We start from the raw sequence: 57,671 nt of genomic DNA, 5'->3' as shown, positions 1-57,671 counted from the left end.
GAAATTAATATCGAATGGCCAATCAGCCCAGACCAAAAACCATTATTATCTGCAAAAGACGAAAACGGTTTAAGCTTCTCTGAAGCACCTAAGCTGTAACTAATGCACATATTTATCTCAATAGTATCTCATCGTCATCATGATGTGATTATCAATTTAAGCACCATTAAAACATTATCTAAATACGATGAAATAACCGTTGTGTGTAGAGATAATGTTCCTGTCGGTAAGCTAAAAAAATATTGTGATAAATATGGTGCTCATTATATTGAAAACGCTAATGAACAAGGCTTTTCTGCTAATAATAATGCTAATTATATGCACTGTAAATTTGAACTGGGCATGGAAGAAGACGATTACTTCATTCTATTAAATCCCGATGTATTTATTACCAAGTCAAATATACAAAAATTAATTGAAAATTTAAAAAAAGGCACAACAGATGTAGGTGTTGCTAATCTCTACCTTGATAGAGAAGAGATGGTGCATGACGATAATATCCGTCTATACCCTAAATTTTCTAGCTTCATAAAAACCTACTTACTCAATGATCGCTCTACTATGGTTAATCGCCAACAAGGCTTGCCACCATCTAAAGAGTACTGGGCAAGCTGCGCTTTTATGATTGTTAAAGCAGGTATTTATAATCAGCTTAATGGTCTAGATGAACGTTATTATATGTATTGTGAAGATATCGACTTCAGTTTTAGAGCGAATAAAGCTGGCTTTACACTTGAGTACTTTGAAGATGTAAAAGCAGTTCACTTTAGACGTTGTTCAAGTAAGCAATTTTTAAGTAAATACTTCTTTTGGCACGTACAAAGTGTTTTTAAGTATTCATTCAGTAAAAAGCAAGAGTCAGCATCAAACTCTAGTCTTAAATATCAAAATCGTTATAAAAAATGATTGATATAATCTTAGCGACTTACAATGGCGAAGCTTTTTTAGCGCAGCAGATTAAATCAATACAAAACAATGCCGGATATCATAAATGGGTGAATAAGATCATTGTCACTGACGATGGTTCAACGGATGGAACACAAACTATCATTGCTACATTATCAGCACAAGATAGCAAAATAATTTGGATTAAAAACAGTAGTGGAAGTAAAGGGCCTAAAGCTAACTTTGCTTTTGGGTTAAGTCAAAGCACTGCACAGTACATTATGTTATGTGATCAAGATGATATTTGGTTACCTCATAAAATAGAAACTTCCATTAAACACTTAAAACAAGCTGAAAGCACTTCACTTCCACAAACTCCGCTATTAATTTTTAGTGATAAACAAATCGTAGATGAAAACTTACAACAGATCTGTAGCAGCTACTTCACACTGAAGAACATAAGTAAAGAGTGGCATCTACAGTTTAATCAACTATGCCAACAGAACGTCATTTCAGGCTGCACAATGTTATTTAACCGTGCGTTAATTGATAAAGCCCTACCAATACCAGAAAAAGCGTATATGCACGATTGGTGGTTAGCGTTAGTGGCACACCGTTGTGGTGAAATTGTGTTTATTGATCAAACATTAATTCAGTATCGTCAACATCATGCAAATGTGATTGGTGCCAAGCATCGTGGCCAGCTCTCTTTATGTTTTCAGTTTTTCAAACATTTAAAAGCGTTTAAAGATAGCCAACAAGGGATCATTAATCAAGCTAGTGCTTTTAAAGCTTTTGAACAAAAAAATAAAATGACAGCAGATGCAACAATCAATACGCTAAGCCGTCTGAATTACCTACCAATGCACAAAAAAATATCTTATTTTTGTAAAGGGAATGTGACTCGTTCGCATTTATTAGGTAGACTTGCGCTTTTGATATCGCTTTTAACAAGTAAACGTCACCGGCATTAAATGCACACAGTTAAATGAGTAAGGTTGTTATGAAAGTATTAATTACAGGGAAGGGCGGACAGTTAGCCTGGGAATTAGAAAATAGTGCTCCTAAGAGGGTTGAGATACTAAGTTGTTCATCTCAAGAGTTGGATATTACTAATCAACAGCAAGTTAACGACACTATTGAACAATTTCAACCAGATATCGTCATAAATGCGGCTGCATATACTGCAGTAGATAAAGCTGAAACCGATACAGAAACTGCCTATGCGGTTAATGACCTAGGCAGTGAATATATTGCATTAGCTTGTAAAAAAATATCAGCAAAGTTAATTCATGTCTCAACCGATTTTGTATTTGACGGCACTAAAACAACCCCTTATCAAACAAACGATTCAGTTAATCCTATTAATGTTTACGGTGCATCAAAGCTAGCGGGTGATATTAAAGTAAATGATATATTAGGCGCACAAGCAACCATCATCCGTACCGCTTGGGTGTATTCAGTTAATGGTAATAACTTCGTTAAAACCATGCTACGTTTAATGGCAGAAAAAGAGCAATTAGGCATTGTATACGATCAAGTTGGCACACCTACTTGGGCAAAAGGCCTAGCGAAAATGATTTGGGCGTTAGTAGATAAAAGCCACAAGGAAAAAGGAAAAAGGGAAAACCTTGAACCTTTAAGCGAAGCGCCCTTGGGCCTTGTTTCTGAAACTACCCTGCTCCATTGGACTGATGCAGGTGTTTGTTCATGGTATGACTTTGCTGTCGCGATTCAAGAGTTAGCCATTGAAAAAGGCATGCTTGATAAAGCAATACCAGTACGCCCAATACCTGCAAGTGCTTATCCAACACCAGCCCAACGCCCAAGCTTCAGTGTGATTGACAAAAGCACCGCAGAACAAGCAAGCGGCGTAGAAACCATTCATTGGCGACAACAGCTATCAGCAATGATGGATGAATTGAAGAAAGCATAAGAAACGAGATACGAGATACGAGATGCGAGAAATCTAGCATCTAGTCATCTAGCATCTAGAACCTAGTCTCTAGAACCTAGCATCTAGTATCTAAAACTAACATTAATTATGCGGAGAGTGGGTGATGCTTTATCAAAATTTAGCGGTTTGGATACGAAGTCGAGCACTCTCTATCGATGTTTATCGAACATTAATAAATTGCCGTGATTATGGTTTTAAAGATCAAATCACAAGAAGCGCCCTTTCTGTTCCTAGTAATATTGCAGAAGGGTGTGAAAGAGAAAGCATTAAAGAACGGCATCGTTTTATTAGCATTGCAAAAGGGTCAATGGGCGAATTTAAAACTCAGGCGGATATAGGCACTGAAGTTGGCTTTATTGACCGTGAAAAAGGCTTACAGTGGCAACAAGAAGCTACTGAGCTATCAAAAATGCTCGGTGCCTTATTGAAAAAATTATAATTATATTTAAATGAATACTAGTCATCTAGCACCTAGCATCTAGTCATCTAGCATCTAGTCATCTAGCATCTAGTCATCTAGCATCTAGCACCTAGCATCTAGTCATCTAGCATCTAGTCATCTAGCATCTAGTCATCTAGCATCTAGTCATCTAGCATCTAGCATCTAGTCATCTAGCATCTAGCATCTAGTCATCTAGCACCTAGTATTCAACAACCAAATTAAGGAAAAAAATGACAACTCGAAACTTATTAATAACAGGCGGTGCTGGTTTTATTGGTGCAAACTACGTTTTATATTGGCTAGCGAACAACCCTCAAGATAAAGTAGTGGTGTTAGATGCATTAACTTATGCCGGTAACCGCGAAAGTTTAGCGTCTGTTGAAGATCATCCTAACTTTGTATTTGCTCACGGTGATATTTGCGATACCGCATTAGTAGAAACCTTACTTAAAGAACATAGCATTGATACGTTAGTGCATTTTGCGGCTGAGTCTCATGTTGACCGTTCTATTACGGGCCCTGATGCATTTATCGAAACTAACATCATTGGTACCTATAGCTTATTAAAAGCGGCTAAAAAAGTTTGGATAGATGAACCCAAAGCGAATGGCCAAGCTCCGCTTAAACATCGCTTCCATCATGTATCAACAGATGAAGTTTACGGTGAACTGGGCCCTAATGATCCCGCGTTTACTGAAGAAACAGCGTATGCACCAAACTCGCCTTATTCGGCTTCTAAAGCGGCCTCTGATCATCTAGTGCGAGCTTATCACCATACTTACGGCTTAGAAGTAACTACCTCTAATTGTTCTAATAACTATGGCCCATATCACTTCCCTGAAAAGTTGATTCCATTGATTATTACTAATATCTTATTTGATAAACCATTGCCTGTTTATGGTGATGGTCAACAAATTCGTGATTGGTTATACGTAGAAGATCATGCTCGTGGTATCGAGTTAGTGTTAAATAAAGGTCGTTTAGGTGAAAACTACAATATTGGTGGCCATAATGAATGGGCTAATATTGATATCGTGAAATTAGTGTGTAAATTGTTAAATGAACAGTTTAAAAACAACCCAGAACTAGCGACGGCATATCCATTAGCTAAAGCTGCTTTAGCAAACAAAACTGAAGAGTTAATTACCTTTGTAGAAGACAGGGCTGGGCATGACTGGCGCTATGCTATTGACGCAACTAAAACTAATAATGAATTAGGTTATAAACCTGTAGAGTCTTTTGAGACGGGGATTAGGAAGACGGTTGAGTGGTATTTGGGTAATGAAGATTGGTGGAAAGAGTTACTGAGATGACTCATACGATAGGAGAGTATAATCCTGATGATGACTCAAAATTAAATATTACAACGAAAACCACTAAATTAAAGCGAACGCATATGAAAGAAATAAAAGAAACGATTCAAAATGTAACAGATGAAACTCATATAGAAATTATTGGTGCTTCTGGTCTTATTGATGAAATCTATTATGCAAATAATAATCCAGAGGATAAGCTTGATGATCTCGTTGAAGATTATTATTTTTTGGGCTGCGTGAAAGGGGTGCCCCCTTCTTTCTTATTTAACACTCAATACTATATTATGAATAATCGAGATGTTGTCGAAGCGGATATAAATCCTTTGGTTCATTATATTACAAATGGCGAAGAAGAAGGCCGTGCACCTTGTGATTTTGTTGATTTAGAACACTTAAAAAATCAAATACCAGACAGTATTAATTGTACTTATCTTGCTTATTTCTACAATAATGAAACTGAATTAGGTATTTCTGCACATCCATATTTTGATACGGAATACTACCTTGCTACAAATAATGATGTCGCAGAAGCCGGTATTTCACCTTATCATCACTTTATTGCAAAGGGGGCGTTTGAAGGGCGAAGCCCAAGAATGGATATTGATTTTGCTGATTATTTAGAAAGTAATGTTATTGATACTAATAAAAACCATCCTTTTTTGCATTTTATTCGCTTCAGCAATCATTCTTTAGAAATAGATATGGGTTTATCAAATAGTATTTCTATTTTAGATGGGACTTCTTCAATATCTAACGTTATTCCTCTAACGGAAAAATCAAATGTTTCTGATATGAAGGAAGAAATACCCACAATAGTTCAAGCAGAACAGGAGTTCCAAGAGGTTGAACAAGTTCAGGAAACTATTTTAGAAAAAATTGAAGTACCACAAGATATGTTTGAAGTCATTGGTAAGTCTGAAATATTTGATGTTGATTATTATCTATGTTTTATTAATGATATTGCACCATATGATAACCCCATTCAGCATTACATTGCTGTCGGACATGATCAACTGTTTGATCCGTCACCATTTTTCTCAACCAAATTCTACTTGGCATCAAACCCCGAGGTTAAAGAAAATAAAACCAACAGCCTTTATCATTACGTAACAATCGGCGAAAGTGAAGGGCGTAAACCTAATCCATTATTTGCTCCTCATGAGTACTTAGAACTGAATGAAGACTTGACTGACATAAAACGCTCATTGTTAGGACACTATTGTCATTGTGGTATCTATGAAGGTCGTTCGTTTGCGAAAAATAAATTGTTAAACGAAGCACCAAGTATTGAAGTGGTGACGGAACCTGCTGAGGTCACTGAAGAGAACCCGAAACTAATTTTTGATGCTCACTATTATTTAACAAATAATAATGATGTAAGAGAAGCTGGTATTGATCCTCTGGCGCACTACTTTAATGCTGGTGAAAAAGAGGGGCGCAAACCAAATTCATATTTTGATCCTTTATTTTATTATGCCATTAACCCTGATATACGTATTTTAGGTTTATCTGCATTTGAACACTTTTCTGGATTTGGTTTTTACGAAGGACGAGAGGGGATAGAAACCAAAGTAAATAATCGTAGCCATGCAATAAAACCATTACTTTTTGTTGGGCATGATGGTATTCAAGCTGGTTCTGAAATCGTACTGCTAGAGATTATTAAATGGTTTTATGAGCATACTAATCGCCGTCTAAAAGTTTTATTGCTTTCCCCAGGCCCTGTTGCTAATCAATATGTCAAATATGCAGATGTTCTTGTGTTGCCTGAAAATACGGTAGATGACCCTGAATTATTGAAGCTATTTTTAAAAGAAGACTTTGAGTTTGCTTACTTAAATACTGTGGTCAGTGGGAAAGTCTTCGATATTCTCGATGAATACAAAATAAAATTTTCTGATAATATCATTACCCATATTCATGAAATGGAAAAAGTCATAGCTGAAAACTTGAGCAGCTTTAAACGTTTAGTTAAGCACTCCAAGCATTTTATATCTGCTTCTCCTGCAACCACTGCCACACTAGTAGATAAACATAAATTATTAGAGTCTGACATCACAACAGTGCCTGCTTTTATTAGAATAGTTGACCCTGAGTTAACAAATTTAACTTCGCTTAAATCTTCAATGAGAGCGGAGCTTTCTATTCCTGAAAATGCAATTGTTGTCGGTGGATGCGGTACGGTATATTGGCGTAAAGGCCCGGATATCTTTTTAGAAAGTGCTAGACGTGTCTTAAATGAAGAAAGCCCTGAAATACACTTCGTTTGGATTGGGCCAGGGCCTGACCTTGAAACATTAAAAAGCTCTATTACTGAAGAAGAAGCTAACTATATACATTTTATAGGGGAAAGATCTGATGCGAATAAAGCAATTGCAGTAGCAGATATCTTTTACATGTGTTCTCGTGAAGATCCATTTCCTTTGGTTGTTATGGAATCTGCTCAGCATTGTATTCCAACGATTTGTTTTTCTGAAGCAACAGGAATTACTGCATTTATAAAAGATGATGCAGGAATTTGTTTAGACTTTATTGATGCTCAAAAAGGTGCTGAAGCTATTTTAATGTTAGCTAATGATCGAAATATGCTAAATAAAATGGGTAACGTAGCTAGAGAGCGAGTAACAGGCAATTACACCAGTGAAATACAGTGCTTAAATATTTATAAAGCGTTAGAAGAGTTCACCACTTATCAACCAAGTGTTAGTGTTGTTATACCTATGTATAACCATGAAGATTTTATTGATGAACGGATTCAATCAGTTTTAAATCAAAATATTAAAGATATTGAGGTGATTGTATTAGATGATTGTTCAAAAGATGAATCGATAGTAACGGCTAAAAAATACGAAAATGATTTTCGTCTATCAGTGACCACAAATATTAAAAATACAGGCTCGCCATTTGCGCAATGGAAAAAAGGGCTTATTAAAGCAAAATCAGATGTATTATGGATAGCAGAAGGGGATGATAGTTGCGATGACAACTTTATTTCGACTCTTTTACCCTATTTTGATGATCCGATGGTTAATATTGCTTCTGGTAAGACGGTTATCATGGATGAAAAAGGTACCTTAAACCCTCTTGCATTAGAACCTTATCTAGACCGTGCTTATCAAGATAAGTACAAAAGTAGTTTCATTATTGATGGTTTTGAAGAAGTTAATCAGAACTTTGGTGCCGTATGTACTCTCGTTAATGCAAGTGGATTATTAATCAGAAAAAGTAGTGTTGATTTAAGCATATTAGAAGAAGCTGGCTCTTTTAAAATGTGCGGAGACTGGTTGATATATTTGGCGAGCTTACGAGGTGGTAAGTTAGCCTATGATGTTTCAACACATAACTATTTTAGACGCCATAGCGCATCAGTTGTTAATAAAATAGAAGGCTCTGAAATATACTTTAATGAACGATATAAAATATCAGAGTTTGTATTCAAAAATTTTAATCTATCTAAAAAATTAATTAGAAGAACATTTGAAGCGATTGACGGGGAGTGGGCAAGGTTTAGCTATAAACACGACAGTAAAACATTAAATGACTTATATGATAAAAATAAACTAACAACGCTTGCGACAGAAAATCAGACAGCGAAGCATATTGGTTTATATGTACATGGTATGCTTTTTTCTAAAGGTGGTATCGAGCGTTTAGCCGCAGATTTAGCAAATTATTTTGTTGAGCAAGGTTACAAGGTGACTATTTATGCAAGGAATTGGGGTAACAAAACTACTTCGGTATATTCACTCTATGAAAATGTAGCCGTGAAAGGGATTTTTGATGAAACTCAACAAGAAAGTAGCATCAAGCAGCTAAGAAAATCATTACTCGATGATGATATTGATGTATTTATTCCTATGTTGTCAGAATGGTTGTTTACACCGATTGTTGAAGCAGCTAAACATACAGGTATACCTGTTATCGCTTCTGAACATAACGACCCTTGGAAAATAGAAGAATTATGGTGGAAAAGGTCGGAAAGGTTAAAATGCTTTGAACAAGTGGAATATTTACATTTGTTACTTAATAAATTTAGTGATTCGTTACCAGCTGAATTACAAGGTAAGGTAAGCACTATTCCTAATGGTATTGAATTACCTGAATATGTAGCACCCTATGCACAAAGAGAAAAATTAATTGTCGGCATCGGTCGTTTAGCGGAACAAAAACGTTTTGACCGCTTAATTGATGCAGTTGCACTAATTAAAGATCCCCTTATCGAAGCAGGGTGGCGAGTTGAAATATATGGTGAAGGGCATCTACGTGAAGAGTTACAAACTCAAATAGAAGAGTTAGAGCTTAATGACTTAATTGTTTTAAAAGGCCTCACAAACGATATAAGCGCCATTTTAAATAAAGCTGCGATTAATGTTATGCCTTCTGAATTTGAAGGATTTGGGATCGCTTTGGTAGAAGCGATGGCACATGGACTTCCTTCGATTGCTTTTACCGAATGTAATGGCCCTAATGAAATTATTAGCAGTAAGACAGGAGTACTTGTAGATTCCGTGCCTGCTTTGAGCGAAAATTTAAGATTGCTAATTAGCAATGAAAAAAAACGAACTGTTATGTCAAAGAATGCCGTGTTTTCCGCAAAAAAATATCAGAAAAAAGAAGTATTTCCTTTGTGGATTGAAATGATTAATAAAGTGATAGGATAAGTAAATGAAAGAACTAATAATACACGCAGGAATGCCTAAGAATGGTTCATCTGCATTGCAAGTCATGTTTGCAAAAAATTATAATGCGTTAAAAAAATTATCGTTAGATTATTTCAAAATGGGGGATTTTGACGCTGGGTTAAAAGGTGCAATTACATCGGGTAATGGCGCATTATTATCTAGAAGTTTATTGGGTGAAAAGCACGAAGCATATTTGAATGATCCAGATAAAAAACATTTGAAGGAATTACTTCGATTGGTTAAAAACAGTGATTCCGACATAGGAATCGTTTCTTCCGAGTTTTTTACTAATATACCGACCCCTTCAATTGAATTGTTAAAGCAAGCATGTTCAAAAATTGGTGTTACCGTAAAGTATTTTTATTATGTGCGTCGACAAGATCAATTTTTAATGTCAGGTTATATGCAACGTGTTAAACGTCACCATTGTATTGAATATCCTGAGAAATTTGTGCAAGAATCTTATAAAAATGTTGGATTTTTAAATTATTATTCTTTTTCTGAAGCTATTGCAAAAGTGCTGGGTAAAGAGAATGTAATTGTAAGAAATTTTGATATATGTAAAAAGCATCCAAAAGGATTAGCCATAGATTTTATTGAGACTCTTGGTTGTGATATTAGCGATTTCTCAATTCCAAACGATGTTGTTAATATTAGCCCTACTCCATTGGAAATTAAAACCTTACTTGTTTTAAATAAATATAAGCCTAATTTGTCTCTAACGGATGGAATTGTAAGGGATAGTATTCTTTATGGACGAGGAAGATTAGCGACTCAACATTCGATATTAAAGCCGGCATTGTGTAAAGAAGTTTTGGATTTTTTTAGTAACCAAAATAATCGACTTAATCAAGGGTTTTTAGGCAAGGGTCAACAGCTTGATTTGGCTATAAACGACTCATCTTATATAGATCTTGAAAAGCTTGAATTATCTACAATGGAGTTATTAGATATTGTAGGTTCTATTTTAGTTAGAATGGATAAAAAATAATGAAAACTATATATATTCATATTGGAGACGCCAAAACCGGTTCATCTACTATACAAAGGTTTTTAACTATAAACCGAGAATATAATTTGGGGTTAGGCGTTGATTATGTAAATGTAGGTCTATTAGCTTCTGAAGGAATTGCTCAGCATAAGTTAGCTTTTTCAATCAATAATGATACAAAAAGATACCATAAAGAAAAAAATCAATTATATGGCTCACTAACAAGGCATATAATAAATTCTAAATCTAATAAATATATAATAAGTTCGGAAGGTTTTTGTTCGCTGCGAACTATTGAAGAAATTAAAGATTTAAAAGAACAATTACCAAACAATGTAGAAATTAAAATCATAGCCTATTTGAGGTGCGCAGATAAGTGGATTGAGTCTTGGTATTCACAAGTTGTAAAAAATTTTCCTTTTACACAAGCAAAATTTTCTGATTTCTTAAAAAGGAATCAAGATCCTGCATATAATGTAATATTAAAGTATGCTCAAGTCTTCGGAAATCAAAATGTGATTGTAAGAGCCTTTGATAAAAGAAGTTTTTACCAAAATAGTTTAATTGATGATGTATGCAAAATAATAGGTATTGATGCTTTAAAAAATAGTGAAGTTGATGATGAAAATATCAGCCCAGATGTTCATTGTATAGAGTTATTAAGAGTGCTAAATGAAAAGTTAATAATTAATAATAGTGAAAGAGTTACTTTGTATCAACAAATAATTAAATCTTATAAAAATACTAAAGATAAGAGTTTTTTCTCAGAAGAAGAACGAGAGAATATACGCTTAAAATATAAAGTACAAATTAATGAGATTGAAAAAAATGTTATATTAAAAGAGGGGGCTTTAAGGTTACTATATGATTAAAAATAAATTTACTATTATCGGTAATTGTCAAATAGACAGCATATTGAAGTTTTTGATGCTATCTCCAAAATTTTCAAGTGCTTATGAGTATATTAGGGTGCCTCCTGTACATACAATTCCTACGAATATTCAAGATACTTATTTAGATAAAATAAAATCATTAGACCTTGTTATTCAGCAACCAATTGTCGACGTAAAAAGGTTCCCTTATTTAACAAATAGCGTTATAAATAAAACCCTTTCTGAAAGCTGTAAAATAATAAATATTCCTTCTGCATATTACTCTGGATATTTTCCAACATATGAATCGCTCGATGGAGTTACTGGTGCTATTGGTGGAATCCATAACTATCAATTAATAGACTGTTTCTTAAAAGGAGTAAGCGAATCCGGAGCAGTAGAGATTATTAATAACCTTACTGGGTTAACTTCACAACAAATTGAGAACCAGCATTTTTCTTCTATTCAGAATTTACATAGGCGTGAAATTGAAAATAAATTAGATGTAAAATTATCCGCATTTATAATTGAAAACTTTCAGTCCAAAAGATTATTTTATACATTTAATCATCCCACTGGAGAGACCGTTAAGTATATTGCAGAGCAGATCTTAAAACTTTGCGATATAGATGACAAAGTTATTTGTAATGATACGGATCTTTTAAACCATATTATTTTACCTGTAAACCCAAAAATATCGGCTATATTAGGTTTGAAATTTTCCCAAATAGAAATCATCAAAGATAAAACCATCATTGAATTAGATGAACAAGTATCTCTAGATTATAAAACGTATAGTGGATTAGATATAAAATTTCTTAAACGTATGATTGTTAATAAAAAAAACTTTTTAAATAATATTTAATTTCTAACTCAACAACCACCTACTAAAGTAGGTGGGTTAGTTTTACGTGGTCATCGCGTGGTCATCGGGGTCAAGTCTTGATTTTTGCATGATTAGTTCTTTTATCGATTTTTAGGCTAACCTTATTGCATATTGTTTAACTTGTTAAGGTGCTTTATGAGTCGACCGTTACGCTTAGAGTTTGCTGGTGCGCTTTACCATGTCACTTCACGGGGCAATGGTCGGAATATCATTTATCTTCAAGATGATGATTTTGAATTGTTTTTAGCGATTTTAGCCGATGTCTGTGATCGCTATAATTGGGTTGTTCATGCCTATTGTTTAATGAGCAATCATTATCATCTTTTGGTCGAAACGCCCGATGCAAACCTTAGTAAAGGGATGCGCCACCTAAATGGTGTTTTCACCCAATCAATGAACCGTAGACATGGCCGTGTAGGGCATTTATTTCAAGGTAGGTACAAGGCCATTTTAGTTGATAAAGATGTCTACCTGCTCGAATTATGCCGATACATTGTTTTAAATCCAGTTAGAGCTAAAATGGTTAATTCTCCCGATGAGTGGTTGTGGTCTAGTTGGCATTGCATGCTTGGGAATGCTGATTCGCCAGAATGGTTATCGACAGATGCTTTACTGAAGTTATTTGCCAATAATCGGCGAGATGCTATTCGAGCCTATATTGTTTTTGTTAAAGATGGTGTGGGTAAGTCAGTATGGAATGATTTACAGCATCAAATATTCCTAGGTGATGATGATTTTGTTGCAAAGCATCAAGAAATGCAAAGTGAACGAGAAGGAGATTTACTTGAAATTCCTTTTAAACAGCGAAGTGCAACACCTCTGACACTAAAAGAATACGAATCTAATGCAATAGATAAGCACCAAGCAATACTTAATGCATATCGCTCTGGTGGCTATACGCAAAAGCAGATTGGTGATTATTTTGGCTTACATTACTCTCAAATTAGTCGTATTATTGCAAAATACAAGACTTGACCCCATGAGTGGGATAACAGACCCCATGAGTGGGATAACATGAGTGGGATAATGGGTGATCCCATGAGAAGCTTTTAATTTAAATAACGGGCTATTTAATAATATGTTTAATTTTAGTGCAAACTCTTTTAATAATTTAAACCAAAACGGGCAACATCAGTTTTGTATGAATTATGCAATGCAGATCTTTAATAGTAACGCTATTTACAGTTTTATCCCTAAAAATGGCTGTTCTACACTGCGTTTATCAGTTGCGATTGCTAATGGTTGTATTACGAATATTGAACAGGGAAATTGGATACACCAAAATAACCAAACATTTAAACCGACATTAAGAGATGCGGCTACTGCACAGTATAAGTTTGTTATTTTACGTTGCCCCTTTAGACGGTTAGCGAGTGTATTTTTAGATAAATTTATCGCTAAAGAGCCGGATGCTTGGCAATACCGAGACTTATTGAAACGTGAGGTTAATCTTGATGAGCTAACCTTTGAACAATTTGTTAAGTCGCTTGCTGTACCACCAATGAAAGGGGCTAATATACATTGGAAGCCACAGAGTGCTTTTTTATTGTTTGATGAATATGATGATTATTTTGCACTGGAACATTTTGACGAAGTAATCAATACATTAAAAAATAAAATAGATTTTACTGTTGTGGATGCCCGTTCATTAACTGAGCATGGGACAGATAAGTATCAGTTACTTGATGATGTCGATTATAGTCAGGCTGCAGCCTTTGATATTGCTTTATTGAAGCGTCAAGCACAGTGCCCGAGCCATCAGTCTTTATATACACCAGAGCTTGTTGAAATAGTTAAGTGTTTATATGCTGAAGATATTTCACTCTATAAAAGTAAATGCAATGCCAACGATATGCTGTTTTAATCTAAGATTCTTTATATAGCGTATTATTTTTTAATGCTATCCACTTAATATTAATCAATCTGATGAACGGCTTTAAAAGGCTTGTTGTTATTGTTCGTTAAGCGACACTAGGCTATTTAAAATGAAAAAAACACTGATTGCGACAACGCTGAGAATTATCCCTAAAACACTACAAAATAAAGCGTTATGCAAAGCATTGAATTATGCGCTGGCTAAAGAGAATCTTAGTGCACTTCAGGATCAGATAATAAAGCTTAACGTCAATGACCTTAAACGTAGTTGGTTTGTGACTTATGATGGTATTGCTTTTATCCCCACTAAAAAGCGTAAGACGACCCTTGAAATAAAAACAAAGTTTAATACGGCGATGCAACTCGGTAATAAAGATGTCATTATTAATGCCCTACAACAAGGTGATATTGAACTCATCGGTGAGGGCGAATTAGTTGAGGCAACACATGGTTACCTCTCTCGCCTCGACAGTGATCGCTTAGATAATATTTCATCACACCTTTTTTCATTTCTTAATATTAAAACTAAACCTCGTCTTGATATTAATAGCGTGCAGCTGAATGATTTAAAAAACAATGCTGACGTTGATTTTATTCGAGATGAAGCGCTTAAAATAGAAAAAACAGATCTTAAAAAAGCGCTCTCTTTAATGACGTTAGCGCATCAAGCACGACCTAATGGCCCTTTCATTAAGCAAAAAGTAGCTGAGTATCAAAACAAGTTAAATTAAAAGGTAACTGTCAGTAGTCAATGATTTTTCTCTTGATTACCTAAATCTTTGTATTTTTTCAGATTTAAAAGATCTGCAGCCAAATAAGTTATAGTATTATAATTTACTCGAACGAATACTTATTCCTTTGGTCTGAATGTTAAATGACAAAAAAACTAGTGGCTTACAGATATATAAATGATGCTATTTTTGTGACTTTTTATTACACTATTCATCTTATTTGTTTGAAATAAAACAATCTTAATGGGCTCAACTTATCTTCTAAACGGTATTTATCTTGATGAAATCAAAATTAAAGAATTTTTTAGGGCTTGCTCAAAAACCAACAAACGCTGACCAAGAGCAATTGAATATTATTAATGAATCTGGTTTATTTAATGAAGAGTATTACACAACTACCTATGGCCAATGCGCTCCCTATAAAAGTGCTTTAGATCATTATATTGTTGAAGGTGCTAACAAGTTTTATAACCCTCATCCTCATTTTTCTACCGCTTATTACTTATATGAAAATGCAGATGTTAAAGCATCGAATGTTAACCCTTTATTGCATTATGTTCTTCACGGTGAAGCCGAAGGGCGTAAACCTAACCCTTATTTTTCTCCTTCTGCTTATGTCGCCCAAAACCCTGATTTAGCAGGGTGGGAAGCAAACCTGTTATTACATTTTGTGAATCATGGGTGTGCTGAAAATCGCGCTTACTGTGACTTTAGAAGTGAATCTAATTCAGCTAGCTCTCAATCTTATCAAGAATGGATTAATAACCATGAAGTAGTGACGGCTTCTTTAGCGCTTCAAAATATTAAAGCCTTTGAGCATAAACCGCTTATTTCTATTATTGTGCCTGTATATAATCCTGAAAAGCAGTTGTTGATAGAATGTATTGAATCGGTTATCAAGCAATCTTACAATAATTGGGAACTTTGCTTAGCAGATGATAAGTCGCCAAATAAAGATGTTCGTGAAGTGTTAGAAGAGTACACGGCAAAAGATAAACGTATTAAAGTGGTTTTCCGTGAAAAAAATGGTCATATCTCAGAAGCAAGTAACAGTGCTTTAGAAGTGGCAACAGGTGAATGGTCTGCATTGTTAGACCATGACGATGAGTTACATGTTCATGCTCTGTACCATGTGGTTGAAGCACTTAACCAGCAGCCTAAAACAGAATTGATTTACAGTGATGAAGATAAAATAGATGAAGACGGTGTTCGTAGTGGACCTCACTTTAAAGCCGACTGGAATTTAGATCTTTTATACAGCCAAAACTATGTGTCTCACCTTGGTGTTTATAAAACAGATATCGTTAATAAAATTGGTGGTTTCCGTAAAGGATACGAAGGCAGTCAAGATTTTGATTTATTATTGCGTTACTCTCGTGAAATCGACCAAGCCAATATCGTTCATATTCCTAAAGTACTTTACCATTGGCGTATGGTCGAAGGATCTACCGCACTCGCTTCTGAAGAAAAAACTTACACAACAGATGCAGGCATTAAAGCCTTACAAGACCATTTTAAAGCCTTAAATAAAGAGGTGACGGTCGAAAAGGGCGCTGGTGCAAATATGTATAAGGTTAATTGGCAAATTGCTGAAGAGCCTTTAGTGTCGCTTATTATCCCGACTTACAATGGCTATGATATTACAAAGCAAGCAATTGACTCGATTCTAGAAAAAACAACTTATCAAAATTATGAAATTTTATTAATTGATAATAACTCTAATGACCCTATTGCTTTAGACTACTTTGAAGAACTTGATCAGCATGAAAAAATAACCGTCCTGCGTTACCCTTATCCGTTTAACTATTCTGCTATTAATAACTTTGCCGCTAAACAAGCGAAAGGCGAAATTATTGGCTTGGTTAATAATGATGTTGAAGTAATAACACCCGAATGGCTGACAGAGATGGTGTCTCATGCTCAACGTGAAGATGTGGGTTGTGTTGGGGCTATGTTGTATTTTGACAATGATACTATTCAGCATGCAGGCGTCATTTATGGTTTAGGTGGTGTAGCTGGTCATTCTCATAAGTACTTCCCACGAGACCATCCTGGATACTTTTACCGCCTTAAATTAGTGCAAAACTTGTCTGCGGTAACAGCTGCCTGTTTGCTAGTGCGTAAATCAGTCTTTAATGAAGTAAATGGTCTGAATGAAGAAGACTTAAAAGTTGCATTTAATGACGTTGATTTTTGTTTGAAAGTACAAGCTGCAGGGTATCGTAACCTCTGGACGCCTTATGCAGAGTTATATCATTATGAGTCAATCAGTCGTGGTGCGGAAGATAACCCTGAAAAAGTAGCGCGGTTTAATAAAGAGATAGATTATATGAAAGATACATGGCATACAGATAAAAAATCTGATCCTTGTTATAGCCCAAATTTAAGTTTAACAAGAGAAGATTTCTCGGTGGGTAACTAATCTAATGAAAAAATTATATATACATATTGGTCTGAGTAAAACAGGCTCATCAGCTATCCAGTCTTGGTTATCTTTAAACTCTGAAGAGCTTAAACGACAAGGGGGAGATTATGCAGATTTAAGTCCTTCTGCTAAAGAAGGAAAAATAACTGCAGGTAATGGTGTTCAGTTATTTCATGCTTGTAATAGTGAAAATTGGGAGGAAGTTGAAAGACTAATTTTAAATGTATATTTCGGCAATAACTTTAAAGCTATTATTAGCAGTGAAACATTACAAAACATATCGCCAATAGCAATTAAAAAAATTAAAAGTATTTGTGATGATAAAAATATAGAAGTAAATATTATTGCATATGTCAGGAGTGTATACGAATTACTCTATTCTAATTACTTGCAAGGTGTTAAAAGGCATGGCTTTACTTTCCGTTTTGGTGAAAAAGAGGGAATGGGTTATAAACCTCAGCGAACCTTTCTAGAAAATTATTTCCGTGTCTTTGGATCTGACTTAAAAGTTTTAAACTATGACTCTTTCAAAAAAGATATTTATCGCTCATTCGCAAGTGTTTTAGAATTAAATGTTGACAAATTTATTGTTAAGAACAGAAGAGTTAATCGCAGTTTAATATTTGGTGAAACGGAAGTTTTAATCGAAATGAACCAATTACATAAAGGTGTGTTTTCTACAGAAATTTCAGATTTTTTGATAGAGCTTTCGCCTGAGTTGCCAACTACCGTTTTCTATAAAACAGATTTATTAGAGAAAACCAGAAAACATGCAATTGATGACCTTAATTGGATAAATGAACACTTAATTCATGATGGTGACTTGATAGAGCTTGATTTTTCAAACAAATTTCAAAGCGTCAAACATTTAGATGATATAGATAATTCTAAAATTTTCCGAGATGTAGCAACATGGGCATTAAATAGAGAGACTCAAACTTACTGTAAAGAATTAGTTGATTTCTTGAGGGATTTTGCAGTTTTTTTTGAAAAAATAGATGTTGAACAGTCTTATAAGTTAATGAAAAAGGCTCTATTACTTAGACCGCAAGGTCCATTTATCCAGAAGAAAGTGAAATATTATGAGAGATTATTAGCTGCTAAATAATGTGATTAGCTGTATATCATTGTTTTCTGCTGTTTACTTAAACTTAGTTCATTATATATGTGATGGTTTATTAATCTTATAAATCAATTGGAGATTACTTGTTTCTCTGCTTTGTTGATATTATACAATCTATATTTTCGGCATGCTTTTGGTAATTATAGCGGTCGTTGTTATTCATCAATTACTTTAAGAGTTTTATGTCATTAGATTCATTAACAAATAAAGGGATGGTTGTTGTTCATCCTGGTAACGAAGAGTTTCAAAAAACGATTGTCGTTGTGGGAGTTGCACGAGGCGGTACGTCTATCGTTGCTGGGGCTTTAAAACACCTTGGTGTACCGATGGGTAATGCCTGTGATCCGGTTTTTGAGGATACACGTTTAAGTTTAGCCTTTGAAAAAAAATCTAAAGAAAAATTTGAGCAAGTGATTACCGATTATAATGAAAAACAGAATGTGTGGGCATGGAAACGCCCATCAACTTTAAATAATTTACCGCGTATTGCTAAAAAATTACGTAATCCTCATTTTATTTTTGTGTTTCGTGATTTATTATCGGTCGCTAACCGCAATACAATATCGATGAAACAAGGCGTCATCGGCGGATTAGATGCCGCTTTTAATGATTATAAAAAAATACTGCGTTTTCTTAATAAATCATCTCATCCTGCTTTATTGGTATCCTCAGAAAAAGCGGTAAAACATAAACAATCATTTATTAACGCTTTAATTGAGTTTGCAGATTTACAGCCTACTGAAGCTCAGTGTCAGCAATCGCTTAATTTTATAACTCCGAATCCCTCAAACTATTTAAAAGTTAGTCGCATTGATAACGTTATTGGTTGGGCTGATAAAAAACAATTGCAGGTTGGACTGTTAACCGGTTGGGCCTATCGTGCGCATAATAAAAAGCAAGTTAATCTTACTGTTTATGTGAATGATAAGGTATTGAAAACCATTTCTGCCTCAGAGTTTAATGCCGCCTTTAAAGGAAATATTCACCCGACTGGGCATTGTGGTTTTTCTATTAACTTACTTGATTGTGATGTTAAACCCAGTGATCATATTCAAGTTAAGGCGGAGGGAGATGAGGTGCCGGTTTCTGGCATTGAACTAAATCTAACACATCTTCAACAATGGTTACTTCCTGGGCAATTGTTTGTTGAGCCGAAGGGGGCTATTAATTTAAGTTTATTACAGACTGGGTTATTAAGAGGTTGGGCTGTTTCTCGCTGTTATGATACACCAGCTCAAATTGGGGTGTATATTAATGGTGAAAATTTTGCGCAACTACCCGCAACTATAAAACGTGAACACCTGCAAAAATCGCAGGTTCATACGACAGGTGCTTGTGGTTTTGATTTTGACTTAAAGCTTTTTGGTATTTCCCCATGCGATGAGTTAGAAGTTAAATTACAAGGCACTGAAATTGTTTTGTATCAGCGTAAAAGTATGTTTCCTGAACTCAATGCATGGCTAACGCTCCAAGAATTAAACCATAAAAATAAGTTGGCACAAAATGCTAATTAAATTTTTGCCTCCACGTTTAAAAGATTATTTAAAAACATTGCCCTACGTACTTAAAAGTTACCTTTTTTTATATCGATTTTTATCGCCCTATTTTAATCATCCCTATAAGCGCTGGATTAAAAATATTGAACCCACATTATGGCAACCAGTGCTTTCAGAGCAAAGTCACTGTTTCTCTATTGTAGTCCCCGTTTATAACCCTCCCATTAAGTTTCTTAAAGCTTGTGTTGAGTCCGTGCAGCAACAAAGCTATCAAAATTGGCAATTAGTATTAGTTAATGATGCATCGACATTTCCTGTCGTTAATAACTACCTTGATCAATTGGGTTTAATTTCAGATAAAATAACGATTGTTACTAATTTCTCTAATTTACATATTAGTGCCTCTACTAATGTAGGAATAAAGGCATCGAGTGGTGATTTTATTGTGTTGTTAGATCATGACGATCGACTCGCACCACAGGCACTCAACGAAGTCGCTTGTTTATTGCTTGAACAACCGGAGCTTGAATGGATCTATAGTGATGAAGACTTTATCAATAAAAATGGTAAACGAGTTGCACCTCATTTTAAATCTGCTTGGAATCCTTATTTGTTGCATGCACATAATTACATCACTCACTTGTCTATTTATAAACGCGATTTTTTGCAACAGCTAGGTGGATGTCGCGTTGGTTTTGAAGGTGCGCAAGATTATGATTTAGCATTAAGAGCTTCTGAAATTTTAAAGCCAAATCAAATTGCCCACATTGCAAAAATATTATACCACTGGCGTATACATGAAGGCTCTACTGCAGCAAACACGGGTGATAAGCCTTATACCGTTAAAGCGGGTCAACATGCTTTGATTGAGCACTTTGAGCGCAGTGAAATTGATGCAAAAATAAATGAAGGAAATTTAGATAATTTCTATCATGTGCAATACATCCCTAAAAATTGGCCTAAAGTTTCAATCATTATACCAACCCGAGATCATAAAAGTGTATTGGAAACATGCGTTTCGAGCTTGTTGGCTAAAACAGATTATGCTGAGTTAGAAATTATTATAATGGATAATCAATCTAAACAAGCGGATGCTTTAGCCTATTTAGCTCAACTTAACCGACATGAAAATATATCGGTAATTAAACACGATAAAGCCTTTAACTATTCAGAAATAAATAACAGGGCAGTTGAGTTGGCATCGGGCGAGGTTATTGTTTTATTAAACAATGATACCGAGGTGATTAATAGTGCTTGGCTTAAAGAACTTGTTGGATTAGCCATGCAAGCAAATGTTGGTTGTGTAGGGGCAAAGTTACTTTACCCCGATCAAACGATTCAACATGCTGGCATCGTTATGGGTTTAGGTGGGTATGCTGCACATTCTCATCGTTGTATTCCTAATGACTCGGGTGGTTATTACAACCGTCTGCACCTTAATCAAGTTGTATCAGGAGTAACTGGAGCATGTTTAGCCATTCGTAAAGAAACTTACTTAGTGGTCGGTGGGTTAGATGAAAGCTATCAAGTTGCCTACAATGATGTTGATTTTTGTTTGAAAGTTAAAAGCATAGGTTTTTATAATGTGTATTGTGCGCATGCACAGCTTTATCATTATGAATCAAAAACGCGCGGTAATGATGCAGAGAACCCTGAAAGAATAAAACGTTTCGATAAAGAAAAAGCGTTGCTACTGGAACGCTGGAAACCTGAGATTGAAAACGATCCCTATTACAGCCCTCATTTGACTAGGGACGCAGAAGATTTTTCTATACGATCGCGTTATTGAATTCTTATTGTGAACTCTACATCAATTTAGACTTCGTAATTTGAATACCGAAGAAAAGAGAATAAAGTGGTTTAATACTTTTTTTAAAAGGTTGCTTTTATGAAAATATTACATCATGGCGCTGTTAATGGTGTGACTGGTTCTTGCCATCAATTGGTGATTGATTCAGCTAATAGTGTGTTGGTTGATTGTGGTTTGTTTCAAGGTGCTGAAACGTCTGGTCGAGGTGACGATGATTTGTTATCTATCGAGTTTGATATTAGTACGGTTCAAGCTTTATTAGTGACGCATTGTCATATTGACCATGTTGGACGTTTGCCTTATTTATTAGCCGCAGGATTTAATGGGCCGATTATTGCCACAGAAGCGACTGCGGCTTTGTTACCAATGGTGATTGAAGATGCGCTTAAGGTTGGCGTCACTCGTAATCAATCGATTATTAAGGCGTGTTTAGCGCGGTTAACTAAGCAACTGGTTGCAGTGCCTTATAAGCAATGGTTTGCATTGGATTTAGTGGGGGATGTTCAAACTAAAGTGAAATTCCAACCGGCAGGCCACATTTTGGGTTCTGCTTATATTGAGATTGATGTTATATCTGTTGCTCAGCCTGCCACGCGTGTTGTTTTTTCTGGTGATCTCGGTGCCACTTATTCTCCTTTGTTAGCTTCCCCTAAAAGCCCTTATAAAGCTGATATTGTGGTGATTGAAAGTACCTATGGCGATAAGAACCATCAAGGACGACGTGATCGTGCTAAGAGTTTAGAAAAGGTATTAATTAAAGCGATTAGTGATAATGGGGTGGTGATTATTCCTGCATTTAGTATTGGGCGAACGCAAGAGTTGTTGTATGAGTTAGAGCAGATCACCGCAAAAGCGAAGTTTAAAAAACTGGCTGATATTGAAGTGATTGTTGATTCGCCGATGGCCGCTAAGTTCACAAAGCATTATCAACATTTTCAGACGTTATGGGATGCTGAAGCTAAAAGACGTGTGAAACAAGGCAGACAGCCTTTAAACTTTGATAGTTTGTATACGGTTGATACACACCAAGAACACATGCAAGTGGTTGAGTATTTAGCAAATCGTAGTAAACCTGCGATTGTGATTGCTGCGAGTGGTATGTGTAGTGGCGGGCGGGTTGTTAATTATTTGAAACGATTTATCACTGAACCGACTGCTGATGTGTTGTTTGTGGGTTATCAAGCTCGTGGTACGTTAGGGCGTCAGATTCAACAGTATGGACCAAGTGGCGGTTATGTGTTTATTGATGGTGAGAAACTAACGGTTAATGCAGGCGTTCATACGATTTCGGGTTACTCAGCCCATGCCGATCAATCTAATTTAGTGAATTTTATTAAACGTATTCGTAAAGGTCCTGAAAAAGTCATTATTGTGCATGGTGATGAGCAAGCGAAAGAAAGTTTGAAAGATAAGTTGTTAGTGCTGGATAAAGGCATGCTTGTTGAAATAGGTAAAGGGTAAAGGGTAAAGGATAGATAATAGCGGCTATGCTTGAGGCAAGCTTCAGTTTGCAAATGTTTTCTGTTTTGTGTTTTTACTTTGGTAGCGAAGGTCAAAAGCATAAACCTAACACCTAAAAGAAGCAGGCTGAAGCCAGCGCCCCTTAAAGATGTTTCGCAACTTGTGATATTGTTCGCCAATTGCTTCATACAAAAAACTAAAAAGCAGGCTGAAAAAAGGAATCGCAGAGCTCTTCCGCTCATTACCCTAGCCTGTCGGCTAATTCGCCCATGCGGCCCTTACAAGATGTATCACATCTTACAATATTGTTCGTCAATTACGTTATACCAAAAATCAAAACCATCACTCATCGCAACATAGTGCGATAGCTATCAAGCATAGCTTGATATTCGGGGCGCTGGCTTCAGCCTGCCAGTATGCGGGTTATCGCGTACAACGATTAGCCTCGATGAGTAAAGCGAACCATAAATGACTAGAACAACAGCAAAACCCAAAGACTAAGGTCAAAAGAAGCAGGCTAAAGCCAGCGCCCCTTAAAGATGTTTCGCATACTACTATTAGCCTCGATGAACGCAGCGAACGAATAGCAATGAAATATCACACAAAGCGAAAAGGTCAAAAGAAGCAGGCTGAAGTATGCGCCCCAAAGTCAAAACATGTTTCCAAGCAGGGTAAAGGCTGCAGCTGGAAGTTCAAAGGTTAAGGTCTTAAATTCAAAAGGGACGATTACAACTAATTCAAATTAAATATTTATTTGTTTTATCGAGGGATCTTGCTCCATTTTGTGAATAAAGATAAGCTCACTGTTCATTTTTTAATAATGCTTTGTATGAAACTATGATCAAATTACAAAATTTAACCAAATATTACCCTTCTGATCTAGGGCATCAATATATATTTCAGGATATTAATTTTGAAATTCCTGAAGGGCATAATATTGGTATTTTAGGCTCGAATGGCGCAGGTAAGTCAACATTATTTAGGATTTTAGCCGGTAGTGAATACCCAAATAAAGGCAAAGTGATTACTGATAAAGCCATTTCTTGGCCAGTGGCTTTAGCCACTGGGATTCACCCTCAAATGACGGGGCGTGAAAATACACGGTTTATTGGTCGTGTTAATGGTGTTGCCGATTTAGATGAATATGAAGAAAAAGTGAAACATTTTGCAGAATTAGGTATTAAGTATGACTTACCCGTTAAAAACTATTCTAGTGGTATGCGTTCTCGTTTAGCTTTTGGCTGCTGTATTGCGATTGATTTTGATGTGTATTTGATTGATGAAGCAACCTCTGTTGGCGATCAAAAATTTCGTAAAAAAGCACGCCAAGCGCTGTTAGATAAAAGTAAAACAGCAAATGTTATTATGGTTAGTCATGACATTAAAGAGATTGAAGAGTTTTGTGATAGTGCGATTATTTTACATCAGGGTGAACTTACTTTTTACGCTAACTTACAACAAGCACTTAAGGTTTATGAGGGGTTATAGCGTTAGCTGCGACTAAGTAAAAACACTGTTTATTAATCGTGCGCGTTGGATTTGAGCAAAAATAATCATTTAAATGAGCGCTAACTCATTAACTATTTAGTTATAAATACTGTTTTAACCTATGGTGTAGGTTTATTTTTATTATTGAAATATTTTAAAATACTTCAAAAGTGTAAGGTTAGGGTGGTATTATCTTTGCTCTCTCAATATGACTACTTTCACAAAGAAGTGAATCATAAGTGAAAAAATAATACAGGTGTGAGTTATGTTTATTTCAATGATGGTAACTGCACTTATGTCTTTCGCTGTTTCCTCTTTTCTTTTTTATTTTTTCCATCCTAAAGCTATTCAATTTGGACTAGTCGATAAAGCTGATCATCGAAAGCTCCATAAAGGTAATATCCCTGTTATTGGCGGACCTGCTCTTTATTGTACGCTTGTTTTTGTTTTATATATGAATCAACAATTCACGCCCGAGGTTCTTTCCTTCGTCCTTTGTGGTGGTTTTTTAATGTTGTTAGGCATGATTGATGACAAGATTAATTTAAAGGTCTCATTACGGTTGTCGTTAATGATTGCGATTACGACGTTTCTTTATTATTTCGCTGAATTCCAAATATCTTCTTTAGGTAACTTATTTTCGTTAGGTGAGGTAGTGTTAAATAGTGCATCGTTAATTTTTACTATTATCGTAGTGATTGGTGTGATCTCCGCCTTTAATATGGTTGATGGTGTCGATGGTTTATTAGGTTGTTTGAGTCTTATTAGTTTTTTAGCGCTTGCCGTTTTGTTTGGCGTCAATGGGAAATTATATTTAGCTTCTACTTGTATTTGCTTTATCGCAGCATTAATTCCATTTTTAATGTGTAACCTTTCTATGCTACCGCGCAACCGTTATAAAGTATTTATGGGCGACTCGGGTAGTTTTTTTATTGGCTTTACTGTTGTTTGTTTATTGATTGCGGGTAGTCAAGAGTCAATGCATATTGATGATGCCATTGTGGATCCTGATTCACCAACAGCTTTTAAACCAGTGACTGCATTGTGGTTAATAGCGGTACCCGTATTGGATATGATTGCGAATATAATTAGGCGCGTAAAAGATAAAAAATCTCCACTTCACGCAGATCGTGGCCATATTCACCATCTTTTGCAAGACATGGGTTTATCTGATAAACAGGTGCTTATTTTACTTTCTGCGTTTGCTATTTTTAGTGCCAGTGTTGGTGTTATTGGCGGGATCTTGCATGTGCCTGAAGTGATTATGTCTAGTTTACTTATTTTATTACTCGCTGTTTATTATTATTTTTACTCCCATAGTGACAAGTTCAGTGGTTTAATTCATCGATTATTTGGTCATCAATTGCCCACTTCATAAGAAGGTTATATTATGCATTATGATATTTTTAATGGAGATGCTGACGGCATTATTTCATTAATACAATTACGTCTATCAAGCCCATTAACGTCTACTTTAGTAACAGGGGTTAAACGTAATATTCAGCTATTAAAAACGATTGATATTAACCCTGAAGATACTTTAACAGTCTTAGATATTTCGATGGAAAAGAATACCAACGAATTAGTGGCTGCATTAGACCAAGGTACTGCGGTTTTTTATGCCGACCATCATCGTTCGGGTGATATTCCTAACCATGATAAGCTGACCGCTTTAATCGATTTAGATGCAAATATGTGCACAGCGTTAATCATTGATGAGTATTTAAAAGGGCAGTTCCATGATTGGGCTATTTGTGCCGCTTATGGCGATAACATGATTAGTAAAGCTGACCAATTAGCGACTGCTGCAGGATATACAACAGAGCAAGCAGACTTATTAAAAGAGCTAGGAACGTTAATTAATTATAATGGTTACGGTGCTGATGTTGCCGATTTACATTTTGACCCTGCAGATTTATATGAAGCGTTAGTTAAATACCCAAGCCCATTTGATGTATTTGAAGATAAGGCATCTCCTTATTATGCGCTACAAGCTGCTTATCAAGCGGATTTAGAAAATGCATTGTCTATCCCAGCTATGCACAGTAGCCAAGTATTAAGTGTGTTTGAGTTGCCGGGTGAAAAATGGTCTCGTCGTATTAGTGGCGTTTATGGGAACTTACTAGCGAATCAGCAACCAAGCAGTGCATTTGCGGTATTAACTAAAAATGAGCAGGGCGGTTACCTTGTCTCTTTACGTGCTCCCTTAGAAAATAAACAAGGTGCTGGTGACGTTTGTAGTCAATTCGATACTGGTGGCGGGCGCGCTGCAGCAGCGGGTATCAATCAGTTACCTGTAGAAATGTTACCTGATTTCATTAAAAAAGTTGAAACTTATTACGCTTAATTAACCATATCTTGCTTTTCTAAGGTATCAGGACGGAGTTCTGTTTTTAAATCGTATTACCACATCATATTGTGGTAATACGAAATAAGTTAAACTTATTAAGCTTTGGCAAATTTATAAGTGCGGTAACCGCCGATTAAGTTGCGTGCTTTGAAGCCGTTATTCACTAACTGACGATAAGCAACATTGCCACGTAAGCCAACCTGACAATAGATGATGATCTCTTTGTCTTTTGGTAATTCATGTAGTCGTTGACGTAGTTCGTCGACTGGAATATTGATAGCCTCCCCAATTTGTCCTAAAACTTCTAGTTCACCTGCAGTACGCACATCCAATAACACTTGTTGGTCAGTTAAGTGATCAACTTCGTCAAAATGTATTGCTTTAGTATCTCCAAGCATAAGGTTATACGCTACAAAGGCTGCTTGGTTGATAACATCTTTAGCACTACCAAATGGTGGTGCGTAAGTGAGTTCGAGGTGTTGTAGTTGTTCTACTGTCATGCCTGCTCGTTGCGCGACGGCCATAATGTCGATTCGTTTGTCGATGCCATCTTTACCTGCGGCTTGGGCACCTAGAATTTTTCCTGTTTGTGGGTCAAATAACATTTTAAATGAGACTATTTCCGCACCTGGATAGTAGCTAGCATGGCTTGCTGTGTGCACAAAGACTTTCTCGTAGTTGATGCCTTTTTGTTTAAGTTGTTTTTCATTTTGACCGGTTGAAGCGATTGCTAAGTCAAATATTTTGCAAATGGCTGTACCCTGAGTGCCTTGATAATCTTGATTGCGGCCAAACATATTATCAGCAGCCATGCGTCCTTGACGGTTTGCAGGGCCTGCTAAAGGGACGATTGTTGGTTTATCGGTTACAAAGTCCTGTTCTTCAATGGCATCGCCAACGGCATAAATAACAGGATCACTGGTTTGTAATTGCAAATTGGTTTTAATACCACCTAATAAACCGATATCCAATCCAGCCTCTTTAGCTAAACTGGTTTCAGGCCGTACACCAATGGCCATAATCAATATGTCCGTGATGAGCTGTTCGCCATTACTTAAACTGAGGTTTAACTCACCTTGTAAATGTTGGTTGTCGATACTTTCACCAATGTCTTGATTGGCGATGTGATCATTTTTAATATATTCAACACCCTGTAATGCAACCCCTAGACGTAAGTCGATACCATGGTCGCGGATCACTTGATGAGCAAATCCTGCCATCTCTTTATCTACTGGTGTCATCACTTGGTCTGCTAATTCCAATAGAGTGGTTTTAATCCCTAATTGATGAAAAGCTTCCATCATCTCTAATCCAATAAAACCACCACCTACCACTGTCGCGTGCTTAGGTTTATTGTATTTAATGGTATTGATGATGTTATCCATATCGGGAATATTACGCAGAGAGTGCGTTAATGGATTATCAATCCCCGGTATATTAGGTACGATCGGAGCGGCCCCTGGACTTAATACTAAAAAGTCATAGCTTTCAGTATATTCACTACCATCATTGACATTTTTAATAGTGATTGTTTTTTCGTTGCGATTAATGCGAATAACTTCTGACAATGGTCGTACATCAACGTTAAAGCGTGCCAAAAAACTTTCAGGCGTTTGTAGTAATAATTGATTACGATCTTCGATATCTCCACCTACATGGTACGGTAATCCACAATTCGCAAAGGAAATAAATGGACCTCGCTCAAGCATAATAATTTGCGCATCTTCACTTAAACGTCTTGCGCGTGCCGCTGCTGATGCGCCTCCGGCAACGCCACCGATAATTACAATTTTTGTCATATCCAATTTACTCCGTATTGCTCATTATTAATTTGATAGTGGGATTTTTTTGATTGTTAATCTTTAATTATTAAGCACTCGCCGTGCTTGAATTTGCAAAAACTATAATTCATTAAATTAGCTTTGTCTAATTTAACTTAGCCTAATTTAGTTAGATCTAAATAAGAATTGACTAATGTTAATGCTGTCAGTATTGTTTGCATAATAAATAAATCATAGAAGGTGAAATTCATGGAACTCGATGAAATGAAGTTACGTGCAGGTGAAGTCGCTGAGTTGTTAAAAACAATGGCTCACCAAGAGCGCCTCATGGTGTTGTGCCAATTAATAGAAGGGGAGGTTGGGGTCTCTCAATTACAAGCTGGTTCTGAATTAAGTCAGTCGGCATTTTCACAACAATTATCGGTATTACGCAAAAATGGTTTAGTTGAAGTGCGTAAAGAGTCGCAGCAGGTATTTTATTCCTTATCAGATCCTCGTATTAAAGCGTTAATCATTAGCTTGCATGGGATTTTTTGTGTTTAAGTAAAACTGGTTTTAATCAACTTAATTGAGAGAGTTATATGTCGTTTTCAATACCTTGGCATGCATTATTGGGTGGAATGTTGTTAGGTTTATCTGCCGCCATTCTGATGTTATTTAGTGGTAAAGTCGCCGGTATTAGTGGCATTGTAAATGGTTTGATACAACCTAAAAAAGGGGACACAGCTTGGCGTGCTGTTTTTATTATTACGATGATTTTGAGTGCAGTTTTTATCGCTCCCTTCGATATCAATTTACCGCTTGTAAGCACTGATAGTTACCTGCTGATAGCGTTAGCGGGTCTACTCGTAGGTGTTGGCACTCGTCTAGGTAATGGTTGTACTAGTGGTCATGGAATTGTTGGTATGGGACGTTTTTCGATGCGTTCTATTGTTGCTACTGTCGTGTTTATGCTTAGTGCAATAGTGGTTGTTTATTTTCGTCAATTATTCGGAGCCATATAAATGCATTATTCATCTTTATTTCGTATTGCAGTAGCAGCCGTAGCGGGTTTGTTGTTTGGCGCTGGCATGGTGATTTCTGAAATGGTTGACCCTAATAAAGTGACTGCTTTTTTAAATGTAACGGGCGCATGGGATCCTAGCCTTGCATTTGTGATGGGAGGAGCGCTATTAGTGTTCACGCCTATCTATCATGGTGTCATTAAAAAACGTCAAACAGCAGTCAGTGGAGAACCTTTACAATTAAGCCATAAGAAAAAAGTAGATGCGCCTTTAATTCTTGGTGCTAGCTTATTTGGCATTGGCTGGGGGCTCGCTGGGTTTTGTCCTGGGCCTGCAGTATCTAGCCTGAGTTCAATGAATCCTGTTATATTAGTGTTTATTGTTTTTATGCTTTTAGGGATGATGCTTGCTAATCAATATTTAGCGGGTAGAGTCTGTTCGTTGTTTTATGTTAAGCGCGGGCATTAATAACAGCCATGCTAAGTGTAAGGTTTGAGGTTAATGTTTCTTAATCATGTTTATTCATAAGCTTCTTAATATAAAACGTAGATTCAAATGATAAGATAAACTACCTCAATACTTTGTTTGATAGAGGCAACTGTTAGGTGATCGTGCAATAGAAAAGTAGCTTGATTGTCTTTTATCAATAAGAATTGTTATTTTTATATATAATCAGGTTACAAAAGACAGAAAAATCCTTATACTTACGTGCTTTATTTTTAGGTGGCGACTTATGCTTAATATAAAAGCAGTCTTTCACCTACTAAACAATCGCTTTAAATAGGTGGTTGTTTTACCTCTTAGCAACTGATGCTAGGGTCGGTATTATTAATTTTAACAGTGGATAAAAAGCGTTATGACAACAGTAAATTCTGAAAACAGCAAAAGCTCATTCGATGGGGTTAAATGGACGATCACCGTTTTATTATTAGCAGCAATCATTGTTGGTAATTATTTATATGGCGAAGAAACGCATGTTGTATTACGTGTAGCAGTACTTTTATTATTAGCTGCTTTAGCCGTTCTTTCTGCTGCATTTACTGAAAAAGGCAAAACGTTTATTGGTTTTGCTAAAGATGCGCGCCTTGAAGTGCGTAAAGTTGTTTGGCCAACTCGCCAAGAAACAGTACAAACTACATTAATCATCTTAGCGGTATCAACCATTGTTGGTTTGATATTGTGGGGTCTTGATGGCATTTTCGTTCGCCTCATCGCGTTTATCACTACCTCTATTTAAGGGTTTATTATGACTGAAGAAGTTCAAAAAAAGAGATGGTATGTAGTCCAAGCCTTTTCTGGGTATGAAGGACGTGTACAAAAAACATTAGTTGAGCACATCCGTTTAAATGAAATGGAAGAGCACTTTGGACAAATCTTAGTCCCAACGGAAGAAGTTGTTGAAATGCGTGCTGGACAAAAACGTAAAAGTGAACGTAAGTTCTTCCCTGGTTACGTTTTAGTTGAAATGGCGATGAATGACGACAGCTGGCATTTAGTAAAAAGCATTGACCGTGTAATGGGCTTTATTGGTGGTACAGCAGAACGTCCTGCTCCTATCTCTCAAAAAGAAGTGGATAATATTCTTAACCGTTTACAAGAGTCTCACGATACTCCTCGTCCACGTACTTTGTTTGAAGCAGGTGAAGTGGTTCGTGTTAGTGATGGTCCATTTGCTGACTTCTCAGGTACAGTTGAAGAAGTTGACTACGATAAGAGCCGCTTAAAAGTATCGGTTTCTATCTTTGGTCGTGCAACGCCAGTTGAACTTGAATTCTCTCAAGTTGAAAAAAGCTAATTAATTTATAACAAATCAGTTATTTGCTAATGCTTATCTAAGCCAATAAGGTCATTCTTATTGGCTTTTTGTTTTTTTAATCATCTGTAATTGTTATTAGGTTAAAAAAACACCAAAAGATCTTGTGAAATGAGGTAGCTTACAGTTATAATTCGCCGCCCATTTTATTTGTGGTGAGAACTTTAGTTAACACGGCAAATTCAATAGGATCGAGTAGGCTGCAATAATGCAGTCACTTATGTATTCATCGGGAAGCTGAGTTTTTTCAGCGTTATACCCAAAAAAAGGTAATATATCATGGCTAAGAAAGTAACCGCATATATCAAGCTGCAAGTTTCAGCTGGTATGGCAAACCCGTCACCACCAGTTGGTCCAGCACTTGGTCAACACGGTGTTAACATCATGGAATTCTGTAAAGCATTCAATGCAAAAACAGAAGCTCAAGAAAAAGGCGCGCCAGTTCCTGTAGTAATTACAGTATATGCTGACCGTTCTTTTACGTTCGAAACTAAGACTCCACCTGCATCTTACTTACTTAAGAAAGCTGCTGGCATCAAATCTGGTTCTGCTGTACCTAACAAAAATAAAGTAGGTAAAGTAACAGTTGCTCAACTTGAAGAAATCGCTAAAGCGAAAGAAGTTGATTTAACGGGTGCCGATCTTGAAGCGATGGTACGTTGTATTGCGGGTTCTGCTCGTTCTATGGGTCTGGAAGTAGAGGGTTAATACAATGGCTAAATTATCTAAACGCATGACAGCTATCCGTGCAGAAGTTGACGGAACTAAAGAATACGACATCAATGAAGCAGTAGCACTTTTACAAAAGTTCGCTACAGCTAAATTCAGCGAAAGCATTGATGTTGCAGTTAACCTAGGTGTTGATCCTCGTCGTAGTGATCAAAACGTACGTGGCGCAACTGTATTACCACATGGTACTGGTCGTGAAGTTCGTGTTGCTGTATTCACACAAGGCGCTAACGCAGAAGCTGCTCTAGCTGCTGGTGCGGATATCGTTGGTATGGACGATCTTGCTGCTAAAGTTAAAGCTGGCGAAATGGATTTTGACGTAGTAATTGCATCACCAGACGCTATGCGTGTTGTTGGTCAATTAGGTCAAATCTTAGGTCCTCGTGGCCTAATGCCTAACCCGAAAGTTGGTACTGTTACACCTAACGTTGCTGATGCAGTTAAAAATGCTAAAGCTGGTCAGGTTCGTTACCGTAACGACAAGAATGGTATTATCCATTCTACAATCGGTAAAGCAACGTTCACTGCTGAACAGATTAAAGAAAACCTAGAAGCTTTGATTATTGCGCTTAAAAAAGGCAAACCATCAGGTGCTAAAGGTCAATTCATTAAGAAAGTTTCTCTATCTACAACTATGGGTGCAGGTCTTAAAGTTGACCAAGCAACTCTAGAAACAGTAGTAGCGTAATTTTTTGTAGTGATTTGATGATTAATCATCAAGTCACTATACAAGGTGGCATATTGTTTGTATAATATGCGACCTTACTTTGGAGGGCCTTAGGTCTCTTCTTAGACCGCAGGTGTTAAATCTCTGATTTGACTTAATTTCCTGCGTAGACGGTACCGGACCCCAGAAAGATTATTCTACTGGATCCGAAACCAAAATAGTGCCTCACCATTAGGTGAGGGTGTTTATCTAGGGTAAAACCTAGTGGAATCCAGGAGTAAAACCAAATGGCATTAAGACTCGAAGACAAACAAGCTATTGTTGCTGAAGTCAACGAAGCTGCTAAAGGCGCTCTGTCTGCTGTTGTCGCTGATTCACGTGGCGTAACAGTAGGTGCAATGACTGAACTTCGTGCAAAAGCACGTGCAAACGGTGTATTTTTACGAGTAATTCGTAATACATTAGCACGTCGTGCAGTTGAAGGTACTGACTATGCATGTCTGGCAGATACGTTTACAGGTCCTACTATCCTTGCTTTTTCAAACGAACATCCAGGTGCAGCAGCACGTCTTTTAAAAGACTTTGCTAAAGCTAATGAAAAGTTTGAAATTAAAGGGCTAGCATTTGAAGGCGAATTTATTGAAGCCGATCAAATCGACCGTTTAGCGACATTACCAACTTACGACGAAGCAATTGCGAAACTGATGGCTACTATGAAAGAAGCTGCAGCGGGCAAACTTGTACGTACTCTGGCTGCAATTCGCGACCAGAAAGAAGAATCTGCAGCGTAATTGCTGTAATACCATTTTATAATCTATATATAGGAATTGACTCATGTCTCTTACTAAAGACCAAATCATTGATGCTGTTGCAGAACTATCTGTAATGGAAGTTGTTGAACTAATCGAAGCAATGGAAGAAAAATTCGGTGTATCTGCTGCTGCTGTTGCTGCAGGTCCTGCTGCTGCAGGCGAAGCTGCTGCTGAGCAAACTGAATTCAACCTTGTACTTACTGCTTTCGGTGAGAACAAAGTTAAAGCAATCAAAGCTGTTCGTGCTATCACAGGTCTAGGCCTGAAAGAAGCGAAAGACGCTGTTGAATCTTGCCCTGCTGTATTGAAAGAAGGCATCTCGAAAGACGAAGCTGAAGCTTTCCAGAAAGAGCTTGCTGAAATCGGTGCAACTGCTGAACTTAAATAAGTTAGATTTTCTAACTTATTAGCCATGAAAATGGCACTGGCTGGTGATTATTTAATCACCGGCCTTTTTGCGCTATAGGATACCGTGATTTATCATTATTTTTTACGGTCATCGGACGCTTAAGGTGATGTTATTGCCATATTGTTTCGAACGATAAAGTCAGCGATATAAGCTGCGCCTTAAAAACAGGCTCAAACAGAAGCAATATAGACATTTAAAACATCATTAACACCAAAATAATGTGCCGCCGTTGTCATGCAACAAGATTCAAACCAAGTAAGACAACTATGACCAATTTAATCAGCGAGCAAAGGAACCACATGGGTTACTCTTATACTGAGAAAAAACGTATTCGTAAGGATTTCGGGAAACGCCCACAAGTAATGGAAAAACCATACTTGTTGGAGATTCAACTAGATTCATTCAAACGATACATTGAAGTCGATCCGACTGGCGAAGTAGGTTTACAAGCTGCTTTTAACAGCATCTTTCCTATCGCGAGTTACTCAGGCACTTCGGAGCTACAATACGTAAGCTACCGCTTAGGTGAACCTGTATTCGATGTAAAAGAATGCCAAATCCGCGGAGTTACATACTCTGCCTCTTTACGTGTAAAACTACGTCTTGTTATTTATGATCGTGACGCGCCAGCAGGCACGGTTAAAGATATCCGTGAACAAGAAGTTTACATGGGTGAAATGCCACTCATGACAGAAAATGGTACCTTTGTAATCAATGGTACTGAGCGTGTTATTGTTTCTCAATTACATCGTTCACCTGGTGTTTTCTTTGATCATGATAAAGGCAAAACACACAGTTCGGGTAAAGTGTTATATAACGCACGTGTTATCCCTTACCGTGGTTCTTGGTTAGATTTTGAGTTTGACCCGAAAGACAACTTATTTGTTCGTATTGACCGTCGTCGTAAATTACCAGCGACTATCATGTTACGTGCACTTGAGTACACGACAGAACAAATCCTAGACATCTTCTTTGATACAACTCAGTTTGTTGTTAAAGATGGTGTTATTACGATGGCATTAATTGCAGACCGTTTACGTGGTGAGCAGTTTAACTTTGACATCGTGAGTAAAGGTACAACTTATGTTGAATCGGGCAAACGTATTACTGCTCGTCATATTCGTCAACTTGAAAAAGACGGCGTACAACACATTGAAGTGCCATTCGAACATCTAGAAGGTAAAGTGTCAGCGAAAGATTACATCAGCAGCGAAACTGGTGAAATCATTGTTAACGCAAATGATATCTTTACGCTTGAATTATTAGCAGAGCTAGCACAGTCTGGTATTAAAAAATTCGAAGCAATTTACACTAATGAATTAGATTGTGGTTCATTTATTTCGGATACATTACGCGTTGACTCTTCAACTAACCGTTTAGAAGCGTTAGTAGAAGTTTACCGTATGATGCGTCCTGGTGAGCCACCAACAAAAGATGCTGCAGAAGGTTTATTCCAAAACTTATTCTTTGCAGAAGAACGTTATGACTTATCTAAAGTAGGTCGTATGAAGTTCAATCGTCGCGTTAATATTGAAGGCGATGTAGGTCCTGGCATTCTATCTAACGAAGATATCTTAAGTGTAATGAAAACACTGATCGATATCCGTAACGGTAATGGCGAAGTTGATGATATCGATCACCTTGGTAACCGTCGTATTCGTTGTGTTGGCGAAATGGCTGAAAACCAATTCCGTGTTGGTTTAGTACGTGTTGAACGTGCTGTTAAAGAGCGTCTATCATTAGGCGATCTTGATGCGACTATGCCGCAAGATCTGATCAATGCAAAACCTATCTCAGCTGCTGTTAAAGAGTTCTTTGGTTCATCACAACTGTCTCAGTTTATGGATCAAAATAACCCGTTATCAGAAGTAACACACAAACGTCGTATCTCTGCATTAGGCCCTGGTGGTTTAACACGTGAACGTGCTGGCTTTGAAGTACGTGACGTACACGTAACGCATTACGGTCGTTTATGTCCTATCGAAACACCTGAGGGACCAAACATCGGTCTTATCAACTCGTTAGCTACTTTCTCTCGTACTAACAGTTACGGTTTCTTAGAAACACCTTACCGTAAAGTGATCGATGGTAAACCTTCTGATCAAGTTGAATATTTATCAGCTATCGAAGAAGGTACATTTGTTATCGCACAGGCATCTGCCGGTCTTGATGAAAATGGCATGCTTAACGAAGATATGATCCAGTGTCGTCATAAAGGTGAAACTACCTTCATGGGACCAAACGACATCGATTACATGGATGTGTCACCACAACAGATCATTTCTGTTGCTGCGTCACTTATCCCGTTCTTAGAACATGATGATGCTAACCGTGCCTTAATGGGGGCAAACATGCAACGTCAAGCTGTACCAACACTACGTGCTGATAAGCCATTAGTAGGTACAGGTATTGAACGTCGTCTAGCGATCGATTCTGGTGTAACCATTATTGCAAAACGTGGCGGAACAATTGATTACGTTGATGCATCTCGTATCGTAGTTAAAGTTGCTGATGATGAATTAGTTGCTGGTGAAGCCGGTATCGACATCTACAACTTAACTAAATACACGCGTTCGAATCAGAATACTTGTATTAACCAAAAACCAACGTGTAAACCTGGCGAGCCAATTGTTCGCGGTGACGTATTAGCCGATGGTCCATCGACTGATATGGGTGATTTAGCACTTGGTCAAAACATGAAGATTGCCTTCATGCCTTGGAATGGTTACAACTTTGAGGATTCAATCCTTATTTCTGAGCGTGTATCTCAAGAAGATCGTTTTACTACGATCCATATCCAAGAGTTCTCATGTATTGCACGTGAAACTAAATTGGGTACTGAAGAGATCACTGCCGATATCCCTAACGTTGGTGAATCTGCACTAAGCAAACTAGATGAGTCTGGTATTGTTTATGTAGGTGCTGAAGTTAAACCTGGTGATATCTTAGTCGGTAAAGTAACACCAAAAGGTGAAACTCAACTTACGCCAGAAGAAAAACTATTACGAGCAATCTTCGGTGAAAAAGCGTCTGATGTTAAAGACAGCTCTTTACGCGTAGCTAACTCAACTTACGCAACAGTAATTGACGTACAAGTCTTTACTCGTGACGGCGTTGAGAAAGACAAACGTGCACTAGAAATTGAAGAAATGCAGTTAAAAGCGGCGAAGAAAGATTTAACTGAGAAGTTTAAACTTTTAGAAGGCTCTATTTACGAAAAAGCATTAAACCTATTAGTTTCTGCTGGTCAAGAAGAAGCGCGTCTACTACAAATGCCTAAGGCTCAGTGGTTTGATATCGTGCTTTCTGATGATGAGAAGCAAACGCTTTTAGATCAAATCAATGCACAACACGACGAAATTAAAGCAAACTACGATAAAGAGTTTGATATTAAACGTCGTAAAATCACACAAGGTGATGATTTAGCACCGGGTGTACAAAAAATTGTTAAAGTTTACTTAGCGGTACGTCGTCGCCTACAACCAGGTGATAAAATGGCCGGCCGTCACGGTAACAAAGGTGTTATTTCAAACATCGTACCTGTAGAAGATATGCCTCACGATGAGTTTGGTGTTCCAGTTGATATCGTACTTAACCCATTGGGTGTACCATCTCGAATGAACATCGGTCAGATTCTTGAAACACATCTAGGTCTAGCGTGTAAAGGTGTTGGTGAGAAACTAGAGCGTATGATCAAAGATCAGCGTGACGTTGAAATCAGCAAAGTACGTGAATATGTACAAAAACTTTACTCATTCGGTGATGCACCGTGTCATGTTGACTTAAATGACTTTGATGATGAAGCTGTATTACGTCTTGCTAAAAACCTATACAAAGGTTTACCAGTTGCGACTCCAGCATTTGATGGCGCACACGAAAGTGAAATCCGTGAATTGTTACGCATGGCTGATTTACCTGAGTCTGGTCAGTTACAATTAACTGATGGCCGTACGGGTATCCCATTTGAACGTCCAGTAACCGTTGGTTACATGTACATGTTAAAACTGAATCACTTAGTTGATGACAAAATGCATGCACGTTCAACAGGTTCTTACAGCTTGGTTACTCAGCAACCACTTGGTGGTAAAGCTCAGTTCGGTGGCCAGCGTTTTGGTGAGATGGAAGTATGGGCACTAGAAGCTTACGGTGCTGCTTACACTCTACAAGAGATGCTGACAGTTAAATCGGATGATGTTAACGGTCGTACTAAGATGTATAAAAACATCGTAGACGGTGACCATAGAATGGAACCAGGCATGCCTGAATCATTCAACGTATTGTTGAAAGAGATCCGTTCATTAAGCATCAATATCGAGCTAGATGAATCTAACTAAAATTCGTTTTAGTTGAAAATATGTGGCGTCTCGTTTTTTTGAGACGCCTAGTTTTAACTCCTATGGGAGAGTAGCGTGAAAGACTTACTCAAGTTTTTAAAGCAACAAAATAAAACCAAAGAATTCGATGGTATTAAAATCGGTTTAGCATCACCAGAAATGATCCGTTCATGGTCTTTTGGTGAAGTTAAAAAACCTGAAACCATTAACTACCGTACATTCAAACCTGAACGTGAAGGTCTGTTCTGTGCACGTATCTTTGGTCCAATCAAAGATTACGAATGTTTATGTGGTAAGTACAAGCGGCTAAAACATCGTGGTGTTATTTGTGAAAAATGTGGTGTTGAGGTAACTCAAGCTAAAGTTCGTCGTGACCGTATGGGACACATCGAATTAGCATCACCTGTTGCACACATTTGGTTCCTTAAATCACTTCCGTCTCGTATCGGCTTAATGCTTGATATGACGTTACGTGATATCGAACGTATCCTATATTTTGAATCATTCGTGGTTGTTGAACCAGGTATGACTGATCTTGAACGTGGTCAAATTCTTCTTGAAGAAGAGTACTTGGACAACCTAGAGCAATGGGGCGATGAGTTTGATGCAATGATGGGCGCTGAAGCCGTTTTTGCACTGCTTAAAGACCTAGATCTAGAACACGAGATCAAAGGCATGCGTGAAGAGTTAGAAACAACTAATTCTGAAACTCGCCGTAAGAAATTAACTAAACGTCTGAAATTGGTAGAATCTTTCCACCAGTCTTCAAACAAACCAGAGTGGATGATCTTAACAGTACTTCCAGTACTACCACCTGATTTACGTCCTCTAGTACCACTAGACGGCGGACGTTTTGCAACGTCTGACTTAAATGACTTATACCGTCGTGTTATTAACCGTAATAACCGCCTAAAACGTCTTTTAGAACTAGCTGCGCCAGATATCATCGTACGTAACGAAAAACGTATGTTACAAGAGTCTGTTGATGCGTTATTAGATAATGGTCGTCGTGGCCGAGCTATTACTGGTTCGAACAAACGTCCTCTAAAATCGCTTGCAGATATGATCAAAGGTAAGCAAGGTCGTTTCCGTCAAAACTTACTAGGTAAACGTGTTGATTACTCTGGTCGTTCTGTAATTACAGTGGGTCCAACTCTACGTTTACATCAATGTGGTCTTCCGAAGAAGATGGCATTAGAGCTATTCAAACCATTCGTTTACGGTAAGTTAGAAGCATTAGGTCTTGCTACTACTATCAAAGCAGCTAAGAAATTAGTTGACCGTGAAGGTGGTGAAGTTTGGGATATCCTAGAAGGTGTTATCCGTGAACATCCAGTGCTACTTAACCGTGCACCAACACTTCACAGACTAGGTATCCAAGCATTTGAACCTGTATTAATCGAAGGTAAAGCGATTCAATTACACCCATTAGTTTGTGCGGCATACAACGCCGACTTCGATGGTGACCAAATGGCGGTACACGTACCGTTAACAATTGAAGCACAGCTTGAAGCTCGTACGTTAATGATGTCTACGAATAATATCTTATCACCTGCAAATGGTGAGCCGATTATCGTACCTTCACAAGACGTTGTATTAGGTTTGTATTACATGACTCGTACTCGCATTAATGCGCGTGGCGAAGGCATGTACTTCAAAAATGCAAAAGAAGCTGAAAAAGCATACCGTGCTGGTGTTGTAGACTTGCAAGCAATTGTTAAAGTTCGTATGACACAGGTACACATTGCAGAAGATAAATCTCGTACATCAACAACTGGTTTAGTTGAAACGACGATTGGTCGTGCCATCTTATCTTTAATCATGCCTGAAGGTTTACCATTCGAGCATGTTGATTTGAACATGGGCAAAAAAGCAATCTCTAACGTGCTAAATGCTTGTTACCGTTTACTAGGTATTAAAGACACTGTTATTTTTGCTGACCAATTGATGTACACAGGTTTTGAGTACGCAACATTGTCAGGTGCTTCTGTTGGTATCGACGATATGGTTATTCCTGATGCTAAGAAACGCTTAGTTGAAGAAGCTGAAGCTGAAGTACTAGAAATCCAAGAGCAATTCCAAGCTGGTCTTGTTACTGCGGGTGAGCGTTACAATAAAGTTATCGATATTTGGGCAAGTGCGAATGAGCAAGTGGCTAAAGCGATGATGGAAAACCTTTCTAAAGACACAGTCTTAACAGCGAAAGGTGAAGAAGTTCAGCAAGATTCGTTTAACAGCGTTTACATGATGGCCGACTCGGGCGCACGTGGTAGTGCCGCTCAGATTCGTCAGCTAGCGGGTATGCGTGGTCTGATGGCTAAACCGGATGGTTCAATCATCGAAACGCCTATCGTAGCTAACTTCCGTGAAGGTCTAAACGTACTTCAGTACTTTATCTCGACGCATGGTGCACGTAAAGGTCTAGCCGATACCGCACTTAAAACAGCAAACTCGGGTTACCTAACTCGTCGTCTTGTTGATATTGCTCAAGATTTAGTTATTACTGAAGAAGATTGTGGTAGTACTGAAGGTCTGTTAGTTACTCCGTTAATTCAAGGTGGTGACGTTGTTGAACCACTTCGTGAACGTGTACTAGGTCGTGTTGTTGCTCGTGACATCATTAAACCAGGTACAGATAACGAAGTATTAATCGCACGTAACGTATTACTTGATGAAAAATACTGTGACTTAATCGAAGAAGCATCGGTTGACCAAGTATGGGTTCGCTCTGTTATTACTTGTAATACTGACTTTGGTGCTTGTGCACAATGTTACGGTCGTGATTTGGCTCGTGGACACATGGTTGGTCAAGGCGAAGCAGTTGGTGTTATGGCCGCTCAGTCTATCGGTGAACCTGGTACACAGTTAACGATGCGTACGTTCCACATCGGTGGTGCAGCATCGCGTTCTGCATCAGAAAACAATATCCAAGTTAAAAATACCGGTAAAGTTAAATTACATAACGCTAAGTTTGTAATTAACTCTGATGGCAAAGTAGTTGTAACGTCTCGTTCAACTGAGCTAACCGTTATTGATGAATTAGGTCGTACTAAAGAGAATCACCGTCTACCTTATGGTGCTGTTCTTGAGAAGCAAGATGGTGCAGCAATCACTGCTGGCGAAATCATTGCTAACTGGGACCCGCATACACACCCAATTATTACGGAAGTGGAAGGTACGGTTGAGTTCTTAGACTTTATTGAAGGCATTACTATTAATAAACAAACTGATGAACTAACTGGTTTATCAAGTATTGTTATTATTGACCCTGCACAGCGTCCAAGTGCAGGTAAAGAAATGCGTCCAATGGCTAAATTAGTTGATGCTAAAGGTAATGATTTATTCATTCCTGGTACTGAAGTTGCTGCGCAATATGCACTTCCTGCCAAAGCAATCGTTAGCCTTGAAGATGGTGCTCAAGTACGAGTTGGTGATGCGGTTGCTCGTATCCCTCAAGAAAGTTCAAAAACTCGTGATATCACGGGTGGTCTACCTCGCGTAGCTGACTTATTTGAAGCTCGTACACCTAAAGATGCCGCTATTCTTGCTGAAGTATCTGGTACGTTAGCATTTGGTAAAGAAACCAAAGGTAAGCGTCGCCTAGTGATCACTCAAGCAAATGGTGATGTTTACGAAGAGATGATCCCTAAATGGCGTCACCTAAACATCTTCGAAGGTGAGAAGATTGAAAAAGGTGAGGTTATTTCTGACGGTCCTGAGTCTCCTCATGACATCCTTCGTCTACGTGGTATTAGCCCAGTGGCTAACTACATCACTAACGAAGTACAAGAAGTATACCGTTTACAAGGTGTAAAAATTAATGATAAGCATATCGAAGTTATCGTTAACCAAATGCTACGTAAATGTATCATCACTGATGCTGGCGATACGCCATTCTTAGTAGGTGAGCAAGCTGAAGTTGTACGCGTTATCATTGAAAACCGTCGCTTAGAAGCTGAAGGCAAAAACTTAGCTAAGTTTGAGTACCAGTTACTTGGTATTACTAAAGCATCACTAGCAACTGAATCATTTATTTCAGCAGCATCTTTCCAAGAAACAACGCGTGTTCTTACGGAAGCAGCTGTTGCAGGTAAATGTGACCAATTACATGGCTTGAAAGAGAATGTAATCGTAGGTCGCTTGATTCCAGCTGGTACTGGTTTTGCACATCACCGTACTCGTGCCGCAGCTAAAGCTAAAGAGCTTGAACCTGTTAGTGCTGAGCCTATTATCGATGTTGAAGCAGCTGAGCAAAACTTAGCTGACTTACTAAACGCCGTTGATTTTGGTGAATAAGTAGCAAATATAAGCAATTAATTTTGCTTTAGAAAAAAAGGTGCTTCGGCACCTTTTTTTATATCTAAAATTTGAGCTGATTATAGCTTTTCTTCGTGCTCTTCGTGTAGCGCAGCGCTTCGTGGTTATTTTGGTGTTTTAAGGGTTAATATTTTTGTTGGGCTTTTATTTGTACGAGTTTAATTTTTTATCATTTCGCATTGTTTTTATTTTGCTTCTACTTCAATATACAGGCTCGAAATTAACTGATTAGGATAAGCATTAAATGACAACTAAAAAAATTATTAGTACAGAACAATCTCCATCAGCAATTGGTCCATATTCTCAAGCTAATCAACTAGGTAACATGATCTTTACTTCTGGTCAAATCCCATTGGATCCAAAATCAATGGAGATTGTAGAAGGTGGTGTTGCAGAGCAAACTGAACAAGTAATGAAAAACTTATTGGCAGTATTAGAAGCCGCTGGTGCAACAGCACAAACTGTCGTTAAAACGACTTGTTTCATTAAAGATATGAATGACTTTGCTGCTTTCAATGAAGTTTATGGTAAATACTTTGCTGAATTAGCACCTGCTCGTTCATGTGTTGAAGTCGCTCGTTTACCAAAAGACGTACTGGTTGAAGTTGAAGCAATTGCGTACACGGCTTAAGGCTTAGTATGTCTGAATCAGGGGTTGTTAAATTTTCTTTGTTAGTGACGGGTAATCCAGCTAGCAGTCAAAATACCGCATCTGCCTTACAGTTTTGCGAGGCAGTATTAGCTGCTGGGCATAAAATATGTGGTGTTTTTTTCTACTTAGATGGTGTACTAACAGCCAATGATTTAATTAACCCTGCCAGCGATGAGGTTAATATACCTGATCGCTGGGCTGCTTTAGCGACTCAATACAAGTTTGCACTTGAAGTTTGTGTATCGGCATCATTACGGCGCGGTATCGTTAATGAGCGAGAGGCAGCACAATTAGGTTTACAGCATTACAATCTTAAACCCCCTTTTTTACTCAGCGGGTTAGGTCAATTAGCTGAGTTATCTGCTAGTTGTGACCGATTAATACAGTTTTAGGGCATGAACATGGAAAAGAAGATTGGCATCATAAATCGACAAGCTCCCCATGGTTCAAGTACTGCTCGTGAGGCATTAGATTTAACCTTGGCGATTTCTGCTTTTAACGAATCCTTAAGTGTATTTTTTATAGGTGATGGCGTTTATCAATTATTAGCAAAACATCAAGCAGATCTTATTTTGCAAAAAGATTTTCAACCGATGTTACAAATGCTTGAACTTTATGATGTAGAAAATGTTTATGTTTGCCAACAATCACTCGTTGAGCGAAACATTTCAGTAGACCAATTAGTTATTAAAACAACACTGCTAAATACAGAAGAAATTAATGAACATCTTCAGCTACAACACCAATTAATGAGTTTTTAGATGATATTACACACTGTTAGTGGATCTCCTTTTAATAGCTTTGCGCTGAAAGATTGTGTTAGGCAATTGGGTGGTAAAGATCTTTTGTTATTACTTAATGATGCAGTCTCAGCCGTTTCGGCAACAACGGATCAGCACTTACAGCTACTACAGCTAGATCAAAGTAAGCGTTTGTTTGTTTTAGACGTCGATTTACAGGCTCGTGGATTAAAAGCAAATATGGGACAGGTTGTTAGCTATGCAGAGTTTGTTGCGTTAAGTATTCGTTGTCAAAGTCAGTTGGCTTGGTAAGACTCCATCTACAGAGTAGATGGTCCCATTTCACTTTTAAATCATTAAATTAAACATAACGAACCACCTCATTTTACTTTTCTTGTTTTGTGAACAAAAACACAATTGTCTATTTATTGACTCGCCTTTCTATTCAGCGTAAACTCTTGCGACCCTAATCTTTAGGGCTTGATTTTTCACACACACATTAGGAGCTATTTAACAATGGCAACAATTTCACAATTGGTACGCAAACCGCGTAAGGACAAAGTTCAAAAAACTAACGTTCCTGCGCTAGAAGCGTGTCCACAAAAACGTGGTGTATGTACTCGTGTATATACAACTACACCAAAAAAACCTAACTCGGCAATGCGTAAAGTTGCTCGTGTACGTCTAACTAACGGTTTCGAAGTAACTTCGTACATCGGTGGTGAAGGCCATAACTTGCAAGAGCATAGTGTAATCTTGATCCGCGGCGGTCGTGTAAAAGATTTACCGGGTGTTCGTTACCATACAATTCGTGGTGCACTTGATACTTCAGGTGTTTCTGCACGTCGTAACGGTCGTTCTAAGTACGGTGCTAAAAAGCCTAAATCTTAATACTTTCCGTAAGTAAGGCCAAACAAACACTATTTAATTTTAATATGTTTTGGGTAAAATCCTGAAGCGCACGGAGATAATAAGATGCCAAGAAGACGCGTCGTAGCTACTCGTAAAGTACTACCAGATCCTAAGTTTGGATCAGAAGTTCTAACAAAATTCGTTAACGTAGTAATGGTTGACGGAAAAAAATCTATTGCTGAAAAAATCGTTTACGGTGCATTAGCAACTGCTGCTGAAAAAAGCGGCAAAGACCCAATGGAACTTTTTGAAGTTTCATTAGAAAACATCCGCCCAAGCGTCGAAGTTAAATCTCGTCGTGTTGGTGGTTCAACATACCAAGTTCCTGTAGAAGTTCGTCCTTCTCGTCGTAATGCGTTAGCAATGCGTTGGTTAGTTGAAGCTTCTCGTAAGCGTGGTGAAAAATCAATGGCATTACGTCTAGCTGGTGAGCTAGTAGATGCAGCAGATAACAAAGGTTCAGCGGTTAAGAAACGTGAAGACGTTCACCGTATGGCTGATGCAAACAAAGCGTTTGCTCACTACCGTTGGTAGAAAATTCTTAGCACAGGCTTTTGCTTGTGCTTTTTCGTTTCTATTTGCACAAAGCTTTATTTAAAAAGGACATTGCATTGTCACGTACAACTCCTATTGAGCGCTACCGTAATATCGGTATTGTGGCTCATGTCGATGCAGGTAAAACTACTACTACAGAGCGTGTGTTGTTCTACACTGGCGTATCTCACCGAATTGGTGAAGTTCACGACGGCGCAGCAACAATGGACTGGATGGAGCAGGAGCAGGAACGTGGTATTACTATCACATCCGCTGCGACTACTACTTTCTGGCAGGGCATGCAAAACCAGTATGAGCAACACCGCATTAATATCATTGATACCCCTGGACACGTAGATTTCACTATTGAAGTTGAACGTTCTTTACGTGTATTGGATGGTGCTGTAGTTGTATTTTGTGGCTCGTCAGGTGTAGAACCTCAATCAGAAACTGTGTGGCGCCAAGCTAACAAATACCACGTTCCGCGTATTGTATTTGTTAACAAGATGGACCGCACCGGTGCTGATTTTGAATCTGTACTTGAGCAAATTCGAAATCGCTTAGGCGCAACCTGTGTTCCTATTCATTTGAATATTGGAACAGAAGATGAGTTTCGCGGTGTTATCGACCTCATTAAAATGAAAGCGATTAATTGGAACGATGCAGATCAAGGAATGACATTTGAATATTATGACATTCCTGCTGACCTACTAGAGCACGCGCAAGCTTTGCACGAGGAACTAGTAGAAACAGCTGCAGAAGCAAATGATGAACTGATGGAAAAATACCTCGAAGAAGGTGTACTTTCAGAAGAAGAAGTTAAAGCAGGATTACGTATTCGTACGTTAAATAATGAAATCGTATTAGCGACCTGTGGTAGCGCCTTTAAAAATAAAGGTGTGCAAGCAGTGTTAGATGCGGTTATTGATTATTTACCTTCTCCGGTCGAAGTTGAAGCGATTAAAGCTATCAACGGACATAATGACCAAGAGATAGAATGTCCTGCGACAGATGAAGCACCATTTGCTGCACTTGCGTTTAAAGTAGCGACTGACCCATTCGTGGGAACGTTAACCTTTATGCGCGTGTACTCAGGCGTAGTTAAGTCTGGTGAACAAGTATTTATTCCTATTAAAGGCAAAAAAGAGCGTTTAGGACGTATCGTACAGATGCATGCTAACGAACGTAAGGAAGTCAAAGAGGTTCGTGCCGGTGATATCGCCGCTGCGATCGGTCTTAAAGACGTCACTACGGGGGACACGCTTTGTGTTGTTGGACAGAATATTATTCTTGAGCGTATGGATTTCCCTGAACCGGTTATTCAGATCGCGGTTGAACCTAAAACCAAGGTTGACCAAGATAAGCTAACACTAGCACTTGAAAAACTATCTGCCGAAGACCCTTCATTTCGTGTTGAAACCAATGAAGAGTCTGGACAAATACTGATCTCTGGTATGGGTGAACTTCACCTTGATATCATTGTTGACCGTATGCGTCGTGAGTTTTCTGTGAACTGTAACGTGGGTAATCCACAAGTAGCATACCGTGAAACAATCCGTAAAACGGTTGAAGTCGAAGGTAAGTTTATTCGTCAGGGTGAAGGACCTAGCCATTATGGTCATGTCCAATTAAAACTAGAACCGCTTGCAGCGGGCTCTGGCTTTGAGTTTGTAAACCAAATTACTGGTAATGAGATTCCAAAAGAATACATTCCAGCGGTAAGCAAAGGCTGTGAAGAACAAATGAACCAAGGTGTGTTAGCAGGTTACCCAATGCTTGACGTTCGAGTTACTTTACTTCATGGTACATACCATGAGGTTGACTCTAGCGAAATGGCATTTAAAATTGCTGGCATGATGGGTTTTAGAGATGGTGCATTAAAAGCTGATGCAACTATACTTGAACCCGTGATGAAAGTGGAAGTAACTACTCCTGAAGATTGGATGGGCACTGTTGTTGGCGACCTTAATAGTCGTCGTGGTATTATTGAAGGAATGGACGATGGCCCAGGTGGTGTTAAGATCGTTCATGCTAAAGTACCGCTGTCTGAAATGTTCGGTTATGCAACCGCAGTACGTTCAGCAACACAAGGTCGTGCATCTTATTCAATGGAATTTTTAGAATATGCCGATGCGCCTAAAAAAATTGCTAACGCAATTATTGAAGCGAAATAAAAAATAAATTAAACTAACGCCTTTCCATGTGATGGCATGTGGAGAGGTATTTACTGATAAAGAAGGTACACACTGTGTCTAAAGAAAAATTTGAACGTAATAAACCACATGTAAACGTAGGTACAATTGGCCACGTTGACCATGGTAAAACTACTTTAACAGCTGCAATCTCTGCTGTATTAACTAAGAAATTCGGTGGCGACATTCGTGATTTCTCTGCAATCGATAATGCTCCAGAAGAGCGTGAGCGCGGTATTACAATCAATACTTCTCACATCGAATACGATACAGAAACTCGTCACTACGCACACGTAGACTGTCCTGGACATGCCGATTATGTTAAAAACATGATCACTGGTGCTGCTCAAATGGATGGTGGTATCTTAGTTGTTGCTGCAACAGATGGTCCTATGCCACAAACTCGTGAGCACATCCTACTTTCTCGTCAAGTTGGTGTTCCACACTTAGTTGTTTTCTTAAACAAATGTGACATGGTTGATGATGAAGAGCTACTAGAATTAGTAGAAATGGAAGTTCGTGAACTTCTTTCTGAATATGATTTCCCAGGTGATGACCTACCAGTTATCCTTGGTTCAGCGCTTAAAGCTCTTGAAGGCGAAGCTGAATGGGAAGAAAAAATCCTTGAACTTGCTGATGCACTAGATACTTATATCCCTCTTCCAGAGCGTGATATTGACAAACCATTCATTCTACCAATTGAAGATGTATTCTCAATTGCTGGTCGTGGTACTGTTGTTACTGGTCGTGTTGAGCGCGGTATCATCAAAGTTGGTGAGTCTGTAGAAATCGTTGGTCTTAAAGACACAGTTACTACTACTTGTACTGGTGTTGAAATGTTCCGTAAACTGCTTGACGAAGGTCGTGCTGGTGAGAACGTTGGTGTTCTTCTACGTGGTACTAAACGTGAAGACGTTGAACGTGGTCAAGTTCTAGCTAAACCTGGTTCAATCAAACCACATACTAAGTTCGAATCTGAAGTATACGTACTAAGTAAAGATGAAGGTGGCCGTCATACTCCATTCTTCAAAGGTTACCGTCCACAGTTCTACTTCCGTACAACTGACATCACAGGTGCTGTTGAGCTTCCTGAAGGTGTAGAAATGGTAATGCCTGGTGATAACCTTAAGTTCGTTGTTGAACTAATTGGTCCAATCGCTATGGACGAAGGTCTACGTTTCGCTATCCGTGAAGGTGGCCGTACTGTAGGTGCTGGTGTTGTTTCTACTATCATCGCGTAATTTATAATTACACGTTTTAGTTAAACAATATTCAAAAAAGACAGCTTAGGCTGTCTTTTTTTATGCCTGTAGAAAAGTGGATTAAGGTTTGCGCGTTTCGCTACCCGTAAAGGTGGCGCTAATCCAAGTTCAGGTAGGTGCTGGTGTTGTTTCTACTATCATCACTTAATTCCTTTTGGAATAGTTAAGTAATATAGTTTAAAACTACATTCAAAAAAGACAGCTTAGGCTGTCTTTTTTTATGCCTGTTGAAAAGTGGATTAAGGTTTGCGCGTCTCGCTATCCGTAAAGGTGGCGCTAATCCAAGTTCAGGTAGTTACTGGTGTTGTTACTGGTGTTGTTCCTAATATCATTGCTACGTTTTTAGTTAAATAATATTCAGAAAAATGGATTAAGGTTTGGGCATTTCGCTATTCGTGAAGGTGGCATTATATCGAAGTACAAACAGGCTCTGGTTTTGTTTCTATTATCATCGCGTAATTTATAATTATACGTTTTTAGATAAGTAATATTCAAAAAAAGAGAGCTTAGGTGTTTTATGATACTGATAGCTTCTGTAAAGAGTTATAACTTCTTTTACTAAAGCAAGTAATCATAGGGTCGTTTACTATTGCTATGTGGCTGATAGCGGCTTGTATTGATAGGTTGTGATATAGCTAAATAGATATTATAGAAGTGTTTTGATAGAAGCTCCGATGCACAGCTGCACCGGATTGTATTTGGGAATATGATTGTACTTTATCTCCCTGTTATTTCATGATGCTTTTTTATTACGACGTAAGCTAAAGCCTAATAATCCAAAACCTAGTAATGCTAAGGCTGCTGGCTCAGGTATTGCCGTTGTAATGTTAGCTGTAGTTAATGTTTCCCAGTTTGTACCATCGGCGTTAAATCTAATCGAATTAGCACCATTACAACAAGCTTCAGCCCAATATATTTCTAATAGGTTATTGCCTGCTACAATGTCGATAGCGCTGGCTGTGATAACGTCAGAGTTTGACCATGAATTAGCCCACCATAAATCATCTGTTCTATTTTCAACTAAACTTCCATTTACATAAATAGCCGCTCCATAATGAGCATCTAGACCAGCTTGGAATCCCCAGGTTGCAGCATTTTCAGTAGTAAATTCTAGTGAAAATCGGTTAATAGAATTTTGACCTGTTTGATATTGTTCAAATGCATTAACTGTGTTTGTTAGCGTTGATGAGGTTTCAGCAGCCCATGAGCTATTTAAATCATTACTGTCGATTGTTGTTGTGATGGCTTTAGTCTCTATTGTCATTAATGTAGCGTTAGCTGATAGTGACATTGTTGTAGCAAGTACGGCACTTACTACTAGTTTAGTTATATTCATATTATCTTCCTTGTTTATATTTACAAATAGGTATCTACAATTAAGTATAAGCAAGTTCAGTACCATAAAATTATTTTTAATAATGTCATTAAAATCATATGTTTAATTGTTATTTAAATATTGAAGAATATTGATGTAAATTATTTCGACTATATATCTGTGAATGGTAAAAATAAACTGTTTTATATCTTTAAATATATGATTTTAAGTTGAATTTTTCTTAATAAGGTGGGGTTTTTCATATATGTTTCTATTTGTTAATAATAATATGTTTTATTGTTCATCATCATTTATTTTTAATGTAAAGATTTTCGACTAACTAAAGCTGTTATCGATTATCTTACTTCTGAAGGGAATACATTAACGCTACTATTCACTTCATAAACTGAATAATGGAGAATATAAGGAATTTAATATACTCGCTGTTATCTATTAATATGCCCCTAAAGTGGCAACTTTTAAAACACATCGTCCACAAAGTTCGAGTCGCGTAGGTTAAATGAATAAAAAACGGTCGATTTACCTTAATATACAAATCTTACAATAGTGCAATAAAGTAAGTCTACAATGTCAGATATTAGTGAGGCGTTGATCAAAAAGCAGGCTTTGACATTATTGCTCCTGGACATTGTACTCGTGGTTTTAGTAATAGCCGCACTTGTAAAATAGGGCTATCTCACCATAGTGGTATCCCTTATCAGTCTATTTTATATTTAGTCGACGAGGCGAGTCATTAATCGCTAAACATGATTGATTGCGCCTTATTCAAATTACTGAATAGGCGCATTGTTGTATTTCTTGAAAGTTCGTCTCAACATTATATTTGAATGGTCGTGGGTATAGGCTGTTTGTATTTCGTTAATAAGAGGTTGTCTTACCTAAAGGCTATATTAACTAGAAACTGTATTAATGAAAGTCGATTATCTTATCAAATATTGCTTAATTGTTGTATTCACGACGTGCTTTTTTTAATGCAAACTCAGGCATCTTTTTTCCTAAGGCTGCTAATAAACTGTTAGCTTGTTTCTTTTTTGTCGGGTTAGCAATAACGCTATTATATAAAGCACGATAAGCATCCTCAAAATCATAAGGACTTCCATAACCTTGGTTTAATAAAGTGATGTAATTCATTTGCGCGCCTAAATGACCTTGCAGTGCCGCTTCTCGAAAATATCTTAACGCTCTGTCTTTGTCTTGTGTAACTAAGATACCTTTATTGTAATATCGCCCTAATTGCTCGATAGCCGCTAGTAAACCCTGTTGTGCGGATTCTTTGATGTAGTGCATGCCTAACTCTACATCTCGCTCTGTGCAGACGCCCCATGCCAACATATCACCCCATAAATACACATATGAGGGTTCTTGCACTTTTTCCGCATGTGCTTTTATATCTTGAAGTAATTGGCACTCATCGGCCTTAACTCGCTGTAAGTGTTGATTGTTCTTAATTAATACATTGAGTTCGTCCTGCGTGTATAGCTGTATCGTTTCAAAGGTATTTGCATTTGCTTTAACACTGCTTAATAACGTTAATATTAATAGGGTGGGTATCAACTTTTTCATAATAAATCCTTCATCTTGATAATTATGCTATCGGCAGATCGTGCGTTTTCTTAAGTAAAAAAAAGCCTCTATTAAAATGAGAGGCTTTTTTTAAACTTAAAGAGTAGATGAAATTTTGTTAAATACCACTACCTTGTTCTTCAATAGGGTCTTCGTGCAACCCACACTCCCGCTTTAAGCCAAAGAAGCGAGTTTCTTCTTCACTCATCCCTAATTCAAGGGGGCGTGATGTCTGTACATCCCCCACAGATACATAACCTTGTTCCCATAGTGGGTGATAACTTAAGCCGTTCTCTTCTAGGTAATAATGTACTTCTTTATTACTCCAATCGATAATTGGTAAAAATTTAAAGCAGTTATTTTGAATACTTAAAACCGGCAAGTCTTCACGACTTGATGATTGTGAACGACGTAAACCAGAGAACCATGTTTTAGCATTTAATTCTTTCAATGCACGTTTCATTGGCTCAACTTTATTGATCAAATTGTACTTAGTTAAACCATCTACGCCTTGATCCCATAATTTACCATAGCGGGTTTCTTGCCATGCAGGGCTGTGCTCTGCACTGTAAATTTTTAGGTTTAAGTTAAGTTGTTTTGTTAAATCATCAATAAATTGATAGGTCTCAGGAAATAAGTATCCTGTATCCGTCAAAATAATCGGGGTATCTGCTTTCACCGTCGTGATTAAGTGTAAACACACGGCTGCTTGGATCCCAAAGCTTGATGATAAAACAAATTCACTTTTTAGATTATCGACAGCCCATTGAACTCGCTGTGATGCTGTCATTGTTTCTAATAACGTATTTACCCCAGCAAGAGCAACGGTCTGCTCTGCTTTAGAAAGCGTTAATAGATGGTCTAGAACTAAGGTGTTAGGCATAGAAATCCCTAGCCGCAACAACTACTTCAGAAATAATGCCGGCGCGAATAACAAAATCACCAAAATCTTCATCTTGATTACGTTCTATTGCCCAGCGGCCAATTAATTCATCTAATGTATTGACGATTGTTTCTTCATCAATATTTTCAGCGTACATTTTAGGAATACGCGTACCAATTCTATTACCACCTAAGTGCAGATTATAACGACCTGGTGCTTTACCTACTAAACCAATTTCAGCCAACATTGCTCGGCCACAACCATTAGGGCAACCTGTAATGCGTAAAATAATGTGTTCTTTAGGAATATTATGTTTTGCTAATAAACCTTCAACATCATCGGTTAAACCTGGTAAGTATCGCTCCGCTTCAGCCATCGCTAGCGGGCAGGTTGGTAATGAAACACATGCCATTGAATCAAGACGTTGTGCGCTAGTTCCATCGTCAATCAAACCACATTCACGGGCTAGTTTTTCAATGTTGTCTTTTTCTGATTCCGGAATACTTGCAATCACTAAGTTTTGGTTAGCTGTCATGCGGAAAGTACCTTGGTGTACTTTAGCAATCTTCACTAGGCCTGATTTTAATGGTTTACCATCAAAGTCTAGAATACGGCCATTTTCAATGAATACAGTTAAGTGCCATTTGTTATCAATTCCTTTTACCCAACCAATACGGTCGCCGCGCTCTGTAAATTCATAAGCACCTGGTGATGCAAAAGTGATACCTGCGCGTTTCTCAACTTCTTGTTTGAAGGTCTCGATACCGTGTGTTTCTAATGTGTATTTAGTACGAGCATGTGAACGACTAACACGACCACCAAGGTCACGTTGTGTTGTCACCACAGCTTCTGCAACTTCCATCACTTTATCAACAGGGATAAAACCAAAGTCATCACCCAAACGTGGGAATGTTGTTTTATCGCCGTGAGTCATACCTAAACCCGCACCAACCACTACGTTGTAACCAGTGATCTTGTTATCTTCAATAATCGCGATGAAGTTAAGGTCATTACCATGGATATCAACATCATTGTATGGCGGTAATGCCACTGCAATTTTAAATTTACGAGGTAAGAATACATTGTGATAAATTGGCTCTTCTTCCTCGGTATCTAATACTTTTTCACCGTCTAACCAAATCTCTGCGTAAGCATTTGATTTTGGTAAAAAGTGTTCACTGAGTTTTTTAGATAACTCATACACTTCTGTATGTAACTCAGACTGCTCAGGGTTAGAGGTACAAATAGTATTACGGTTAACATCACCAGCAGTAAAGATAGAGTCAATATTCGCTTTGAATTTAAGCTCTTGGAATACTGATTTTAAGTTACGTTTAAAAATACCGTGGTATTGGAAAGTTTGACGGGTAGTAATACGAATACTACCTGCATCAGTTAACTCTTCTGCAATACGGTCAATCTCTAACCATTGCTCAGGCGTTACAACACCACCAGGAAGGCGTGCTCGTAATAAGAACGAGTACAGCGGCTCAAGTTTTTGTTGCTTACGCTCAGCGCGGCGATCACGGTTATCCTGTTGGTATAAACCATGGAATTTAACCAGCTGTACTTCATCAGGGTGGAATGAACCTGTTGTTGTATCGTTGATTCCCTCTACTAAGTTACCGCGAAGAAAATTACTTTGAATTTTAATGCGTTCGTTGTCGTGTAATTTCTGAGTCATTAGTAAACATCCCTTTGGTAGCGTTTTGCTTGGCGTAATTCTGTTAAATATTCTTCTGCATCTTCAAGGCTTAATTTGCCTTGTTTGCTAATAATATCGATTAATGTGCTTTGTACATCTTTGGCCATGCGATTTGCATCACCACAAACGTAGAAATGAGCACCATTTTGTAACCACTCAAAGACCTCTTTAGCATTTTCTTGTAAGCGATCTTGTACATAGATTTTTTGTGCTTGATCACGAGAGAAAGCAAGGTCTAATTTAGTTAATAAACCTGATTTTAAATATGATTGCCATTCAACTTGATATAGGAAATCTTCGTTAAAGGTTTGGTCGCCAAATAATAACCAGTTTTTACCGCTTGCATCACTTGCTTCTCGCTCTTGCATAAATGCACGGAAAGGGGCGATACCAGTACCTGGACCCACCATGATAATCGGTGTTGCTGGGTCTGCAGGCAAACGGAAATTATGATTGTCTTCAATAAAGACTTTTACTTCTTCACCTTCCTGCAAACGGTGCGACAAGAAAGTAGAAGCACTGCCTCCACGTTGCTGTCCTGCTTCATTTTCAAACACAACCGCACCAACTGTTAAGTGCACTTCGTCTTCAACTTCTGTTTGGCTAGAAGCTATCGAATATAAGCGTGGGCTGCTGCGACGTAATAAAGCAATGAAGTTTTCTGCTGTCACATTTTCATTACCTTCCGCTGTCACCACGTCAACAATTTGATTGTTGTTGGCAAAATCACGACAGGCATTTTTATCTTCGGCTAGTTCAAGCAATTGTTTATTTTCAGTTAATGTTGCATAACCTTCTACAAAAGCCGGATGTGTACCCGTTAATTCAAACTCTTCAATTAAAGCATCTTTTAGTGATAACGTTTTATCGCCTAAGGTCACTTCTTTAGCTGCATCTAAGCCTAATTTATTAATCAGCTCATCAACCATTTGTTGATCATTTTTAAACCACACACCCAGTGCATCACCGGCAGTGTAGTGCAAATCAGATCCAGCTAAATCAATTTCAATATGACGCACATCTTTAGCGGATTCTGTTCCAGTAATTTTTTGACTTGTTAATAAACTTGCACTGAAAGGCGCTTGTTTATTATATTTATTCTCAGTCACGATAGTGCCAGTTGCAACCGCTGCGGTTGTTGAGGTGCCGGCTTTTTCAAGTGTTGCTTCAACAGCTGTTAGTGCTTTATCGAACCAAGCTTGTGTGACTTCTTGATAATCTACATCTGCATCTAAACGTTCAGTAATGATTTCGCCACCTAACGCTTGTAAGCGTTGTTCAAAATCTTTACCAGTTTGGCAGAAAAACTCATAGCTTGAGTCACCTAAGCCTAATACAGCAAATTTTAAACCTTCTAGCTTAGGGGCTTTTTTAGACGCTAGAAATGCATGAAGATCAATCGCATCATCAGGTGCTTCACCTTCGCCGTTGGTACTTGCAACAACAATTACATGGCTTTCATCTTTGATTGCTTTAACTTTGTAATCAGCCATTGAGACTAACTTATTAGGAATACCTTTAGCTGTTGCTTGTTCAGCTAACTCTTGTGCGACGCCTTTAGCGTTACCAGTTTGTGAACCGATTAAGATAGTTAAACTTTGACCTGCGCTTTGTGCAAGTGCTGCCGATGTTACTGGACCTTGGCTTACGCCGGCCAAATAACCACTAACCCATGCAGTTTGTACTGCATCTAAGCCTGCTGTCGCTTGTTGCAATTGAGCCAGTTGAGACTCTGATAAAGGCGATGTTAAAGCCGATAAATTGTTAAGTGCCATGAAGTAATTTCCGCTATTACATTAAGATAAACGAAGTTTACGCCAGCTTATGATTAGCACAAAAGAACAAAAGTTACTCTTTTATAACTAAATAGCATTTAAAAATTGAGGTTAATAATTATTATCATTTATAATGGGCGTGTATTTATTTAGGTAGCTGATTTCATCATCTAAGTTACTTTATTTTCAGATCGTTGATTTTTATTATGCAGGTTTAACAAAAAGATAAATATTTTTCATATTATTAGGCTCGAGGTAAACAACAGCCATCTATGTTTTAAAGTTGCACTAAGTACAATACTTGCCCACTTAAATAATTAACTGTTCTCGGGCCCATAGACGGCTGTATTTTGATCAATTCAGTAAAGTTTTATCAACAAACTGATATTAGTAAAAAACTAGACCTTTGCTTCAGCTTTTAATTCTATTTCGTTAGCTCGTATAAAAGCGGGGTGTGTTGCAAGCTGTTCTAAATAAGTTGCTATATTTTTATACTTATCTAGTTCACCATTATTTTGTACTAGCTCAGCTATAAATGACATCATGATATCTGCTCCAGTTAGTTGCTCTGAAACTAAATAGCGTTTTCCTTGTAAAGACTGGTCAAAAAACTGAATCACTTTTGCTGTCTCAATATCTGCATAATCTCCTAAGAAATTAGTTTTACAGCCATCTTTTGCAACAAACATTTTAAGTAATAATGGTAAAATTGCAGAGCTTTCAGCAAAGTGTAACCACTGGGAATATTCAACATATTCTTTGCTACCTCGCACTGGGGCGAATTGCTTATCTCCGTATTTATCAATTAGGTATTCCGTGATAGCACCAGACTCTGCGATGATCAAACCATCGTCTTCAATTACCGGTGATTTACCCAATGGATGAATCGATTTAAGCTCTGGTGGAGCAAGGAAAGTAACGCTATCGCGTAAATAAGGAACAATCTCATATTTGATATTAAGCTCTTCTAATAACCCTTGGATTCAGATTATAAGTGCATAACTTGAATTAGTAGAAAAAGCGGTCAGCTGAATATATGCTTATCGCTTTTTCTCCGGCAAGAGATGCAACAATGAAAACATATAAACAACTGACCTATGGGCTAAGATGCCAGATTTATGCTTTAAAGAAAATAGGTCTGAGTCAAAATAAAATTGCGCAACAGTTAAAAGTTAGTCAATCAACTATCAGTAGAGAGCTTTCTCGTAATACAGGTAAGCGAGGATATCGCATTAAACAAGCCCAATCGTTTGCACATCATCGTCGATTACATTCTCGTAAAGCAATTAAAATGACGAGTAGCCTCATTGCATTAATTAACTCAAAGATTCGACTCGAATGGAGTCCCGAGCAAATATCAGGATGGTTGCGAGAAGAACACAAAGTGCGGATTAGCCATGAAACGATTTATCTTTATATTTGGTCTGATAAGAAACGTGGAGGTCAGTTATTTCAATACCT

Annotated in this window: 48 protein-coding genes (1 of these 48 running past the window's edge); 41 read left to right on the top strand and 7 right to left on the bottom strand. The window is 37.7% G+C overall.

Going from position 1 to position 57,671, the window contains the following annotated elements:
- From rfbC to GQR44_RS14125, 21 genes are all read left to right on the top strand, one after another.
- On the top strand, positions 1 to 99 hold the end of the coding sequence (gene rfbC, locus GQR44_RS14225) for a dTDP-4-dehydrorhamnose 3,5-epimerase (RefSeq protein ID WP_166372414.1). 447 nt of this gene lie to the left of the window's left edge; 99 of the gene's 546 nt are visible here — the last part of the coding sequence; its start codon lies beyond the left edge, outside the window; its stop codon occupies positions 97 to 99.
- 3 nt (positions 100 to 102) lie between these two features.
- Complete coding sequence (locus tag GQR44_RS14220) at positions 103 to 906, top strand: glycosyltransferase (protein WP_166372413.1); 804 nt, start codon at positions 103 to 105, stop codon at positions 904 to 906.
- Positions 903 to 1,859 (top strand): glycosyltransferase family 2 protein, encoded by a 957-nt coding sequence (locus GQR44_RS14215; RefSeq protein ID WP_166372412.1) that lies wholly within the window; start codon positions 903 to 905, stop codon positions 1,857 to 1,859. Before GQR44_RS14220 ends, GQR44_RS14215 begins: the two co-directional genes overlap by 4 nt.
- Before the next feature lie 29 nt (positions 1,860 to 1,888).
- Positions 1,889 to 2,821, top strand: a complete 933-nt coding sequence (gene rfbD, locus GQR44_RS14210) for a dTDP-4-dehydrorhamnose reductase (protein WP_166372411.1) — start codon at positions 1,889 to 1,891, stop codon at positions 2,819 to 2,821.
- A gap of 124 nt (positions 2,822 to 2,945) precedes the next feature.
- The gene (locus GQR44_RS14205) at positions 2,946 to 3,281 is read left to right on the top strand and encodes a four helix bundle protein (RefSeq protein ID WP_166372410.1); all 336 of its coding nucleotides are present in this window, start codon (positions 2,946 to 2,948) and stop codon (positions 3,279 to 3,281) included.
- A gap of 233 nt (positions 3,282 to 3,514) precedes the next feature.
- Positions 3,515 to 4,597: a dTDP-glucose 4,6-dehydratase gene (rfbB, locus tag GQR44_RS14200; protein WP_166372409.1), complete on the top strand. Its 1,083-nt coding sequence runs from the start codon at positions 3,515 to 3,517 to the stop codon at positions 4,595 to 4,597.
- A complete protein-coding gene (locus tag GQR44_RS14195) occupies positions 4,594 to 9,261 on the top strand; it encodes a glycosyltransferase (protein WP_166372408.1) in 4,668 nt (1,555 codons plus the stop codon). Before rfbB ends, GQR44_RS14195 begins: the two co-directional genes overlap by 4 nt.
- Positions 9,262 to 9,265: 4 nt before the next feature.
- Positions 9,266 to 10,273 carry a hypothetical protein gene (locus GQR44_RS14190; RefSeq protein WP_166372407.1) on the top strand — a complete coding sequence of 336 codons (1,008 nt, stop codon included), beginning with the start codon at positions 9,266 to 9,268 and terminating at the stop codon, positions 10,271 to 10,273.
- Positions 10,273 to 11,145: a hypothetical protein gene (locus tag GQR44_RS14185; protein ID WP_166372406.1), complete on the top strand. Its 873-nt coding sequence runs from the start codon at positions 10,273 to 10,275 to the stop codon at positions 11,143 to 11,145. Before GQR44_RS14190 ends, GQR44_RS14185 begins: the two co-directional genes overlap by 1 nt.
- Positions 11,138 to 12,010, top strand: coding sequence for a WcbI family polysaccharide biosynthesis putative acetyltransferase (locus GQR44_RS14180; RefSeq protein WP_166372405.1), 873 nt, complete (start codon positions 11,138 to 11,140; stop codon positions 12,008 to 12,010). Before GQR44_RS14185 ends, GQR44_RS14180 begins: the two co-directional genes overlap by 8 nt.
- A gap of 156 nt (positions 12,011 to 12,166) precedes the next feature.
- Positions 12,167 to 13,006 (top strand): transposase, encoded by an 840-nt coding sequence (locus tag GQR44_RS14175; protein ID WP_166372404.1) that lies wholly within the window; start codon positions 12,167 to 12,169, stop codon positions 13,004 to 13,006.
- Positions 13,007 to 13,184: 178 nt separating this feature from the next.
- A complete protein-coding gene (locus GQR44_RS14170; protein WP_205963084.1) occupies positions 13,185 to 13,895 on the top strand; it encodes a sulfotransferase family 2 domain-containing protein in 711 nt (236 codons plus the stop codon).
- 121 nt (positions 13,896 to 14,016) lie between these two features.
- Positions 14,017 to 14,637 (top strand): hypothetical protein, encoded by a 621-nt coding sequence (locus GQR44_RS14165; protein ID WP_166372402.1) that lies wholly within the window; start codon positions 14,017 to 14,019, stop codon positions 14,635 to 14,637.
- Between the two features lie 280 nt (positions 14,638 to 14,917).
- Positions 14,918 to 17,059: a glycosyltransferase family 2 protein gene (locus tag GQR44_RS14160; protein WP_166372401.1), complete on the top strand. Its 2,142-nt coding sequence runs from the start codon at positions 14,918 to 14,920 to the stop codon at positions 17,057 to 17,059.
- A 4-nt stretch (positions 17,060 to 17,063) separates the two neighbouring features.
- Positions 17,064 to 18,170: a hypothetical protein gene (locus GQR44_RS14155; RefSeq protein ID WP_166372400.1), complete on the top strand. Its 1,107-nt coding sequence runs from the start codon at positions 17,064 to 17,066 to the stop codon at positions 18,168 to 18,170.
- Positions 18,171 to 18,367: 197 nt separating this feature from the next.
- Positions 18,368 to 19,699, top strand: a complete 1,332-nt coding sequence (locus GQR44_RS14150; protein WP_166372399.1) for a hypothetical protein — start codon at positions 18,368 to 18,370, stop codon at positions 19,697 to 19,699.
- Positions 19,689 to 21,470: a glycosyltransferase family 2 protein gene (locus GQR44_RS14145; protein WP_166372398.1), complete on the top strand. Its 1,782-nt coding sequence runs from the start codon at positions 19,689 to 19,691 to the stop codon at positions 21,468 to 21,470. The genes GQR44_RS14150 and GQR44_RS14145 overlap by 11 nt, the downstream gene beginning before the upstream one ends.
- A 99-nt stretch (positions 21,471 to 21,569) precedes the next feature.
- Complete coding sequence (locus tag GQR44_RS14140; RefSeq protein ID WP_166372397.1) at positions 21,570 to 22,952, top strand: MBL fold metallo-hydrolase; 1,383 nt, start codon at positions 21,570 to 21,572, stop codon at positions 22,950 to 22,952.
- A gap of 837 nt (positions 22,953 to 23,789) precedes the next feature.
- Complete coding sequence (locus GQR44_RS14135) at positions 23,790 to 24,440, top strand: ABC transporter ATP-binding protein (RefSeq protein ID WP_166372396.1); 651 nt, start codon at positions 23,790 to 23,792, stop codon at positions 24,438 to 24,440.
- Positions 24,441 to 24,705: 265 nt separating this feature from the next.
- A complete protein-coding gene (gene wecA, locus GQR44_RS14130) occupies positions 24,706 to 25,818 on the top strand; it encodes a UDP-N-acetylglucosamine--undecaprenyl-phosphate N-acetylglucosaminephosphotransferase (RefSeq protein WP_166372395.1) in 1,113 nt (370 codons plus the stop codon).
- 12 nt (positions 25,819 to 25,830) lie between these two features.
- The gene (locus tag GQR44_RS14125; RefSeq protein ID WP_166372394.1) at positions 25,831 to 26,787 is read left to right on the top strand and encodes a DHH family phosphoesterase; all 957 of its coding nucleotides are present in this window, start codon (positions 25,831 to 25,833) and stop codon (positions 26,785 to 26,787) included.
- A gap of 98 nt (positions 26,788 to 26,885) precedes the next feature.
- Here GQR44_RS14125 and GQR44_RS14120 read toward each other — a convergent pair whose 3' ends face one another.
- Positions 26,886 to 28,589, bottom strand: coding sequence for an FAD-dependent oxidoreductase (locus tag GQR44_RS14120; RefSeq protein WP_166372393.1), 1,704 nt, complete (start codon positions 28,587 to 28,589; stop codon positions 26,886 to 26,888).
- Positions 28,590 to 28,820: 231 nt separating this feature from the next.
- Between GQR44_RS14120 and GQR44_RS14115 the strand changes: the two genes are divergently transcribed.
- The 19 genes from GQR44_RS14115 to tuf all read left to right on the top strand — a co-directional run bounded on the left by GQR44_RS14115 (position 28,821) and on the right by tuf (position 48,927).
- Positions 28,821 to 29,114 carry a metalloregulator ArsR/SmtB family transcription factor gene (locus GQR44_RS14115; RefSeq protein WP_166372392.1) on the top strand — a complete coding sequence of 98 codons (294 nt, stop codon included), beginning with the start codon at positions 28,821 to 28,823 and terminating at the stop codon, positions 29,112 to 29,114.
- A gap of 38 nt (positions 29,115 to 29,152) precedes the next feature.
- Positions 29,153 to 29,575: a YeeE/YedE thiosulfate transporter family protein gene (locus GQR44_RS14110; RefSeq protein WP_166372391.1), complete on the top strand. Its 423-nt coding sequence runs from the start codon at positions 29,153 to 29,155 to the stop codon at positions 29,573 to 29,575.
- Positions 29,576 to 30,043, top strand: coding sequence for a YeeE/YedE family protein (locus GQR44_RS14105; RefSeq protein WP_166372390.1), 468 nt, complete (start codon positions 29,576 to 29,578; stop codon positions 30,041 to 30,043).
- Between the two features lie 388 nt (positions 30,044 to 30,431).
- Positions 30,432 to 30,812, top strand: a complete 381-nt coding sequence (gene secE / locus GQR44_RS14100) for a preprotein translocase subunit SecE (protein WP_028869215.1) — start codon at positions 30,432 to 30,434, stop codon at positions 30,810 to 30,812.
- A gap of 9 nt (positions 30,813 to 30,821) precedes the next feature.
- Positions 30,822 to 31,370 (top strand): transcription termination/antitermination protein NusG, encoded by a 549-nt coding sequence (gene nusG, locus GQR44_RS14095; RefSeq protein ID WP_028869214.1) that lies wholly within the window; start codon positions 30,822 to 30,824, stop codon positions 31,368 to 31,370.
- A 297-nt stretch (positions 31,371 to 31,667) separates the two neighbouring features.
- On the top strand, positions 31,668 to 32,096 hold the full coding sequence (rplK, locus tag GQR44_RS14090; RefSeq protein WP_028869213.1) for a 50S ribosomal protein L11: 429 nt from the start codon (positions 31,668 to 31,670) through the stop codon (positions 32,094 to 32,096).
- A 4-nt stretch (positions 32,097 to 32,100) separates the two neighbouring features.
- Positions 32,101 to 32,805, top strand: coding sequence for a 50S ribosomal protein L1 (gene rplA, locus GQR44_RS14085; protein WP_166372389.1), 705 nt, complete (start codon positions 32,101 to 32,103; stop codon positions 32,803 to 32,805).
- Between the two features lie 266 nt (positions 32,806 to 33,071).
- A complete protein-coding gene (gene rplJ, locus GQR44_RS14080; RefSeq protein ID WP_028869211.1) occupies positions 33,072 to 33,575 on the top strand; it encodes a 50S ribosomal protein L10 in 504 nt (167 codons plus the stop codon).
- A gap of 43 nt (positions 33,576 to 33,618) precedes the next feature.
- Positions 33,619 to 33,984 carry a 50S ribosomal protein L7/L12 gene (gene rplL / locus GQR44_RS14075; RefSeq protein ID WP_028869210.1) on the top strand — a complete coding sequence of 122 codons (366 nt, stop codon included), beginning with the start codon at positions 33,619 to 33,621 and terminating at the stop codon, positions 33,982 to 33,984.
- Positions 33,985 to 34,304: 320 nt separating this feature from the next.
- A complete protein-coding gene (rpoB, locus tag GQR44_RS14070; protein WP_166372388.1) occupies positions 34,305 to 38,339 on the top strand; it encodes a DNA-directed RNA polymerase subunit beta in 4,035 nt (1,344 codons plus the stop codon).
- A 75-nt stretch (positions 38,340 to 38,414) separates the two neighbouring features.
- Complete coding sequence (gene rpoC / locus GQR44_RS14065; protein WP_166372387.1) at positions 38,415 to 42,635, top strand: DNA-directed RNA polymerase subunit beta'; 4,221 nt, start codon at positions 38,415 to 38,417, stop codon at positions 42,633 to 42,635.
- 265 nt (positions 42,636 to 42,900) lie between these two features.
- Positions 42,901 to 43,287, top strand: coding sequence for a RidA family protein (locus GQR44_RS14060; RefSeq protein WP_166372386.1), 387 nt, complete (start codon positions 42,901 to 42,903; stop codon positions 43,285 to 43,287).
- An 8-nt stretch (positions 43,288 to 43,295) separates the two neighbouring features.
- Positions 43,296 to 43,700, top strand: coding sequence for a sulfurtransferase complex subunit TusD (tusD, locus tag GQR44_RS14055; protein WP_166372385.1), 405 nt, complete (start codon positions 43,296 to 43,298; stop codon positions 43,698 to 43,700).
- 9 nt (positions 43,701 to 43,709) lie between these two features.
- Positions 43,710 to 44,069 carry a sulfurtransferase complex subunit TusC gene (gene tusC / locus GQR44_RS14050; protein ID WP_166372384.1) on the top strand — a complete coding sequence of 120 codons (360 nt, stop codon included), beginning with the start codon at positions 43,710 to 43,712 and terminating at the stop codon, positions 44,067 to 44,069.
- On the top strand, positions 44,070 to 44,360 hold the full coding sequence (tusB, locus tag GQR44_RS14045; RefSeq protein WP_166372383.1) for a sulfurtransferase complex subunit TusB: 291 nt from the start codon (positions 44,070 to 44,072) through the stop codon (positions 44,358 to 44,360).
- A 204-nt stretch (positions 44,361 to 44,564) separates the two neighbouring features.
- A complete protein-coding gene (rpsL, locus tag GQR44_RS14040; RefSeq protein WP_028869203.1) occupies positions 44,565 to 44,939 on the top strand; it encodes a 30S ribosomal protein S12 in 375 nt (124 codons plus the stop codon).
- 84 nt (positions 44,940 to 45,023) lie between these two features.
- Positions 45,024 to 45,494: a 30S ribosomal protein S7 gene (gene rpsG, locus GQR44_RS14035; protein WP_025565708.1), complete on the top strand. Its 471-nt coding sequence runs from the start codon at positions 45,024 to 45,026 to the stop codon at positions 45,492 to 45,494.
- A 77-nt stretch (positions 45,495 to 45,571) separates the two neighbouring features.
- On the top strand, positions 45,572 to 47,668 hold the full coding sequence (gene fusA / locus GQR44_RS14030; RefSeq protein WP_166372382.1) for an elongation factor G: 2,097 nt from the start codon (positions 45,572 to 45,574) through the stop codon (positions 47,666 to 47,668).
- 74 nt (positions 47,669 to 47,742) lie between these two features.
- A complete protein-coding gene (gene tuf / locus GQR44_RS14025) occupies positions 47,743 to 48,927 on the top strand; it encodes an elongation factor Tu (protein ID WP_025565705.1) in 1,185 nt (394 codons plus the stop codon).
- Positions 48,928 to 49,681: 754 nt separating this feature from the next.
- Here the strand turns inward: tuf and GQR44_RS14020 are convergent.
- The 6 genes from GQR44_RS14020 to GQR44_RS13995 all read right to left on the bottom strand — a co-directional run bounded on the left by GQR44_RS14020 (position 49,682) and on the right by GQR44_RS13995 (position 57,193).
- Entirely contained in the window at positions 49,682 to 50,284 is a 603-nt protein-coding gene (locus GQR44_RS14020) for a CCXG family PEP-CTERM protein (RefSeq protein WP_166372381.1), read from the bottom strand.
- Between the two features lie 939 nt (positions 50,285 to 51,223).
- The gene (locus GQR44_RS14015) at positions 51,224 to 51,847 is read right to left on the bottom strand and encodes an SEL1-like repeat protein (RefSeq protein ID WP_166372380.1); all 624 of its coding nucleotides are present in this window, start codon (positions 51,845 to 51,847) and stop codon (positions 51,224 to 51,226) included.
- A gap of 118 nt (positions 51,848 to 51,965) precedes the next feature.
- Positions 51,966 to 52,730, bottom strand: coding sequence for a phosphoadenylyl-sulfate reductase (locus tag GQR44_RS14010; protein ID WP_166372379.1), 765 nt, complete (start codon positions 52,728 to 52,730; stop codon positions 51,966 to 51,968).
- On the bottom strand, positions 52,723 to 54,414 hold the full coding sequence (gene cysI / locus GQR44_RS14005) for an assimilatory sulfite reductase (NADPH) hemoprotein subunit (protein WP_166372378.1): 1,692 nt from the start codon (positions 54,412 to 54,414) through the stop codon (positions 52,723 to 52,725). Before cysI ends, GQR44_RS14010 begins: the two co-directional genes overlap by 8 nt.
- Positions 54,414 to 56,210 (bottom strand): assimilatory sulfite reductase (NADPH) flavoprotein subunit, encoded by a 1,797-nt coding sequence (locus tag GQR44_RS14000; RefSeq protein ID WP_166372377.1) that lies wholly within the window; start codon positions 56,208 to 56,210, stop codon positions 54,414 to 54,416. Before GQR44_RS14000 ends, cysI begins: the two co-directional genes overlap by 1 nt.
- 398 nt (positions 56,211 to 56,608) lie before the next feature.
- Positions 56,609 to 57,193, bottom strand: coding sequence for a glutathione S-transferase (locus tag GQR44_RS13995; RefSeq protein WP_166372438.1), 585 nt, complete (start codon positions 57,191 to 57,193; stop codon positions 56,609 to 56,611).
- A gap of 89 nt (positions 57,194 to 57,282) precedes the next feature.
- Here GQR44_RS13995 and GQR44_RS13990 point away from each other — a divergent pair.
- Positions 57,283 to 57,671 (top strand): helix-turn-helix domain-containing protein (locus tag GQR44_RS13990; RefSeq protein WP_166371881.1); only part of this gene is annotated, 389 nt, incomplete at its 3' end.

This window comes from Psychromonas sp. SA13A (genome assembly GCF_011378715.1).
Classification (GTDB): Bacteria; Pseudomonadota; Gammaproteobacteria; order Enterobacterales; family Psychromonadaceae; genus Psychromonas.
This window is presented reverse-complemented; position numbering and strand designations above follow the sequence as displayed.

Bases quoted from the DNA above. Each gene is read 5' to 3' on its own strand.
- rplJ (WP_028869211.1), top strand. From the start codon at position 33,072: ATGGCATTAAGACTCGAAGACAAACAAGCTATTGTTGCTGAAGTCAAC.
- cysI (WP_166372378.1), bottom strand. From the start codon at position 54,414: ATGACTCAGAAATTACACGACAACGAACGCATTAAAATTCAAAGTAAT.
- rplA (WP_166372389.1), top strand. From the start codon at position 32,101: ATGGCTAAATTATCTAAACGCATGACAGCTATCCGTGCAGAAGTTGAC.
- rpsL (WP_028869203.1), top strand. From the start codon at position 44,565: ATGGCAACAATTTCACAATTGGTACGCAAACCGCGTAAGGACAAAGTT.
- tusD (WP_166372385.1), top strand. From the start codon at position 43,296: ATGTCTGAATCAGGGGTTGTTAAATTTTCTTTGTTAGTGACGGGTAAT.
- rpoB (WP_166372388.1), top strand. From the start codon at position 34,305: ATGGGTTACTCTTATACTGAGAAAAAACGTATTCGTAAGGATTTCGGG.
- GQR44_RS14180 (WP_166372405.1), top strand. From the start codon at position 11,138: ATGATTAAAAATAAATTTACTATTATCGGTAATTGTCAAATAGACAGC.
- secE (WP_028869215.1), top strand. From the start codon at position 30,432: ATGACAACAGTAAATTCTGAAAACAGCAAAAGCTCATTCGATGGGGTT.
- GQR44_RS14205 (WP_166372410.1), top strand. From the start codon at position 2,946: ATGCTTTATCAAAATTTAGCGGTTTGGATACGAAGTCGAGCACTCTCT.
- GQR44_RS14190 (WP_166372407.1), top strand. From the start codon at position 9,266: ATGAAAGAACTAATAATACACGCAGGAATGCCTAAGAATGGTTCATCT.
- GQR44_RS14120 (WP_166372393.1), bottom strand. From the start codon at position 28,589: ATGACAAAAATTGTAATTATCGGTGGCGTTGCCGGAGGCGCATCAGCA.
- GQR44_RS14020 (WP_166372381.1), bottom strand. From the start codon at position 50,284: ATGAATATAACTAAACTAGTAGTAAGTGCCGTACTTGCTACAACAATG.
- rplK (WP_028869213.1), top strand. From the start codon at position 31,668: ATGGCTAAGAAAGTAACCGCATATATCAAGCTGCAAGTTTCAGCTGGT.
- wecA (WP_166372395.1), top strand. From the start codon at position 24,706: ATGTTTATTTCAATGATGGTAACTGCACTTATGTCTTTCGCTGTTTCC.
- GQR44_RS14010 (WP_166372379.1), bottom strand. From the start codon at position 52,730: ATGCCTAACACCTTAGTTCTAGACCATCTATTAACGCTTTCTAAAGCA.
- GQR44_RS14155 (WP_166372400.1), top strand. From the start codon at position 17,064: ATGAAAAAATTATATATACATATTGGTCTGAGTAAAACAGGCTCATCA.
- rfbB (WP_166372409.1), top strand. From the start codon at position 3,515: ATGACAACTCGAAACTTATTAATAACAGGCGGTGCTGGTTTTATTGGT.
- GQR44_RS14215 (WP_166372412.1), top strand. From the start codon at position 903: ATGATTGATATAATCTTAGCGACTTACAATGGCGAAGCTTTTTTAGCG.
- GQR44_RS14000 (WP_166372377.1), bottom strand. From the start codon at position 56,210: ATGGCACTTAACAATTTATCGGCTTTAACATCGCCTTTATCAGAGTCT.
- tusC (WP_166372384.1), top strand. From the start codon at position 43,710: ATGGAAAAGAAGATTGGCATCATAAATCGACAAGCTCCCCATGGTTCA.
- GQR44_RS14015 (WP_166372380.1), bottom strand. From the start codon at position 51,847: ATGAAAAAGTTGATACCCACCCTATTAATATTAACGTTATTAAGCAGT.
- GQR44_RS14195 (WP_166372408.1), top strand. From the start codon at position 4,594: ATGACTCATACGATAGGAGAGTATAATCCTGATGATGACTCAAAATTA.
- GQR44_RS14165 (WP_166372402.1), top strand. From the start codon at position 14,017: ATGAAAAAAACACTGATTGCGACAACGCTGAGAATTATCCCTAAAACA.
- GQR44_RS14060 (WP_166372386.1), top strand. From the start codon at position 42,901: ATGACAACTAAAAAAATTATTAGTACAGAACAATCTCCATCAGCAATT.
- GQR44_RS14170 (WP_205963084.1), top strand. From the start codon at position 13,185: ATGCAGATCTTTAATAGTAACGCTATTTACAGTTTTATCCCTAAAAAT.
- rplL (WP_028869210.1), top strand. From the start codon at position 33,619: ATGTCTCTTACTAAAGACCAAATCATTGATGCTGTTGCAGAACTATCT.
- GQR44_RS14160 (WP_166372401.1), top strand. From the start codon at position 14,918: ATGAAATCAAAATTAAAGAATTTTTTAGGGCTTGCTCAAAAACCAACA.
- tusB (WP_166372383.1), top strand. From the start codon at position 44,070: ATGATATTACACACTGTTAGTGGATCTCCTTTTAATAGCTTTGCGCTG.
- GQR44_RS14150 (WP_166372399.1), top strand. From the start codon at position 18,368: ATGTCATTAGATTCATTAACAAATAAAGGGATGGTTGTTGTTCATCCT.
- rpsG (WP_025565708.1), top strand. From the start codon at position 45,024: ATGCCAAGAAGACGCGTCGTAGCTACTCGTAAAGTACTACCAGATCCT.
- GQR44_RS14105 (WP_166372390.1), top strand. From the start codon at position 29,576: ATGCATTATTCATCTTTATTTCGTATTGCAGTAGCAGCCGTAGCGGGT.
- GQR44_RS14220 (WP_166372413.1), top strand. From the start codon at position 103: ATGCACATATTTATCTCAATAGTATCTCATCGTCATCATGATGTGATT.
- GQR44_RS14135 (WP_166372396.1), top strand. From the start codon at position 23,790: ATGATCAAATTACAAAATTTAACCAAATATTACCCTTCTGATCTAGGG.
- GQR44_RS14145 (WP_166372398.1), top strand. From the start codon at position 19,689: ATGCTAATTAAATTTTTGCCTCCACGTTTAAAAGATTATTTAAAAACA.
- GQR44_RS14125 (WP_166372394.1), top strand. From the start codon at position 25,831: ATGCATTATGATATTTTTAATGGAGATGCTGACGGCATTATTTCATTA.
- nusG (WP_028869214.1), top strand. From the start codon at position 30,822: ATGACTGAAGAAGTTCAAAAAAAGAGATGGTATGTAGTCCAAGCCTTT.
- GQR44_RS14115 (WP_166372392.1), top strand. From the start codon at position 28,821: ATGGAACTCGATGAAATGAAGTTACGTGCAGGTGAAGTCGCTGAGTTG.
- GQR44_RS14110 (WP_166372391.1), top strand. From the start codon at position 29,153: ATGTCGTTTTCAATACCTTGGCATGCATTATTGGGTGGAATGTTGTTA.
- GQR44_RS14175 (WP_166372404.1), top strand. From the start codon at position 12,167: ATGAGTCGACCGTTACGCTTAGAGTTTGCTGGTGCGCTTTACCATGTC.
- GQR44_RS14185 (WP_166372406.1), top strand. From the start codon at position 10,273: ATGAAAACTATATATATTCATATTGGAGACGCCAAAACCGGTTCATCT.
- rfbD (WP_166372411.1), top strand. From the start codon at position 1,889: ATGAAAGTATTAATTACAGGGAAGGGCGGACAGTTAGCCTGGGAATTA.
- GQR44_RS14140 (WP_166372397.1), top strand. From the start codon at position 21,570: ATGAAAATATTACATCATGGCGCTGTTAATGGTGTGACTGGTTCTTGC.